This window comes from Pseudomonas sp. GM60 (assembly GCF_000282415.1).
Taxonomy (GTDB): Bacteria; Pseudomonadota; Gammaproteobacteria; order Pseudomonadales; family Pseudomonadaceae; genus Aquipseudomonas; species Aquipseudomonas migulae.
Genome location: NZ_AKJI01000062.1, coordinates 1 through 49,446 on the forward strand (window position 1 = coordinate 1; position 49,446 = coordinate 49,446).

The window sequence follows — 49,446 nt, forward strand, 5'->3', positions numbered from 1 at the left end:
GCAAGCCGGCTCCTACAGATTCGGGGATGCCCGGGTTTGTGGGTGCGCCGCAAGACCTGTAGGAGCCCGGCTTGCCGGCGATGCGATTTCATGTGCGCCATCGCCGGCAAGCCGTGGCGTGAGACCTATTGATCGGCGGTTTGCATGCCGGCGCGGGTCGGTTTGCCCAGTGCGTGGGAGAAGAAGCGCCCGGCTTCGGAGATCATGTTGCGGTGGATGTCCTCGCGGTCGACGCCGTCGGCATCGGTGCACAGCGCCGGCATCGCCCTGATCTGTTCTTCGTTGCACGGTGCCATGAACACGAAGTGCCCTGCCCCGGCCAGTAGCTTGAAGTCCGGTGCGGTCGGCAGTTTGCGCGCCAGCGCAGCGGCGTTTTTGTCGAAGGCCACCAGTTTGTCGCCGTCACCGCTGTATAACAGCACCGGCACATGCACGTCGGCCAGGGTATGGCGGCCGAATTTCAGGCTCAAGGGCGCCATCAGCAGCAGCGCGTGCACCCGGGGATCCGCCACCGGTTGCAGGTCATCACGGTCGACAATCAGTTCACCCTGGGTGTTGCAGGCATCGTGGTCGTCCGGACGCTCCTGGCAATAGCGACGCAGACGATCCAGATCCGGCGTCGCCCCCGACAGAATCAACGCCGTCTCCCCGCCGGCCGAATAACCGATAACCCCCACCTGATCGGCATTGACGAACGGCGCGAGCATACGGTCGCCCAAGGTCGCGGTAATGGCTTCGGAAATCTGGATCGGCCGCCCATACAGGTTGCTCAAGGTACCGAGGCGGCTGTGGTCTTTGGAGTTGTCGCCGGGATGGATCACCGCCACCACCACAAAACCCTTGCGGGCCAGCGATGTGGCGAGGTCGTGCAGGGCCAGCGGGGTTCCGGTGTTGCCGTGGGACAGCATCAGCATCGGGAAGCGGCCAATGGCGACGCGGGTGTCTTCGCCCGCTTCGACCGTGTAGCCCTCGAGCTTACTGGTGTGTTCGCGGTCGCTGGAGGGGTAGAACGCGATGGCGCGCATCGGTTGCAGGTCCAGTGGGTCGAGAAAACTCATCTCATGGAAACCGACGCTCCAGTGAGGATGTGGCGCAGGCGCGGCGTGCACTGAATTCAGGCTGCTGAGCAGGCAAATCAGTAACGTTGCCCAAAGACGCACCATGGGATGCCCCACCTTTGTTACTTGACCGGGAAGCCCGTTCTCCATCGATTACCGAGGAAGCGGCCTTGTACCAGCAATTGCGGCCACCAAGGTCGTTACAGAACGGGGACGTTAAACCCTCGACTGCATAACCTGGGCCACAACATGAAAGATTACGCAATGATCAGAAACAAAAAACTCCGTATCTGACCTTGCGTGGCCAGAATACAGAGTTTTTTGGGGTGTTGCCCTAGCTGATTTACAACTTTACGCAAGCCTTACGCGGCGGCGAACAGTTGCTCGCTGATTTGAGTGCGAGCAGCGCTCATGGCTTTGGTACGGACTTCATCACCGTACGCCAGGCCTTCGGCACGGACGAATTCAATGTCGGTGATACCGAGGAAGCCGAACAGCAACTTCAAATACTCTTCGTGCGCAACGCCACTCGCCTGACCAGCATGCAAACCGCCAGCAGTCGACACGATCACGACTTTCTTGCCACCGCACAGGCCTTCAGGGCCGGCTTCGGTGTAGCGGAAGGTCTGGCCGGCAACGGCGATGCGGTCGATCCAGGCCTTGAGTTGGGTCGGGATGGTGAAGTTGTACATCGGTGCTGCGATGACGACGGCATCGGCGGCGAGGAATTCGGCCAGTGTCGAGGCGCTCAGTTCGGCTTCGTGCTGCTGAGCGGCGTTGCGCAGTTCAGCGGAGGTGCCGGCGGCGACCAGGGTCGTGGCGGAGAAATGGCTGATGGCATCGCTGGCCAGGTCGCGGTAGGTCACGATGGCGGTCGGCTCGGCAGCTTGCCAGGCGCTGACGACTTCGCGGCTCAGCTGACGGGAAGCCGAGTTGTCACCAAGAATGCTCGAATCGATATGCAGCAGTTTCATATGGGATCTCCAGGTGAGGACCGCCACGAGGCGATCTGATGGAGACAATCCTACAGACGAAACCAATAGCTGATTAGACCGCAACAATGCGATAGTTCGTCTCACTGATAGAACAATCGAGTTAAAACCATGCAAGACCTCAATGACCTCTATTACTTCGCCAAAGTGGTCGAAGCCGGCGGGTTCGCGGCAGCCGGGCGTTTGCTGGGGATTCCCAAATCACGATTGTCGCGCCGCATCGCCGAACTGGAAGAACGCCTGGGTGCGCGCCTGCTGCAACGCACTACCCGGCAACTTAAGCTAACCGCTGTGGGCGAGCGCTATTTGCGCCACTGTCAGGCCATGTTGCTGGAAGCCGAGATGGCCGATGAGGCCGTGGCCAGCATGTCCAGCGAACCTCGCGGACGCTTACGGGTGTCTGCCCCCGTCGGGCTGGCTCACGAAATGTTGCCAACGGTGATCAGCAAATTCCTCGAGAAATACCCTCATGTCCAGCTTGAAGTCATGCTGGTGAACCGCCGGGTCGATCTGGTGACCGAGGGCGTCGACGTCGCGTTGCGGGTTCGCGAACCGGGCGATGAAGACCCGCTGCTGGTGACCCGGCGCCTACGTCAGGCGCAGATGCTGATGGTGGCCAGTCCGGGTTTTCTTCATGGACGAGCAATCAATCATCCCGAAGACCTCAAGGGCTTGCCGGTGCTCGGCGCACTGGAAGCGGACCGCATGGTGCACATCCGCATGCTAGACCAACAGGGTAAAAGCCATGAACTCGCGCTCGAAGCGCGACTGGGCATCGATGACTTTATCGTGCGCAGGGCCTGCACCCTCGCCGGCCAGGGTTTTACCATGCTGCCGATGATGTATTGCGAGCAGGAACTGGAAAGCGGCGCGCTGGTGCAGTTACTGCCCGACTGGTCTTTGCCTGGCGGCTGGCTGCAAGCGGTCTACCCTCATCGGCGCGGGGTGATGCCGGCCGTTCGTGCCTGGCTCGACCATTTGATCGAATCATTCAATGCCTGTGGGGACCGACTGATATGAAGGCTGGGCGTATGAGCGAAGAGTATGTCGCGCAATTCTGTCTCGCGCTGCCGGGTGCGCGGGAAGATTACAAATGGGGCGGCGTGCGGGTGTTTTCGATTGCCGGGAACAAGATGTTCGCCCTGCAGAACCTGCGGGGCGACTCTTTGGCGTTCAAGGTCGACAAGGACTTGTTTCTGGGGCATTGCGACCGCCCGGGCATTCATCCGGCGCCATATCTGGCCCGGGCCCAGTGGATCATCATGCAAGCGCCCTACCCGTTGGGCAGTGAAGAACTGCAAGGACTGCTGCAACGTTCCCATCAACTGGTGGTGAGCAAACTGCCCAAACGCACGCAGGTCGGGCTGCTGCTTTAAAGCAGCGCCAGATTGGCGCCCAGGAACAGTTGATCGATCCAGAACACTTGATGCAGCAGCACGATCACCCAAAACAGCAACTGAAACGACACTTTGCGGGTCTTGTGCCGAAACACCTGCTGGGCCAGCAACGCGCCCGGCCAGCCGCCGGCGAGTTCCACCGCATGCAACACGTTTTCCGGCGTGCGCCAGCGGTCGGTCCGGGCCTTGCGTTTGTCGCTCCAATAAAGGAAGAACGCCAGTACGCTGACGATGCCATAGGCCGCCAGGGGAATCAGCGAAACCCCTCGCAGCCAGAACGACATCGAGCCGAACAACGGCAGCGCACACACCATCGCGAACACCAGCAGTTTCAGCCGTGGGTTCTGGATTCCGCCCCCGGACTGGCGCCCGGGATTGTTGCGTGCGCGGGTGTCATTCATGGCTTGACCGAGGTCCAGTCAACCCAGCCAAACTGCCAGGTGGCGAGAATGAGCAGGCCAAATGCAATGCGGTACCAGGCGAACACCGCGTAGCTATGGCTGGCGATGAACTTGAGCAAGCCCCGGACGGCAATCATTGCGAAAATGAACGCGGTGACAAAACCGATGACGAACACCGGGAAATCGGCCGGGACGAACAGGTCGCGGTATTTGTAGCCCGAGTACACCGCCGCACCGACCATGGTCGGCATCGCCAGGAAAAACGAAAACTCGGTGGCCGTCTTGCGCGACAGCCCGAACAGCAAACCACCAATGATTGTCGCACCTGAACGCGAAGTGCCTGGGATCATCGCCAGGCACTGGGCGAAGCCGACTTTCAAGGCATCTTTCCAGGTGATCTCGTCGACGGTTTCAGCATGCACTTCATGCTGACGCTGCTCCGCCCACAACATCACGATGCCGCCTACGACCAATGCGGTGGCGACGGTAATCGGGTTGAACAGGTAATGGTGGATCAGGTCGGCGAAAATCACCCCCAGGACCACGGCCGGCATGAAGGCAATCAGCAGGTTGGCAGTAAAGCGTCGGGCGCCGGGTTGCGTCGGCAAACCGATGACGACATCGAAAATCTTGCGGCGAAATTCCCACACTACCGCGAGGATCGCCCCAAGCTGAATAATGATGTTGAACGCCATCGCCCGCTCGCCACCGAAATTGAGCAAGTCGGCCACGATGATCTGGTGTCCGGTACTGGAAATGGGCAAAAACTCCGTCAGCCCTTCTACAACGCCAAGTATCAATGCCTGAAAGGCGGTCCAAAGATCCATCAATCCCCCAAAAAGCGATGCGCTACGGCATGCCCCGTTAATATTTTTCAAAACATTGACTGCGATCAGCGCAGTTGCAGCCAGACGCGCACAGAATCCAGACGAAACCGTAAAAATTCCGTGAAAAATCAACTTGGATTCAGGTTTTTCCGTGCGGGGCCGAAATCCTATCAGACAAGCCTGAATAACGCTGCCACGTTATTGGACTTGGGTCGGATATGCCCGATCGGCAAAATGTGGTTGGATGCTGGCGGTCGTTTATTACAAGAAAAAGAAACAGGAGTGACAGCGTTATGAACAGCTTGCGCAATATGTCGATCAGCCGTCGTCTGTGGCTGATTTTGATCGTGGCCGTCATGATGCTTTTGACGTTGGGCGTGTTGATGCTCAAGCAGATTCACGAGGACCTGTATCACGCCAAGGCGCAGAAAACCCAGCACGTCGTGCAGACGGCCAGCGGCATTCTGACCTATTACCACGGGCTCGAAACCGCCGGCACGCTGACCCGCGAAGCTGCGCAGAAACAGGCGCTAACCGCCGTTCGCGGCCTGCGCTATGACCAGAACGACTACTTCTGGATCAACGACCTGACGCCGGTGATGATCATGCACCCGGCCAACCCGAAACTCGATGGCCAGAACCTCTCGGCAATCCGCGACCCGGACGGGTTTGCGCTGTTCAATGAAATGGTCGCCCTCGCCAAGGCCAAGGGCGCCGGTCCGATCGACTATCGCTGGCCGAAACCGGGCGCCAGCGAGCCGGTCGCAAAAACCTCCTACGTCAAACTCTTCGAACCGTGGGGCTGGGTGATCGGCTCGGGTATATATATAGATGATATGCAAGCCGAGTTCATGGGCCAGGTCTGGAAAGCGACAGTGGTCGGGCTGGTAATCGCCGCCATCATGGCACTGCTGGTGATCCTGATTGCCCGCAGCATCGTGCGTCCGCTTCAGGACACCGTGAACGCCATGGCCAACATCGCCAGCGGCGAGAGCGATCTGACTCGCAGCCTCGACACCCACGGTCAGGACGAAGTCACGCAGTTGGCACACCACTTCAATGCGTTCACCGCCAAGCTAAGACTGGTGATCAGTGAATTGCAGGTGTCCGCCAGCGCCCTGGGCCAGTCGTCCAGCGACCTGGGCAACGACGCCGTCCAGGCCCAGCAACGCAGCCAGCAGCAATCGCAACAGATGGAACTGGTGGCCACGGCCATCAATGAAGTGACCTATGGCGTGCAGGACGTGGCGAAGAACGCCGAGCACGCCGCCAGCGAGATGCGCGATGCCGAGTCTCAGGCGCAGCAGGGCCAGGTGAACATCGACAGCAGCCTGCAACAAATCGACAAGCTGTCTTCAACGATTGATCAGGCCGTGGAGGTCATTCGTACCCTCGCCGCCGAAAGCACTCAGATCGGCAGCGTGTTGGAAGTGATCCGTTCCATCGCCGAGCAAACCAACCTGCTGGCCCTCAACGCGGCCATCGAAGCCGCCCGTGCCGGTGAGCAGGGTCGCGGGTTTGCCGTCGTCGCCGATGAGGTGCGCCTGCTGGCCCAGCGCACACAGAAGTCCACCGCCGAGATCCAGGCAATGATTGAACGCCTGCAAAGCCACTCCGAAGCGGCGGTCAAGGTCATCGGCGACAGCAGCCGCGCCTCGCAACTGACCATCGAACAGGCCGGCCTCGCCGGTGCAAGCCTGAATGCCATTGGCCAGGCACTGCGCAACCTCAACGGGTTGAACGCTTCCATTGCCAGCGCCACCCTGCAACAGGCCCATGTGGTCGAAGACATCAACCAGAACGTGACCCAGGCAGCCGGTTTGTCCCACAGCACGGCGCTGGCGGCGGAACAGTCGAGCGTGGCCAGCGTCCACCTCAAGGAACTGAGTGAGCAGTTGAACGGGTTACTCAAACAATTCCGCGTGTAGGCGCCTGGCTTGCCGGCGATGCCACCCGCGACATCGCCATCGCCGGCAAGCCGGCTCCTACAGGTTTCGGGTGAACCCACTATCCCCAACACCCTCGCGATCTGTAGGAGCCAGCTTGCTGGCGATAGCGCCCATGAAATCGCCATCGCCAGCAAGCCGGGCTCCTACAGGTTTGGGGTGAGCCCACATCCCCAACACCCTCGCGATCCGTAGGAGCCGGCTTGCTGGCGATGGCGCCAGTGAAATCGCCATCGCCGGCAAGCCGGGCTCCTACAGGTCAACGGGCGCTTTCTCCCTCGCCAGCACAGCCTCATATCCGGGTACAATCCGCTCCCCTCTTCGTCTGCTCCAAGGAACCTCCATGTCCGGGCTTGAACTGTTTGCCGCCGCCCTCGGTGTCATTGCCGTCTGGTTGACGGTCAAACAGAACCCTTGGTGCTGGCCGATCGGTCTGGTCATGGTGTCGCTGTACAGTTGGGTCTTTTTTGAAGTGAAGCTGTATTCGGACATGCTGTTGCAGGTGATCTACGCCGCGTTGCAGCTCTATGGCTGGTGGCAGTGGACCCGCGCGGGGGTTACGCGGCAAGGGCGGCAGGTTAGCCAACTCAAGGGCAAATCGATCACGACAGGTTTGGCCATCGGCGCCCTCGGCAGTCTGTTGCTTGGCGCGGCCATGGCGCACTGGACCGATGCCGCGCAACCCTGGCTCGATGCGGCGCTGACGGGGTTCAGCCTGGTGGCGCAGGTCTGGATGGCACAAAAGCGCGTTCAATGCTGGCCTCTGTGGATCACCCTGGATGTGGTTTTCGTCGGGCTCTTCGTTTACAAGGGCATGTACTTGACCGCCGGGCTCTATGCGTTGTTTGCCGTGATCGCGGTTCAAGGCTGGCGGGAATGGCGCACCGACCCGGCATTGCGCACATGAAAGTCCTGGTACTCACCGGTCCCGAATCCAGCGGCAAGAGCTGGCTCGCGGCCGAGTTGCAAGCGCATTTCGGCGGGGTGCTGGTCGACGAATATGTCCGCTGGTTCATCGAACAAAACCCGCGTGATACCTGCCTGGCCGACATTCCGGAGATCGCCCGTGGGCAATTGCAATGGGAAGACGAGGCCCGCGCCCGGCAGCCATCGTTGCTGATTCTCGATACCCACCTGCTGAGTAACATTCTCTGGAGCCAGACCCTGTTTGGCGATTGCCCCGCGTGGATCGAGCAGGCGCTGCTGGCTCGCCAGTACGACTTGCACCTGTTGCTGTCTCCCGATCAGGTCGACTGGAAGGATGATGGCCAACGCTGCCAACCCGATTTGAGTGAGCGTCGGGCATTTTTCGACGCAACCCTGACATGGCTTGAAACCCATCAACAGCCTTTTCAAATTCTGCAGGGAAACTGGGCGGAACGTCGTTTTCAGGCACTGCAAGCCGTCACGCTGCTGCTGAACCCCTGACCCGTTTTTAGGGGTTTTCACCCAGTAATTCCCCTGTTTTTGGGGCAAAAGTGTCCATACCTGTTACACCCACCCCGCCCCAAACAGGCCGTTTCAGCGGTCCGCACCCTCTTCGCCCGTCAGCTGTTAAGCCCTCAATACACCTCGGCGCAAAGCATTGATCTAGAGCACTGCAACCGCTTTTGTTGGACAAAAGAGCCAGCGCCCGTCTCAGACGTGAAACAGCACCGACATTGGCCTCCCGGACAAAATTTTTAACCCGTTGAATTAAAACAAAATTCAAAAAACGGCACAGCATTCGCTCTCTCCTTCACATCGCTGACTAGGGCCAGCCCACAAAAAAGAAGGAATTGCCGCTGTGGGGACTTTCAATAAAGGCTTTACCTGCCTCCTCCTGATCGGATGCGCATTAGGCTCAAGTGTCCAGGCTGACGACGGCATCATCATTATCAAGCGTGATGTCCAGACACGAAACGCCGTGCAAGCGCCGGTGGCTCCCGACCCTAACCCCACGACCGCCAATGCCAACCCGAGCCAACAAATCCTCAGGCATACGAACGAGCTGAACGACGGCGACTTTGCCAACGTCGCCAGTGGTGCCGGGATCACCCGCCTCGTCACGTTAGGCAACACAAACCTGGGCGGCAACATCACCACCCAGAATCAGCTTTCCAACCTTCCCGCCGGACGTTCGGGAGGTTCGGGCAACGGTATTTCCAACCTGGTCAATTCAAGCGTCCAGCGAGGCCTGAGCGGTCTGAACGTCATTACGGGAGGCCGTTGAGATGAATCGTAAGCTGCTGATTATCGCTATGTTTTGCAGCGCATCGAGCTTTGCTCAACCCCCCGTCATCAATAATGCCGACATCAGTAATTCGGGCGCGCAGTACCAAGGTAACTTCGCGGTCAACCAGGCTGCCGGCGATCAGCAGCAACAGGCTAATGCCCGGGCCATCGCCATGGGCCATGGCGCCAGCGCGACCACGCAGATTCGCCAACGATTGCATACCGAAGTCGACCCCAGGATGGATGCTCGAGCCAGCATTCAGGGCGACTCCTTCAGCCGCGGCAACGGCGTTCTGGGCGTCAACCAGAGCGCGGGGGCCAGCACTCAGCAAGCCAATGCCCTGCGGATAAGCATCAGTAATCAACCGCAAAGTATCGACGACAGCGTCCTCATGCAACAGAACGTGGCGCTGATCAAAAACTCCGATCCGACTGACTCTGCACCAGGCTATCGCCAGGTCTCTACCAGTGACCAGGCTTTCACCGGTAGCCGTGGGGTGATTCAGTTGAATCAGAGCGCCGGGGTGGGAAACCGAATGGCTAACACCCTGAACGTACGGGTCGCGGATTGACCCAAACAGTTAGGAACAACACTTAACCTAAAATAAGTACGGAGAATCACCATGAAACCTTCGACGGCACTCAAGCCTCTGGTTTTCGCAATTGCTGCGGTCATGGCTGTTGCTGTACAAGCAGGGCAAAACGATCGGCGTCACGATGACCACCACAATGGCCATCATAACAACCATCAACACACCCCTCCTCCAACAAAGATCCCTGTCTACGCGACTGCCAATGCCTACGACAAACAAAGCAGCACCAACAATCGCATCCGTAACGAAGGGACTATTAACAAGGCAGAGATGACCGATTCTGCTACAGGCGCCGACGGCAACGTCGGTATCAACGTGGCGGCAGGCGACGGCAACCAACAGGACAACGCTGCCGCCATCGCGAACGCTGGCGCCACTTCCGCTCTGGATAACTCCTTCGTGTTCGGGATTGCCACTGCCACTGCCAGCGTCAAGCAGTACAGCAACCACAACAAGGTCGACAACTACAACACCACAGCCTCTGCCGTGATGAGCGGATCGGGCAATGGTGGCAACGGCAATATGGGGATCAACATTGCCGGTGGCGACCTGAACCAACAGAAAAACACCATGGCGATTGCCAACTCCAATTCGCCGCTGGGTAACGCAACAGCCACCGCCTCCGCCGATCAGAATGGTCCTGGTCTGGTAGTGAATAACAACGCCGATCGGAACTTAGCCCTGACGACGGTGACGCTAACCACAACCAAAAGCGGTAGTTCCTCTTTCAGCCATAACTCCGAGTTGAACATTGATAAGAGCGCGTCCAGCAACTGGACCAAGAAAGGTGCTAGCAGTTTTGACGTCAGCGGCACCAAGCACTTTGATGCGAACGGATCAAAAAGCACCGACAAGAGCTCCACTAGCCATGCTGCTGTGGACGCTATTTTGACCGCAGATGCGAATGTTACCAAAACCGTTACTCATAATAACGGCTATGGCGATCGCACTCGCAGCAAGTCTGTCGACCTATCGGTTGACGCATCGCTTAAAGCATCTATCGATACAGAGCACTCAAAATCGACCGACTCTTCGTTCGAGAAGAAGTTCGATTCTTCGTTCTCAAAATCGTTTGACTCTTCGTTCGAGAAATCAGGCGAGAAATCGTCCGCTTCTACCAAACACGAAGAGAAGGGCTACAGCGAAAGCAATGCATGGGAATTGAGCAACACAGTTTCCTATCAAATCCTGACCCCAAATGGCTGGGCTAACCCTGTGACCAACACTGCAACCCTGAGCGGTTCGGTGAATGGCGGCAGTGGCAACCTCGGCGTCAACGTGGCTGCCGGTGTGGGTAACCAACAAAGCAACTCGTTGGCCATTTCCAACCAATCGTTCTGATGGCTGTCTCTGGAGGCCCCCTCACGGGGGCCTTTTTCAACACAACCAGAGGGCGTCCCACCATGCGCATTATCGCCTTGGTACTTTTGCTTTGTGTGTCCAGTGTGATCGAGGCTGCACAAATGCCGCTTTCCGTCCTGCCGGGCGGCGCGGTGGTGTACAAGCCGATCCAGAGCATACGTGAGCGTAAATTTGCCGACCTGGTGCAACAGAAAACCGACTTCAGTTGCGGCGCAGCTGCGCTGGCGACCATTTTGCGCCAGGCCTATTGGCTGGATGTGAACGAAGAACAGATCATCGAAGGCATGCTGGCACACGCCGATCAAGACCTTGTCCGCGTTCAGGGCTTCTCCATGCTCGACATGAAGCGTTACGTGGAAAGTATCGGCATGCGGGCCCGTGGCTACCGGGTAGCGCCAGAAACGCTGAACGACATCAGAATTCCGGTCGTGGTCCTCATGGATATCCGTGGCTACAAACATTTTGTGGTCTTGCAAAAAGTCCACAAGGGCTGGGTATACATCGGAGATCCGGTACTCGGTCACAAACGCTACCAAGTCGACGACTTTGTCAAAGGCTGGAACGGCATCATCTTTGCCGTCATTGGCCAGGGCTACGACAAAACCAATGCGCTGCTCGACCCTCCCGTGCCACTGACCGCCAGGAACCGCCTCGACACCTTCAGCCCGGTGCAAGACGCAGAGTTGTTGGACTTCGGATTTATCCGAAGCGACTTCTTCTAATAACAAGGGAGCATGACGCTCCGGGAGCATCTAATGAAGACTCCAATCTGGCTGGCTGTGGTTTGCCTGGCCGCCAGCCTGCCAACCCAGGCACAGACTTTCAAACCCATTGAACTGAGCGATCAGGAATTGGCGAGCCTGCGAGGCCGCTATGTCATGCCGGGACGCGTCATCAGTTTCGGGATTGTCATGACCAGCACCTGGCAAAATGCCAACGGTCAGGTGATCGGGGCAACCTCCTCGATGCAAATTCAACAAACGACCATCAAGCCACAGTTCTATGTGTCGATGATCGACGTGAATGGCGATGGCTCGGCGGTTTCTCAGGGCACAGGGACCGTCAGCGGCGGTAACGGTTTGAACACTACCCAGGGCGTCACTCAGGTTGTGCGCGCTGCGGGCGACAACAACAGCGCTTACAACAACGTTGATCTCAACGTCAGCAGAGGTAGCCAGGCACCACAGATGGACAACCAGGGGCAAGCGTTGGCCTCGGGCTCAACCCTGAACCACACCAACGGTGCCGGCGCGATGAGCATTTCCGCCACTGGCACGGGCGTGCAGCTCAATATCATCGCCAACAACAACCAGGGCAGTACCGTGCAGCGCCTTGCCCAAGGCGGGCTGATGCAAAACGCGACCCTGCTTGGCGGTGGTAACCAGGTCAGAAACATGATGTCAATCAACGTTGTACTGCGCGACAACCTGCCATCAACCGGCTCAATGAACGGCAACCTGGACCAACTCAAAGGAATTCGCACTCTAGGATTCTGATCTACGCTCAGTCTCACAGATGCAGTCAGAAGGGACGGCTAACCCATGCACCGATCCATAACGCTCAGAGCTATCGTTTGTTTGAGTAGCCTGGCCCCGGCCACATTGCTGTACGCAGCATCGGACCCCCAGGTCGAAGCATTAAAACAAGAACTCATGGAGTTGAAACAGCGTTACGAAGCACAACAGAACGCGCTGATGGTACTTGAACAGCGCGTTCGCCAAGTAGAAGAAACACCTGCGACACCGGCCCCCAAACGTCTGACCAAATCCCCTGCCGAGCCGACCAGGGGTGGCCAGACGGTGGCCGCCGGTGCGCCGGGCACCACAGGCAGTTCATACGGCCAATCGCTCAAAGAAGATTCCGAGCCTGCGCAAAGCGTGTCCAACCTGTATGACGAAGCCAGCGGGTTCTTCGGCGGCGGCAAGTTCAGTGTCGAAACCGGCCTCACCTACACGCACTTCGATACACGCGCGCTGACGCTCAATGGTTTTCTGGCACTGGACTCGATTTTCCTCGGCAACATCAACCTCGACCGCATCAAGGCCGACAACTGGACACTGGATCTGACCGCCCGTTACAACGTGGCGCAACGCTGGCAGTTCGACATTAACGTCCCCGTGGTTTATCGCGAATCGACGTATTCCTCCGGTGGCGCCGGTGGCGCTGGCCCCGTGACGTCGGACGCAACCGTCACCCGCGACCCGACCATCGGCGATGTGAACGTTGGCATTGCTTACAAGTTTCTGGATGAATCGGTCAGTCTGCCCGACGCGGTCTTTACACTGCGCGTCAAGGCACCGACCGGCAAGGACCCTTACGGCATCAAACTGATCGAAGACCCGAACAACGACAACCTCGCGGTACCCGAGGATTTGCCTACCGGCAATGGTGTCTGGTCGATTACCCCGGGTATCTCGCTGGTCAAGACTTTCGACCCGGCCGTGCTGTTCGGCACCCTGGCCTACACCTACAACATGGAGGACTCTTTCAGCGACATCAGCCCTCAGGTCGGCTCCAAGGTGAAAGGGGACGTGAAACTGGGCGATTCCTGGCAAGTCGGCGCCGGCATTGCATTCGCCCTGAACGAGAAAATGAGTATGTCGTTCTCGTTCACCGACCAGTTCGCCCGCAAGAGCAAGATCAAGCCCGACGGCGGCGATTGGCAATCAATTTCCAACAGCGATTACAACGCGGCCAACTTCAACATCGGCATGACCATGGCAGCCACCGACAACCTGACGATCGTCCCCAACCTGGCCATCGGCCTGACCGACGACGCGCCAGACTTTTCCTTCAGCCTGAAATTCCCATACTACTTCTAACCGCTACACCCGAATGAAAAAGGCCCGCTGCGAGGTTCATCGCAGCGGGCCTTTTCATTTCGCCCCGCCCTAACGGATCTGGTGCTTGTGCAGCAGTCGGTAGAAGGTTGGCCGCGACACGCCCAGCACTCGGGCGGCGACACTCAGGTTGTCGCTGTGGCGGTTCAATACATCGCACAACGCCTGCCGTTCGGCGCGGGTCTTGTAGTCTTCGAGGGTGCCCATCGGTGCGGCGATTGTATGCTGGCTGATCAGCCCGAGGTCTCGCGCCTCGATCTGCCGCCCTTCCGCCAGAACCAGCCCGCGACGTACACGGTTGGCCAGCTCCCGCACGTTGCCCGGCCAATCGTGCTTGCCCATGGCAATCAGCGCGTCCTCGCTGAAACTGCGCGGACGGCGGCCGGTTTCATGGCTGTAGAAATGGGAGAAATGGTTGGCCAGCATCGACAGGTCGCCATGCCGCTCACGCAGCGGTGCGGTGGCGACTTGCAGCACGTTGAGGCGGTAATACAAATCCTCGCGGAAGCGTTTTTTCTCGATGGCCGCTTCAAGGTCGACGTGGGTCGCCGCCAACACCCGCACATCGACCGGAATCGGCTGGCTGCCGCCCACGCGTTCGATGTGTTTTTCCTGGAGAAAACGCAGCAGGTTGGCTTGCAGTTCCAGGGGCAGGTCACCGATCTCGTCGAGAAACAGAGTGCCACCATTGGCCGCTTCGATCCGTCCGACCTTGCGCTGATGGGCGCCGGTAAAGGCACCTTTCTCGTGGCCGAACAATTCGGACTGGATCAGGTGTTCGGGAATTGCGCCGCAATTGATCGCGACAAAGGGTTTGCTGTGGCGCTGGGATTGCCGATGGAGGGTGCGGGCGACCAGTTCTTTACCGGTCCCGCTCTCGCCGCGAATCAACACCGGAGATTCGGTTGGCGCCAGTTTGCTCAGCAGTTTGCGCAGTTCGCGGATCGGTTTGCTGTCACCGAGCAGCTCGTGTTCGGCCTGATCGATGTGAACCGTGCCTTGACCACGCAAACGCGCCATGCCGAACGCCCGACCCAGCGTCACCTGAACCCGGGAGACATCGAACGGCAAGGTGTGGAAATCGAAAAACCATTCGCAGACGAAGTCCCCGACGTTTTGCAGCCGCAGGACTTCCTGGTTGAGCACGGCGATCCACTCGGTGCCGCTGCGGCTGATCAGTTCCTTGACCGCATCGGGGTGCTCCAGATGAAAAGGCTGGAGCCGCAACAGGCCGACGTCGCAGGTTCGGTCAGCGGCATTTTCCAGCGTACAGCTATCAACGTCCCAACCTACAGAACGCAGACCTGGCAGCAGGCGATGACAGTCGTCGCAAGGGTCCACTACTAACAGACGTCGTAACGCAGGCGCTTCGATCATGACTGTTCCTTGACGCCAAATTTTATGAAATTTTATTAAAAACAATCATTTGGCGGATCTGGCTGTAACACTAGCAAGAATTTGACACTGTCTTGTATCGATTGACTATAGGAAGTGCGCGCAAGCAGTTATAAGAAGCAACTTTATTAGTTACCTAACGACTCGAACCTTTCACCCAGCTTTCAAAAGCCGTCGAAACCTTGAACCGATGAAATAAAGTTGAAAATTCTTTTAATTGTATGTGACCCACCCACCGGTTGCGGGCATCAGTACAAGTAACCAGCCGAACGGTAAGCCCAACCGACGGCACATCACTTGATTGGGCATACAGAGAGAAGACCCCATGACCGCCCCGCTCCGTATCAACGAAGCTCTTTTGATTGCCGACCGCGCATTCCAGCCATTTCAATGCGTGGCCTGGGCCCCACAAGACGGCAACGGCGAACTCAGCCTGACCGTCATCGACCGCACCAACACCTGCATTCGCAAGCAGATCCCAAGCAGTGCCTATACCGACCCGGCACAACTGGAACATGTTCTGGAAGAAGCCCGTAAAGAGCTGAGCCAGGAAGGTTACACGCTGCAATCGTGGTCGATGCCGCACTAATCTTTTTGCGGATTACTTATCGGTAATCCGCACCCTCCTCCATGATCGTTAGTTTGCCGGCCTCGCCAGCAGACAACACGCGCAACATTTATTTGTACCTGAACGCGGCCAAATACTTGGCATGCTTGTCAGTGGGTCGAAAAGACACTGTTCTGGCACAAAGCGACCCTCCGTCTGTTAGTTATTACAGTTGTGCAACCAATCATTCAGGGATTGAATGTTTCTACTATAAGTCGCCCTCCCCCAACTCCTGGACCAAGACGACTCGCAAGGAGATGCGTGCATGTCAACCCAGATCGCTGTGGTCCTGCCTGCGACGCTGAGCGGCGCCGGGGAGCTCGACAAAACCTTTGCCAGCGCCGGAAAAACCCAAGTGTATTTCGCCGGCAGCACTTCGAGCATCGCCACCGGCGTCGCGATTGATTCACAAGGCCGGCTGCTCGTCGCGGCCAAGGTCGGAACCCCGAGCGGCAGCCGCTTCGGTCTGGCCCGCCTGCTTGCGGATGGCTCGGCAGATCTGGCGTTCGGCAAACAAGGCAGTGTCATCAGCCAGTTCGAACCCGGCTTCGAGTCCATGGGTGGCAAAGTGCTGATCCGGCCCGACGGGTGCATTCTGTTGGCCGGCCTGCACTATGAAAATGAGCACCAGACACTGCCTGCCCTCGCCTTGTTCGATCAGCAAGGCAAACCGGTCCCCGACTTTGGCGACAACGGACGCCGTGTCGTGCGCCTGCCAGGCAATCTTTCCCGGGGCGTGCGGGATGCCTGGCTTCCCCCCGGTGTACCGGGCGCCGAAGCCTGTAATGTGTGCGTGCAGGAAGACGGCCGGATGGTCCTGCTGGCCAATCATCATTTCGAACTGGCCGATCACGTCGGCCTGCTGGTGCGACTAAACCCCGACGGTTCGCTGGACGACACCTTCAACGGCCGTGGCTTCGTCCTGGTCAGGCACCTGCTGATGAACACCTGGCTCAGCAGCCTGCTGGTGCAACGCGACGGCCGGATTCTGGTGGGCGGCTCGATCAACTTCCCTGAAGAAGGCCTGCTTGCGCGTTATCTAAGCGACGGCAGCCTGGACGACCGTTTCGCCGTGGATGGCTTCATGAGTTTCTTGGCACAAGGGCGTCACGCTCAGGTCAGCCATGTCGTCCAGCAGGCCAACGGCGACCTGCACTGTTTTGGCAGCAGCCGCGACCCGATGCATTGCATGGCCTTGAAAGTACACAGCAACGGTCGCCCGGACATCCATTGCAACGGTGGCCAGCCGCATTTGCTGGGGATCGGCCACAGTGGCTGCCAGTGGACCGCCGCCCACGCCCTTGCAGACGGGCGTGTGCTGACTGTTGGCGCGACCATCGGTGGTGTCGAAGCCGACTTCATCCTGGCCCGGCATCGTCCTGACGGACAACTCGACGAGCTGTTCGGCAAAGGCATCGGCTGGGTCCGCACCCGCCTGGGTCGCAGCCTGGATACGGCAACGTCGCTGGCCGTGCAGGACGATGGCAACATTGTCGTTGGCGGCTATTCGCTGGATGGCAACTACCGGGCAATCGTCGCTCGCTATCTGGGATAGGCCTGCCGAGCTTTCCTGCGCTTGATCTTCCGTACCGCTTGCGGCAAGTTGCGCGCTTCTTAATACAAGGAGCAGCCGATGTCCGGCTCAATGGCCCAGGCGTTCGCGCATAATTTTCTCGGGCACTCACCTCGCTGGTACAAGGCCAGTATTGTCGGTTTCCTGATTCTCAATGCCCTGGTGCTGTGGACCGTAGGTCCGGTAGCGGCCGGTTGGCTATTGGTGCTGGAATTCATCTTCACCCTGGCCATGGCACTCAAGTGCTATCCGCTGATGCCGGGCGGCTTGCTGCTGGTCGAAGCGCTGTTGCTGAAGATGACCACGCCTCAGGCGCTGTATGACGAACTGCTGCACAATTTCCCGGTGATTCTGCTGCTGATGTTCATGGTGGCCGGCATCTACTTCATGAAAGACCTGCTGCTGTTTCTGTTTTCGCGCCTGCTGCTCGGCGTTCGCTCCAAAGCCATGCTGGCGTTGATGTTCTGCTTTCTTTCAGCGTTCCTCTCGGCTTTTCTCGATGCCTTGACCGTGACCGCCGTGATCATCAGTGCCGCCGTGGGGTTTTACTCGGTGTATCACCGTGTCGCTTCGGGTAACGATCCGCGCCAGGACAGCGAATTCAACGATGACCAGCACCTGCCAACGCTGCATCACGGGGACCTCGAACAGTTCCGTGCCTTCTTGCGCAGCTTACTGATGCACGGCGCCGTGGGCACTGCACTGGGCGGCGTTTGCACGCTGGTCGGCGAACCGCAGAACCTGCTGATCGGCCACGAAATGGGTTGGCACTTCTCTGAGTTCTTCCTGAAAGTCGCCCCGGTTTCCATGCCGGTGCTGGTGGCGGGCCTGGTGACCTGCGTGCTGCTGGAGAAACTGCGCTGGTTCGGTTACGGCACGCTCTTGCCGGACAACGTGCGCGCGGTGCTGGCCAATTACGCCGCCGAAGATAACGCTCAACGAACCTCACACCAACGCGCTGCGCTGATCGTTCAGGGGCTGGCGGCGCTGATACTGATTGCCGCTCTGGCGTTCCATATTGCCGAGGTCGGTTTGATCGGCTTGATGGTGATCGTGCTGATCACCGCATTCACGGGCATCACTGACGAGCACCGCATCGGCAACGCCTTCAAGGACGCCATGCCGTTCACGGCGCTGCTGGTGGTGTTTTTCGCGGTAGTGGCGGTGATTCACGACCAGCAGTTGTTCACGCCGCTGATCCAGTGGGTGCTGGCGCTGCCGGCGAATCAGCAACCGGGCATGCTGTTTATTGCCAACGGTTTACTCTCGGCGATCAGCGACAACGTGTTCGTCGCGACCATTTACATCACCGAAGTGAAACAGGCGTTCATCTCCGGCCACATGAGCCGTGAGCATTTCGAGACACTGGCGATTGCGATCAACACCGGCACCAACCTGCCGAGCGTGGCGACGCCGAATGGCCAGGCAGCGTTTCTGTTTCTGCTGACGTCGGCGATTGCCCCGCTGATTCGCCTGTCGTATGGGCGGATGGTGTGGATGGCGTTGCCGTATACGGTGGTGATGGGTGTGCTGGGGTGGTATGCGGTGAGTTTCTGGCTGTAAACACCGATTAAAACTGTGGGAGCGGGCTTGCTCGCGAAGGCGGTGTGACATTCAACATTTAAGTTGTCTGACACACCGCCTTCGCGAGCAAGCCCGCTCCCACATTTTGCTCTGCGTGAACTAGCGAGGGAGGATGTACCGCTCGATCGCCTGCGCTGCGCCGTCTTCGGTATTGGCCCCGGTCACTACGTCGGCCTGACGCTTCACCGCCTCCTCCGCCTGCCCCATGGCAATCGACAATCCGGCGCGATGAAACATCGCCGGGTCATTGCCGCCATCGCCCATGGCAGCGGTCTGCCCGAGCGGTACACCGAGAAACTCCGCCAGTGTCGCCAGCGCGTCCCCCTTGTTTGCCTGCATCGCAGTCACGTCGAGGTACACCGGCTGCGAACGTGACACCTGCGCCTGGCCCTCGACCCTGGGCAGCAACTGCGCCTCCAGCTCAATCAACAACTGCGTGTTGTTGCTCGCCGCGACGATCTTGTCGATGTATTCCAGATAGGGCTCGAAACTCTCCACCACCACCGGCGGATACCCCAGGCCGTGCTGTTCCCGTGGCACCATGGGGCCATTCGGGTCTTTCACCAGCCAGTCGCCGCCGCTGAACACCCACACCTCGATGTCCGGCAGATCGGCAAACTGCGTCAACGTCGTCAGCGCGGCCGTTGCCGGCAAATAATGCGCGACCAGCAAACTGCCGTCGGGGTTTACGATGGTGCCGCCATTGAACGCCGCCGTCGGCAGATCGACGCCCAAGGCTTCGATCTGCTGCAGCATGGCTTTCGGAGGGCGGCCAGTGGCAAGGCTGAACAGCACGCCCGACTCACGCAACGAACGGACCGCGTCGATGGTGCGCTGACTGAGGCTGTGATCGGGCAGCAACAAGGTGCCGTCCATGTCACTGAGCAAAAAGCGGATGGGTTGTTGCGTTTCGTCACTCATCCGAGGCTATGCCAGACGCGACCGTCGCGAGTCAGCAGGTCTTCTGCCGCCGCCGGCCCGTCTTCGCCCGCCGCGTAAGTCTGCACGCTCGCATCCTGCTGCCAGGCATCGAGGAACGGTTGCACGGCACGCCAGCCGTTCTCGATGTTGTCGGCGCGCTGGAATAGTGTCTGATCGCCGGTCAGGCAATCGTAGATCAGGGTTTCGTAGCCGGTGGACGGCTGCATTTCGAAGAAATCCTTGTAGGCAAAACCCAGTTCGATATTGGCCATTTTCAACGCGGGGCCGGGGCGTTTGGCCAACAGGTCGAACCACATGCCTTCGTTGGGTTGAATCTGGATCCGCAGATAGGTCGGTTGCAACTCATCGACCTCGGTATCGCGGAACTGCGCGTAAGGTGCCGGTTTGAAGCAGATGACAATCTCGGTGTCGCGCACGCTCATGCGCTTGCCAGTGCGCAGGTAGAACGGCACACCGACCCAACGCCAGTTGTCGATCATGACTTTGAGCGCGACATAGGTTTCGGTCGTGCTGTCGGGCGCCACATTGTTTTCCTGGCGATAACCCGCCAACGGCTTGCCGTCGATTTCGCCAGCGGCGTATTGGCCGCGCACCGAATTGGCCCGTGCCTCTTCGGTGGACCAGGGACGGATCGCCCCCACCACTTTGGCCTTCTCGCCGCGAACCGCATCGGCGCCAAAGGCAGCCGGCGGTTCCATGGCCACCATCGCCAATAGCTGGAACAGGTGATTGGGCACCATGTCCCGCAGGGCGCCGGTGTGTTCATAAAAACTGCCACGGGTTTCCACGCCGACGGTTTCCGCGGCGGTGATCTGTACGTGGTCGATGTAATGGTTGTTCCAGAACGCTTCGAACAGGCTGTTGGAGAACCGGCTGATCAGAATGTTCTGCACGGTTTCTTTGCCCAGGTAGTGATCGATCCGGTAGATCTGGTTTTCCGTCATGACCTTGAGCAAGCACGCGTTCAAGGCTTCGGCGGTATGCAGGTCAGAGCCGAACGGCTTTTCAATGACTACCCTTCTGAACGCTTCCGGCGTCTCTTGCAGCAAACCGGCAGCGCCGAGACGACGCACCACTTCGCTGAAGAAACGTGGCGCGGTGGCCAGGTAGAACACCGCGTTGCCGGTGCCGCTGGCGGCGATTTTCGCCGCCAGCGCCTGATACGTGCTGTCGTCGAGGAAGTCGCCCTGGACGTAGCTGATGCCCTTGGCCAGTTTGGCCCACAACGCCGGGTCAAGGGCTTGATCGCCCTTGCCGACCTTGCTTGCCACTTCGGCCCGAATGAAGTCTTCGAGCTTCTGGGCAAACGCTTCGTCGGTGATGGCGTTGTGGTCGACGCCGATGATCCGCAGTCCATCGCCAAGCAGACCGTCGCGACTCAGGTTGTACAGCGCCGGCATCAGCAAGCGCTTGACCAGGTCACCGTGGGCACCGAACAGGAACAGCGTGGTCGGTGGTGCGGGTTCTGCCTTGGATTTATTGCGGATCAAACGGGTCATTTCTTCGCAGTCTCCACGTGGCCGCCGAAGCCGAAGCGCTGGGCCGAGAGAATCTTGTCGCCAAAGGTGCCTTGGCCGCGCGAGCGATAGCGGGCGAACAGCGAGTTCGACAGCACTGGCACCGGTACCGCTTGTTCCATGGCCGCTTCAATGGTCCATTGACCTTCCCCGCTGTCCGCTACGGAACCGGAGAAATTATCGAGCTGCGGATCGGCAGCCAGGGCATCGGCGGTCAGGTCGAGCAGCCACGACGAGACCACGCTGCCACGACGCCAGACTTCGGCGATATCGCCGACGTTCAGGTTGAAGCGCTGGTCTTCCGGCAGCTTGGTGCTGGCCTTGGTCTTGAGGATGTCGAAGCCTTCGGCGAAGGCCTGCATCATTCCGTATTCGATGCCGTTGTGGATCATCTTCACGAAATGGCCGGAACCTGCGGGACCGGCGTGGATGTAACCGCGTTCGGCGCGGTCGTCGTCCGACTTGCGGTCCTTGGTGCGCGGGATGTCACCCATGCCAGGCGCCAGGCTGTCGAACAGTGGATCAAGGCGTTTAACCACTTCGGCTTCGCCACCGATCATCATGCAGTAACCGCGCTCCAGACCCCAGACGCCGCCGGAGGTACCGACGTCGATGTAGTGCAGGCCTTTTTCCGAGAGGGTTTTTGCCCGGCGAATGTCGTCCTTATAGAAGGTGTTGCCGCCGTCGATGATGGTGTCGCCGGCTTCAAGCAAGGTGCTCAGGGTGTCGATGGTGTCTTCGGTCGGTGCGCCTGCCGGCAGCATGATCCAGACCGCTCGTGGTTTGGCCAGGCCGGCGACCAGGGCCGGCAGGTCGATGACGCCCTTGGCGCCTTCGGCGGCCAGGGTGTCGACGAAGGCGGTATTGCGGTCGTAAACAACGGTGGTATGCCCGTTGAGCATCAGGCGCCGCGCAATATTGCCGCCCATGCGGCCCAGTCCAATAATCCCGAGTTGCATGTGCTGATGCTCCCTACTACAAATAAATGTGTGTCAAAGGTTATAGCCCAACGCGACTAATGAGGGTTAGTCCAGAGCGTTGGCATGAAGTTTCCGGGCATTGTGCCCGATCCTGATTGATAACGTCGGGAATCGTGCCGAAGACACAACGACCACGAAAAATAAAAAAGTTCCCTTCCGGGACAAAAGAAATCAAAATCAGCGCCGATAGTAAATCAGCACCGATGTCGGGGCGGATTTACAGTTGAGGCAAGCCATTTGCGAGGTGAGCAATGGGCACAGTACAAGCAGCACGGCCAGCACAAACCCTTTACGTCACGATCCGTCGTGATGAATTGCGCCAGTTGAAAGACGAACGCGACCAGCTCAAACAGGAAGTCGAGCAATTGCGCCTGCTGACGCAAGGTATCCAGGCTCAGCCGATGCCTGTCACTTTGCGCGCTCCCCACGCCTGATCCCCTCGCCTGAATCGGAAGCAGCCAATCGCTGTTTCCGATACGCCATCACGATTTACCCGCGTCCAGCAGCTCACAAAACTTTCACACGCCCTTGTTGATACTCCGGTCCTTTATGGCCGCCCGGTATCTGCGCGGCGCCTGTTCGTCGGCGACCTTCCCGTCCCGGCGGTGGAAGTGATTTCTGGCTGGAGCACACAATGGCTTTGTATAAACGCAGCAATTCGACTGCGGACAAGTTTGATTGGGCAGGGTTTATCTGGCTGTTTCTGTTCTTCTGGTATTTTTCCGGCATTACCCAACTGCTGATCCAATTGACGGGCACCTCCGGGTTCGCCGGTTTCCGTCAGGCCTTCATCATGAGCGCCATCTGGCTGGCGCCGATGCTGCTGTTTCCCCGGAAGACGCGTGTATTGGCGGCGCTGATCGGCGTGGTGCTATGGGCCTGCTCCATGGCCAGTCTCGGTTACTTCTTCATCTACCAGCAGGAATTTTCACAAAGCGTCATCTTCATCATGTTCGAGTCGAACATCTCTGAAGCCGGCGAGTACATGACCCAGTATTTTGCCTGGTGGATGGTGGCGGCATTTGTTGCCCACACGCTGTTCGCCTATTTCCTGTGGACCCGCTTGCGCCCGGTGTACATGCCCCGTGGTCGCGCATTGGTTGTCGCGACCGCCATTCTGGTGGCCGTGATTGGTTATCCGCTGGCCAAGCAGACCGCTCGCACCGGCAGTTTCGCCAGTGGTTTCGAGAAGTTCGAAACCCGCATCGAACCGGCAGTGCCGTGGCAGATGGCCGTGGCCTATCACCGCTACCTCGACACCCTGGCCGACATGCAGGGCATGCTCGACAGCGCGAGCAAGATTCCACCGCTGCACAATTTCAAAGACTCGATGGCCAATCAGCCCGCCACCCTGGTGCTGGTGATCGGCGAATCCACCAACCGTCAGCGCATGAGTCTCTACGGCTACCCGCGTGAAACCACGCCGGAACTGGACAAGCTCAAGGACCAACTGGCGGTCTTCAATAACGTCATCACCCCACGCCCTTACACCATCGAGGCATTGCAGCAGGTCCTGACGTTCGCCGACGAAGAAAACCCGGAGCTGTACCTGTCGACGCCGTCGCTGGTCAGCATGATGAAACAGGCGGGCTACAAGACTTTCTGGATCACCAACCAGCAAACCATGACCAAGCGCAACACCATGCTCACGACCTTCTCCGAGCAGGCCGACGAGCAGGTGTACCTGAACAACAACCGCAACCAGAACGCCGCCCAGTACGATGGCGACGTGATCGAGCCGTTCAACAAGGCCCTGGCCGACGCGGCGCCACGCAAGTTGATCGTTGTGCATTTGCTCGGCACACATATGAGCTATCAGTACCGCTACCCATCGACCTTCGACAAGTTCAAGGACCGCAACGGCGTTCCGGCTGGCGTGCGTGACGATCAGTTGCCGACCTACAACAGCTATGACAACGCGGTGCTGTACAACGACTTCGTGGTTTCGAGCCTGATAAAGGATTACGCCAAGACCGATCCTAACGGCTTCCTGCTGTACCTTTCCGACCACGGCGAAGACGTTTTCGACTCTGCCGGTCACAACACGCTGGGTCGCAACGAGGCCAAGCCGACGGCACCGATGTACACCATTCCATTCATGGCCTGGGCCTCGCCGAAATGGCGCGAAAGCCATGACTGGAGCTTCGCCGGTGATCTGGGGCGGCCGTACAGCAGCTCGCACCTGATCCATACCTGGGCCGATCTGGCGGGGCTGAGCTTCGATGAACTGGATCGCAGCAAGAGCTTGGTCAGCGACAGTTTCAAGCCGCGCCCACTGCTGATCGGCAATCCTTATGAGCGCGAGCAGAAAGCGCTGATCGACTTCAGCCTGATCAAACCCAAGGTGAAGCCGACCCCGGCAGTCGCTCAGCAGTAAACCTGTAGGAGCGAAGCTTGCTCGCGAAGACGTCGGCAGATTCAACATCTATGCTGGCTGGGCCAACGTCTTCGCGAGCAAGCTTCGCTCCTACAATTGCACTGAAAGATAATAATTATTCTCGTTTATAACTAAATACCCCCGCCCTCCTTCGTCTTTGAACAAACGGAATTTTTTCATTGACGACAAGGAGTCGGCCGCGATGTTCGCGCCTATCACCCGTTCCATGACTTTTACCCTTGGGTTTTGCAGTGCCGTACTAAGCCCGGACCTGCTGGCTGAAACCGACCCGGACAAACAACCCTCCGCCCTGGTACTCGGTGCCACCAGCGTCACGGCCCAAGGCTTGGGCAGCACCACCGAAAACACCGGCTCGTACACCACCGGCGCCATGAGCACCGCCACCCGCCTGAACCTGTCGATCAAAGAGACGCCGCAATCGGTGTCCGTGATCACGCGCCAGCAAATGGACGACTTCAAGCTCGACACGCTCTCCGACGCCATGCGCCAGACCACGGGCGTGGTGGTTCAGCACAACGACTCGGACCGGGTCGTCTATTCCTCCCGCGGCTACACGATCAACAATTTCCAGATCGACGGGATGCTGAACACCTTCAACTACATGAAGTCCGATTCCGACACCATCATCTATGACCGTATCGAAGTCGTGCGCGGTGCAACCGGCCTGACCACGGGCGCAGGCGACCCTTCGGCCACCATCAACATGGTGCGCAAGCGTCCGACGGCGCAGTGGGAAGCCAAAACCGGTGTCAGCGGCGGCAGTTATGACGATTACTACAGTTACGTCGATGTCGGCGGGCCGCTGGCGTTCGACGGACGCTTGCGCGGGCGCAGCGTGCTGGCCTATCGCGACAGTCATTCGGTGCGCGACAAGTATCAGCTGCAAAGGGAAGTCGGCTACGGGATTCTCGAAGCCGATCTGACCGACGATACGCTGCTCGCCGTGGGTTATGACTATCAGGACAAACAGGTGCAGGGCACCTCTTGGGGGACCGTGCCCTACTGGAACGCAGACGGCAGCAAAGCCAACCTCGGCCGCTCCACCAACATGGCCACACCCTGGAGTTCCTGGCCACTGAAAGACAAGACCGCGTTCGCCACGCTGGATCAGCAACTGGGGATGGGCTGGCACCTCAAGGCGGCTTACACCCATCGCGAAAGCGACACCGACGGCAAGATTTACTATGGCGGAGGCGGCTTCCCCGAGGCGGATCGCAGCGGCATGATCGCCAACGTCAGCCACATGATCGGCACGCAAAAAATGAAGGCTTATGACTTCAATGTGTCCGGGCCGTATTCACTGTTCGGGCGTGAGCACGAAATGATGCTCGGGTATGGCGAAGCCGAACGCAGTGACGAAAGCCCGCACACCGTCGATGGCGCCCGCGCGAAGGACTACGAAAACGTACCCGACTGGAAGTACATGGGCGGCATCCCCAAATTCCCCGACACCGTCACCAGCCTGCCTGGCTCCAGCGACAACACCCGCCAAAAGGCCGGTTACCTGGCCACTCGCCTGACGTTGACCGACGATCTGCACGCCGTTCTCGGCAGCCGCTATGGCAGCTGGAAAGCGTCGAAAACGGCTAACAGTTACACCGACAATCTGCAGTTGAGCGAGTCCGAAGTTACCCGCCAGCAACACAACGACCTATGGACGCCATACGCCGGACTGCTGTACGACCTGACGCCCGAATACACGGCTTACATCAGCTACACCGATATCTTCAAGCCACAAACCAACCGCGACAGTAGTCGCAAGTACCTCGAACCGGTGGTGGGCAGCAACTATGAACTTGGCCTCAAGGGCAGCCTGCTGGAGGAGCGACTGAACCTCGCCACCGCCGTGTTCTGGAGCAAACAGGACAATGTCGCCGAACGCGACGATTCGGTGCCACCGGACCCGGTTACCGGCGAGGAGTTCTACACCTCCAGCGGTAAGGGCAACAAGGTTCAGGGTTTCGAAGCCGAACTCTCCGGCGAGGTCATGCCGCACTGGAACATGACCGCCGGTTACACCTACACCCACTCGGTCAATGGCGAGGAAAAGCGCACCAATACCAGTCAGCCGCTGAACCTGCTTCGGGTGTCCACTTCGTATCGCCTGCCTGGCGACTGGCAGGCCCTGACCGTGGGCGGTGCAGTGAACTGGCAAAGTGACGTTTACCGCGCCGCCAGTCGCCCGGTCGGACGCAACGCCGCTGGCAATGTGATAACTGAACGCACAAACATCCGGCAAGGGGCGTACACCGTGGTCAACCTGATGTCACGTTACGAGTTCGACCCGCACCTGTCCGCCTCGCTCAACGTCGAGAACCTGTTCGACAAGAAGTATTACGACAACGTCGGTTTCTACAACGGCGTGTATTGGGGTGATCCGCGTACGGTGACACTGAGCCTGGACTGGAAGCTCTAGGCGCAGTTAATTCCCAATCGACGAAATCGGCAGATAATGTTCTCGCGACATTGCTTCATGGATGAAAAGCACCCGATATCCGTTTTGGGAGGCGAACCATGAAACGTACACCCTTGATCGTTGCCGGCCTGATGACGTTCATTTCGGTCAGCGTATTTGCCGAAGGTGGCGCAGAACGCATGCGCTATTACTACGAAAGCCTGCGGCTCAGCCAACAGGAGAATCAAAGTCAGCAAACCGCTGAGGTCCGGGTTCCGGACGATCAAACGGCGCAAGTGACCGAGCATTACAAACCTTGAACAGGGTTATGTGAAACTCGGACCTGTAGGAGCCGGCTTGCTGGCGATGGCGATTTCACAGACGCCATCGCCAGCAAGCCGGCTCCTACAATGTGCAGTACACAGGGGGTTAAAGGGGTTTGGTCCAGAACAGCATCCGGCCGTGCTCCGGATCGAACATGCCGGCGCTGAAGCCGAATTTAGCGTAGGACGACTGCGCCACGGCATTGCCTTCCAGCACTTCCAGCGTGATTTTGCAGCAGCCGCGCTGACGGGCGATTTCCTCGACCTTCTGCAGCATCTTCTGGCTCAGGCCCAATCCGCGAAACTGTTTCACCACCACCACGTCATGCACGTTGACCAATGGCCGACAGGCAAACGTCGAAAAACCTTCAAAGCAATTGACCAGCCCTGCCGGTTCGCCCCCGACGAAAGCCAGCACGCTGAACGCATGGGGACGTTTGGCGAGTTCCCCCGGAAGGTGCTCCAGCACCTCGGCCGGCAAAGAATGACCGATACCCATCGGGTCCTCGGCGTAATGATTCAACACCTGACCTATCGCCTCGGCATGCACCGGATTGGTGTAACTGGCCTGAAGCACTAGAATTTCTGCGGATTCCATTTCCATCCTCGATTGTGGGAGCGTGACCGACTTGCCGGCGATGAGCCTGAGAGCGTCGCGTTTAAAAAGCAAGCCCGCGTTATCGTTGACGTCCATCGCGAGCAGGCTCGCTCCCACAGGGAAAATCCGCTTTCAATACCCCCAGATCAATGCTTCGGTCCACCCCAGTTCGGCGAAATCCGCAGCCCTCAGGCCCGACTCCCCCGCGCAGAAAAACTCGTCCAGTTGTGGTGGCGCAACCGACGTGCCGCTGAGCATGGCGTGTACCTGCCCGCGATGATGGATCTGATGCTCGAACAGATGAGACAGCAGGCGCAAACGACTGTCGAATTGCGGCGTGTCTCGGGCGATTGTCACGATCTTGCCCAGGTCGGCGTCGCGCATTTGCTCGCAATAGGCGATCAGGCGGCGGTCAACCTGGGCCTGTTCGCGCTGCAGGTCAGCGGCAGCGGTGAACGGCTCGTCTTTGTTGAAGAACACCGTGCATTCAGGATGCGGAACATCGCCACGCAACTCCCGTTCCAGCGCATCCATGTAAAACCAGTCGCAGGTCAGGATGTGGTTGAGGGTCGCACGCAGGCTGGGGAAGAAACTGACGCGCGGCGCCGCCAGCTCCTCTGCGCTCAACTGGCTCCAGGCCTTGGCCAATCGATGATTGGCCCAGGCGTTCTGATAAGCCATGGTCAGCAAATGGTGGGACAAGGGCTGATTCATGTTCGCGGCTCCTTGGGTTCAAGCGTCGGCGAAACGTTGCAGCTGCATTTCCTGTAGGCGACTGAGTGTGCGGCGGAACGGGAATTCCAGATAGCCTTCGGTGTAGAGCGATTCCATCGGCACCTGGGCTTCGAGGTACAACGGCACTTTGCGGTCATAGCATTCGTCCACCAACGCGATGAAGCGCCGCACACCGTCGTCGTGCACCGACAATTGCGGCAACTCGCGATCACCCGCCACCACCCGCTCGACTCCGTCTTCGGTGCCACGGGCGATGCGGCCGGCGCGTTTTTGCGCGCTGAGGTTGGGCACGTCACTCAACAGAATAGCCCTGAAGGTGTCGCACAGGGCCATGAAATCCATGGCGGCAAAGGGTTGCTCACAGAGGTCGGCGTAACGGCTCCAGAGCACGGTTTCACTGGCCTGCACCACATTCAGCGAGCGGTAACCGACCTTGATCGGTTCGCTGGAGACTGACTGGCCGGCGGTCAGCGCCTTGAACACATCCTCCAACGCGCCGGGTTGCCCGGGCGCGGCGACCCAATAGCGTTGCAAACCAGCGCCGGGATGCAGGCGATGATCTTCGCCGCCATCCACCGCGATCACCTGCATGTGCTGCTTGATCGCCTCGATCGCGGGCACGAAGCGATCGCGGTTGAAGCCATCGGCGTACAGCATGTCCGGCGGCTGATTGGACGTGCAAACCACCACCACGCCCTCCTCGAACATCACCTGAAACAAGCGCCCGAGAATGATTGCGTCGCCAATGTCGTTGACGAACAGCTCATCGAAACACAGCACGCGAACTTCTTCGCTCAGCTCGCGGGCCAGGGCCTTGAGCGGATCGGCGGTGCCGGTCAGCTGAAACGAGCGTTGATGCACCCACCCCATAAAATGGTGAAAGTGCTGGCGCCGGGCCGGGACCTGCAGGCTTTGGTAAAACTGATCCATCAGCCAGGTCTTGCCACGCCCGACGGGGCCCCACAGGTACACGCCCGTGACCGGCGTCTGACCTTCATGCAACGCTTCATAGCATTTTTGCAACGCCCAGACGGCATGTTCCTGGGCTTCGTCCTGGACGAAGCCCTTCTGTTCGATGGCGTGTTGCCAGGCGCTTAACGGGGAGTCGGCATTCATGCGCGGCAGTATGCCATCGTGACGCGACATCTACAGTGAAATGTCCAGCCGGGCGATCTTGCCCTGCTCGTTCAGGCGAAACATGTAGCGCAGCTCCAGCGGACTGCCGGGAAACGTCCCGGAGATCAGGTTGTGCACCAACACCTTGCCGGTGCGCTGTTGCACGTCGAGCACTTCGACCCTTGGCTGGTAACGCCGGGCGGTGTCTTGCATCCATTGGGCGATAGCCTGGGTGCCAATCCGGTGTTGACCTTCATCGAACACATTGGCGTCCTCAGCGAAAAAACTGGCGACCGTCGAGGTGTCGCGGGCATTGGCGGCAGCAATGTAAGCGGCGATGGCGGGCGCTAGTGCAGAGGCAGGATGGGACATGGTGACAGCTCCTTGTTGGTTGATTCTGACGCCATGCTAGAACACGCCTGTGTCAGTTCTTGTCAGGAGTGAAACGCCCCGCTTCATCCAGTTGCATCTGCTTGCGCCAGGTGCGCAGCAGATCGCTGCGCCGCCCCGGATAACGCTCGCCCTGCTCGCTCGCCGCCGAAATCCGGTCGGTACGAAAAGTCCGATAGGCGCCGCGCAACTCACACCAGGCGACGATGATCCGCACTTCATTGAGAAACCCCAGCGCCAGCGGCCAGATCAGCCGCTGACTCGGCACTTGCTGTGCGTCCGCATAGTCGATGTGCAGCTTGGCCTGTTCGCGAATCGCCTGGCGAAACGCATTCAGCGGCACGGCATTTGGCGCGAAGCCATAACCGGGCGGGCCCGGCATTACCGTCGGGTTGCGCAGAGCGTCCAGCGCTTCGGGCGCCAGTACCGCAGCAATCTTGGCCAACGCATCGGCTGCCGCTTTGCTCAACACTTCATCGCCGCGCTGATCCACGTAACGCAGCCCCAGCACGATGGCTTCGGTTTCATCGGCATTGAGCATCAACGGCGGCAGGAACAAACCGCTGCGCAACACGTAACCGATCCCCGCCTCACCGTAGATCGGCGCGCCCAGTGCGGTGAGTTCCGCGATGTCGCGATAGAGCGTACGCTCGGAAATCTCAAGCTCGCTGGCGAGTGTCGCCGCCGTGACCGGACGACTTTTGCCGCGCAGCACTTGCAACAGGGTCAGTAAACGCGTGGTGCGAGACACGATCGGCAGGCTCTTTTCGGAAAGGATGTCGCAGATTAGCAGAGCCCCCTGTCAGAAAGTGGCAGTAACCACGGGCCCGTTTTGCCACTCATGAAAAAGCACCTTGACTGAATACATGACTAGCATCATCTTAAATACATGTCTTTCGACATTTATATTGATCCGCAGCGTCTTCCTTCAGGAGTCATCCCATGCATTACAAAGTGTTCGGCCGAAAAACCGGCTTGCGCGTTGCGGAACTGGCGCTGGGTGCCGGTAACTTTGGTACCGGTTGGGGTCATGGTGCCGAGCGCGATGAAGCCAAGCGCATCTTTGATGGCTACCTGGAGGCCGGCGGTAATTTCATCGACACCGCCAATGGCTATCAGGGTGGTCAGTCGGAAGCCATGCTCAGCGAGTTTATCGCCACAGAGCGCCATCGCCTGGTCATCGCCACCAAATACACGTTGGGGACTACACCGGCCGCAGGCATTTCCCACACCGGCAACAACCGCAAGAACATGGTCCGCGCCGTGGAAGAAAGCCTGACACGGCTCAAGACCGACCACATCGACCTGTTCTGGGCGCACATGAGCGACGGTGTCACGCCCACGGAAGAAATCCTCCGTGGTTTTGATGATCTGGTGCGCGCCGGTAAGATTCATTATGCCGGGCTGTCGAACTTCCCGGCCTGGCGCATCGCCCGCGCCGACCTGCTGGCTGAAGTTCGCGGTTTTGCGCCGATTGCCGCCATTCAGGTCGAGTACAGCCTCGCCGAGCGCACAGCTGAACGTGAACAACTGCCGATGGCCGAAGCGTTGGGGCTGGCCGCGACCTTATGGTCGCCGCTGGGTGGCGGGTTCCTGACCGGAAAATACCGCTCCAGTGACGAAAACAACCGTGCCGCCAAACTGGGCATGCTGGTACACGCCGAAAAAAGTACCCGCGAAACCGCCCTGCTCGACACCTTGCTTGCAGTCGCGGCGGAGCTGGACGCTAGCCCGACGCACGTGGCCATTGCCTGGCTGCGGGAAAAAGCCAAACGCTCGACCACGGCGCTGATTCCGATTCTGGGTTCGCGTACGCGTGAGCAGCTGGACGCGACATTGGGCGCGTTGGATGTGCAGTTGAGTGCCGATCAGTTGTCGCGGCTGGATGGCATCAGCGAAGTGGCGAAAGGTGTGCCGCATGAGTCCATTGCTGGTTCTTTTGCACGGTTTAGCGGGGGCGAAACCCTGGATCTGCCAATAATCCCGGTCACCTGAAAAAGCATCGCCGGCAAGCCGGCTCCTACAAGTTTTGCGGCGTTCACATCTGTTGTGTTCGGCGCAATCGTGTAGGAGCCGGCTTGCCGACGATGGCGTCAGCACGGTTATTGATCGACCTTATGCTTCGCCGCATAAAGACACAGCATCTCCATCGCCAACGTCGCCGCCGCCAGTGAGGTAATGTCCGCACTGTCGTAGGCCGGCGCCACTTCCACCACGTCCATTCCCACCAGATTGATCCCGCGCAAGCCGCCGAGGATTTCCAGCGCCTGCACCGTGCTCAAACCGCCACACACCGGTGTGCCGGTGCCGGGTGCGAAGGCCGGGTCGAGGCAATCGATGTCGAACGTCAGGTACACCGGGTTGTCGCCGACCCGTGCGCGAATCGCTTCGACAATCGCGTCCACCCCACGCCGATGCACTTGCCGTGCATCCAGCACTTGAAAGCCCTGAGGATCGTCATTGGTGGTACGCAAACCGATCTGCACCGAGCGCGACGGGGCCACCAGACCTTCCTTGGCCGCGTGCCAGAACATCGTGCCGTGATCGACGCGCTTGCCCTCTTCATCCGGCCAGGTGTCGCTGTGCGCGTCGAAGTGAATCAACGACAGCGCCCCATGTTTACGGGCATGCGCCTTGAGCAATGGATAACTGATGAAGTGATCGCCGCCGAACGTCAGCATCGCGCAACCGGCATTCAGAATGTGCTCGGCGTGGGCTTCAATGCTTTCCGGCACCGAATGCGGCGAGCCGTAATCGAAGTCGCAATCACCGTAGTCGATCACCGCCAGATGATCGAACGGGTCGAACGTCCATGGCCAATGGCGCTCCCAGGCGATCCCGGTGGACGCCGCACGAATGCCGCGCGGTCCGAAACGCGCGCCGGGACGGTTGCTGGTGGCGGTATCGAACGGCACGCCGCTGACGGCCACGTCGACACCGCGCAAGTCGCGGCTGTACCGGCGACGCATGAAACTGGTGATACCGGCGTAGGTACTTTCGGCGGCAGTCCCGTAGAGACTGTCGCGGGTCATGGCCTGATCGTTTTGCACTGGGACGTCCATCAGGTGCTCCTTCTTGTTTATTTATTGGCGGCTACGGAAAGTGGTCCACAAACGGGTGCGCTGACGCATGTCCTTGAGGCTCATGCTGCGGTCGGCGTACAACCGTTCGCGCACATCGGCCAGCGGGTAAATGTCGGGATCGCTGCGTACCGCCTCATCCACCAGCGGTGTGGCGGCCTGGTTGGCGGTGGCAAAGAACAGCGTGTTGGTCAGCGCCGCCACGGATTCGGGACGCAACATGAACTCGATGAAGACGCGAGCGGCTTCGGGGTGCGGCGCGTCCTTGGGGATGGCCAGGTTGTCCTGCCAGACCAGCGTGCCTTCCTTGGGAATCCGGTACGCCACTTCATACGGTTTGTTGGCCTTGCGCGCCTGATCGGCGGCCATGCTCGCGTCACCGTTGTAGGTCAAGGCCAGGCAGACGCTGCCGTTGGCCAGGTCGTTGATTTGCCGGCCACTGGCGACGTACAGCACATTCGGCTGCAACTGATGCAATAACGCCTCGGCGGCTGACAGATCGGACTTGTCGGTGCTGTAGGGATCTTTACCGAGGTAGTGCAGCGCCAGGCCGATCACTTCCTGCGGCGAATCGATGATCGCCACGCCGCAATCTTTCAGCTTGCTGGCGTATTCGGGTTTGAACAGCAAGTCGAGGCTGTTGAGCGGCACATCCGGTAAGCGCTTTTTCACCGCATCCACATTCATCCCGAGTCCGAGCGTGCCCCAGGTATATGGCACGCCGTAGCGGTTGCCGGGATCGACCGCGGCGAGTTTTTCCAGCAAGTCCGGATCGAGGTTGGCGTAGCCCTTGAGGCCTTCATGGGGAATCGCCTTCAACGCACCCGCCGCCAGCCCTCGCGCCAGCACGCTGGACGACGGCACCACCACGTCATAGCCGCTACCGCCGGTGAGCAACTTGGTTTCTAGGACTTCCGAGGAATCGAAGGTGTCGTAGCGCACGTGAATGCCGGTTTCCTGCTCGAAACGTTGCAAGGTTTCCGGGGCCACGTAATCGGCCCAGCTGTAAAGATTGACGACCTTCTCCTCGGCATGGGCCGACACGGAGGCGGCAAGGAACAGCGCGGGTAAACACAGCTTGAATAGAGGAGCCATGACGAACACCTGACCAGAGGAAGTGGCCCCAGCATGCGTCGTCGGATACATTGGAAAAATACCAAGTCAGTTACCCTGACTTTATTGCGGAGTAATGTTTGATGCTCGGCCAGCTTCACGATGTGGATCTGCAATTGCTGCGCCTGTTCGTCAGCGTGGTGGAATGCGGCGGTTTCAGCGCAGCCCAGGGTGAATTGGGCCTGAGCCAGTCGAGCATCAGCCAGCAAATGGCCAGGCTTGAAACCCGGCTTGGCTATCGGCTGTGCAGTCGCGGCAAGGGCGGATTCAGGATCACCCCCAAAGGCGAACAACTGTTGACCGCGACACGCGGACTGTTTGAATCCATTGAAGCGTTCCGTCATCAATCCAATGGCGTGGCCGGCCGGCTGATCGGCGAGGTGCGCCTGGGGCTGTCCGAAGCCGTGGATCAATCGGTGCTGCAACGGGTGGCCGAGGCGATCCGACGCTTTCGCGAGCGCGATGAGTCGGTGCGCATCGAGTTGATCAGCGCTATGCCCGGCGAGATGGAGCGCTTGCTGCTGCAACAACGGCTGGACCTGGCGATCGGCTATTTCTCACAGGTGCAGAGCGCGTTTGACTACCGCGAACTGTTCAGCGAAACCCAGCACTTGTATTGCGCCGCCGGCCATCCGCTGTTCACCGACGAGGCACCGGACGATCAAGCGTTGCAGGCGTGCGACCGGGTGGATCACCCTTACCGCTTTCTGCGCAGCGACGAGCCCTTTCAGGGCAAACGGTGCTCGGCGCGCTCGGAACAGGTCGAAGGCACCCTCGCCTTCATTCTGTCCGGCAAGCATGTCGGTTACCTGCCCAGCCACTTTGCCCGCAGTTGGGAGGACAAAGGATTGCTCAGGGCCGTGCGCCGCAGCGATATGAGTTTCGACGTGGCATTCCATCTGGCCCGCCACCGTGCGCAGGTGCCGGGGGATGCGCAGAAAGCCTTTGAAGAGGATTTGCTGGCAGCGTTCACCTGAAGAACACCACAAACCCTGTAGGAGCGAGCCTGCTCGCGATGGCGGTGTGTCAGTCGATACAAATGTTGGCTAACACACCGCTATCGCGAGCAGGCTCACTCCTACAAGGGTTTTGTGTAAGTCGATGAATTTTCTGGCATCCTGCGCCTCCATTTTCTGACCCGGCCCGCCTTTCGGCACGCAAACCACCATGACCGCCTCTGAAAAAGCCCCTGCCCCGCGCCACAACGACCTGATCTACGGCCTCGACGACCGCCCTCATTTGACCGCCACCGTCTTCGCCGCCCTGCAACACGTACTCGCCAGTTTCGTCGGCATCATCACCCCGACCCTGATCATGGGCAGCGCCCTCGGCCTGCAAAGCGAAATCCCCTATCTGATCAGCATGGCGCTGTTTGTCTCGGGGCTGGGCACCTTCGTCCAGGCGCGGAAGTTCGGCCCGATCGGTTCCGGTTTGCTGTGCCTGCAAGGCACCAGTTTCTCGTTCATCAGCGTGATCCTCAGCGCCGGTTTCATGGTCAAGGCCCGCGGCGGCGGTACTGATGAGATCCTTTCGACAATCTTTGGCGTGTGTTTTTTCGCCGCGTTCATCGAAGTGGTGTTGAGCCAGTTCATCGGCAAATTGCGGATGCTGATCACGCCGGTGGTAACCGGGACGATCATCACGTTGATGGGGTTGTCGCTGATCAAAGTCGCCATGACCGACATCGCCGGCGGCTTCGGCGCGACGGATCTCGGCGCCGCCAGTCACCTCGCGTTGGCTGCGTTGGTGCTGGGCACCATCGTTGTGCTGAACCGTGTTGATGTGCCGTTCCTGCGCCTCGGCGCCATCGTGATCGGCCTGACCCTCGGTTATTTCGTGGCGTGGCTCATGGGCCAAGTGGATTTCGGCAGCATGCCCGACGTACCGCTGATGAGCGTGCCGGTGCCGTTCAAGTACGGTTTCAACTTCGACTGGGTGGCGTTCGTGCCGGTGGCGGTGATTTTCCTCGTGTCGCCGCTGGAGGCGGCCGGTGACCTGACGGCCAACTCGATGATTTCCCGGCAGCCGGTCAAAGGCCCGATCTACATTCGCCGGATCAAATCCGGCCTGCTCGCCGACGGCCTCAACTCGGCCATGGCGGCGGTGTTCAACAGCATGCCGATGGTGACCTTCGCGCAGAACAACGGCGTGATTCAACTGACCGGCGTGGCCAGCCGCTACGTGGCGTTTTTCATTGCCGGCCTGCTGGTGGTGCTGGGGCTGTTCCCGATGATCGGCGCGGTGCTGCAACTGATGCCGAAACCGGTGCTCGGCGGCGCTGAACTGGTGATGTTCGGCACCGTTGCAGTGGCCGGGATCAAGATCCTCGCCGAAGCCGGCCTGCATCGGCGCAACATGCTGATCGTGGCGATTTCCCTTGGCATGGGCTTGGGTGTGGCGGCCGTACCGGAGGTATTACGCGAGCTGCCCAAGGCGCTGCATAACATCTTTGAATCGCCGATTACCGTCGGCGCGTTGTGCGCTATCGTGCTGAACATCTTCCTGCCTGAGGAATTCATCGAGCTGGAAGAAGACGATTTCGACCCGGAAGCCTCGATCCTCCAGGTCATGGAAAACCCGGATGTCCCGGCCAAAGGTTAACCCGCCACTCTGTAGGAGCCGGCTTGCCGGCGATGGCGGCCGTGAGACTTGCGTTGATTATTCGGCCGCCATCGCCAGCAAGCTGGCTCCTACAGGGGGTGGTGTGTCAGAGGAAGCGGACACCGGGTTTGGCGCGCTCATCCACAGTCAACTCAAACACATCCGGGCGCGCGTAATGGCCGACGACGTCGTAGTCGTAACGCGCTCGGATCAGGTCGTCGGTGTCGATTTCGGCGGTGAGCAGTCCGCGCTCGCCGCGTAGCGGCCCGGCCAGAATGTCGCCCATCGGGCCAACGATTACGCTGCCGCCGGCAATCAACGGCCGGTCCGCCGGCCAGTTGGCGATCTCTACGCCCAGGGCTTGCGGCGAGTCCTGAACCTGGCAGGCACTGACCACAAAGCAGCGCCCTTCATGGGCGATGTGGCGCATGCTCACCTGCCACATCTCCCGCTCGTCCACCGTGGGCGCGCACCACACCTCCACACCTTTGGCGTACATGGCGGTGCGCAGCAGCGGCATCATGTTTTCCCAGCACACCACCGCGCCGATACGCCCCACCTGGCTGTCGATCACCGGCAAAGTGGAGCCATCGCCCTTGCCCCAGATCAGCCGTTCGGTGCCCGTGGGCATCAGTTTTCGGTGTTTGGCGACCAGTCCGGCCTGCGGATCGAAATACAACGCGGTGCAATACAAGGTGCTGCCGGCGCGCTCGATGACGCCAATCACCAGATTGGCCCCGGTGCGCGCCGACAACCCGGCCAGCGCTTCGGTTTCTACGCCTGGCACGTCGATGGCATTGGCGAAATACCGGGCAAATGCTTCTCGACCTTCCGGCAGGCGATAACCCAGTTGCGTGCCGAACCCCTCGCCTTTCGGGTAACCACCAAGCAACGCTTCGGGCATGACCACCAGCGCCGCGCCGGCTTCAAGGATGGCGTTTTCGTACGAGAGAATTTGTTCCAGGGTCTCGGCCTTGCCGCCGGGCAGTGCGCCGATTTGCAGTGCAGCAACGATTGACTTGGGCATTGCAGTAACTCCATTCGAATCGGGTGTTGCTCATTCTCAGGCGCTACCGGATCATGAACAAAGCCCCGTTCGCTGCTGAATGATATGAACGCCATGAATATCGCCACCGTCGATCTCAACCTGCTCAAAGTCTTCGAAGCCTTGCATGAAGAGTCCAGCGCCAGCCGTGCGGCGTTGCGTCTAGGCGTCACGCAGTCGGCGGTCAGCGCGGCGTTGCGCCGACTGCGCGAGGTGTATGGCGATCAGTTGTTTGTGCGCACCGGCCGAGGCCTGGCGCCGACGCTCAGGGCCAATCAGTTGAAACCGGTGGTCAGCGACGCGCTGAACAAATGCCGACAAAGCCTGGCGATGGTTGATCCGGCCGCCCATCACTACGAAGGGCGTTCGGTCACGGTGGGCATGTCGGATGATTTCGAAATTGCCTACGGCCGCCGCTTGATCGAAGAGATCGCCCGTTGCGCGCCGAAGTTACGGCTGATCTTCCGCCAGACCCACAGTCAGATCGTCGCCCACGCGTTGATGGAGCGCAGCATCGACCTGGCGATCACGGCCGGCGGGTTTGCCGAACGGTTGCTGAGTCGTCAGGTGCTGGGGGAAGGCGATTATCTGTGTCTGGTTGACCCGACGAGTCTGGCCGCGGGACAACAAACCATCGACCTTGATGAGTTCGTCACCCGTGAACATATTCTGGTGTCATCGGGTGGTTTTATCGGGATCACCGACGAAGGATTGGCCGCATTGGGCCTGAGCCGGCGGGTATGCGCTTCGACCACGCATTTCGCGGCGTTGCCGCATCTGCTCAAGGGCAGCCAGGCGGTGGCGACCATCCCGGCACATGCCGCCCGAAGCATCGCCGCGCTCAGCGGGTTGACGCTGCTGCCCTGCCCGTTGGCATTGCCGCGTTACCCGATCGAGCTGGGCTGGCGTACCAGCACGCAGCTCGATCCGGTGGTGTTGAAAGTACGTGAGGCGATTGTCACGATTTTTGCGTGAAGCCGGCCTTATTTGGCCGCCATCAACCGATTGACTTCACTGCGCACCATGTTGGCGAATTCCGGAGGCGACATGCCATCGAGTTCGGAACGGACCCACTCGGCCCATTTGCCTTTGCGCTTGGCGCGTTCGCCGAACAAGCGTGCGGCCTCGCCTTTGGCTTTGCCCAGGTTGTTCTGCCAGAGTTCGAACAGACGGGATTTCTCGTCTTCAAGCGCTGCGCGCTCGGCAAGGGGTTTGTCGGCCAGATTGAAGCTCATGGGGAGTTACCTGCTGCGTAAATAGGCGACATCTTACACTGTAGGAAGAAATGTCCTGCGCAGGATTTTTCTACAGGAGGGCCTGCGCAGGTAAAATCGCTGCAACTTTTTCAATCGCCGCAGACTCCATTGTTCACTGCCCACTCACCTGCAAGGAGTATCCCAATGGCTCGGAAAACCGCCGCACAAGCCGCCGAAGACCAAATCAAGGATCAAGCGTTCAGCGAGCTTCAGGCGCTGATCGAAGAGTCGGAAAAGTTGCTGAAAAGCAGTGCCTCACTGGTCGGTGAGGAAGCGGACACGCTCCGTGGGCAAATCGCCCAGAAACTCCAGCAGGCGCGGGACTCGGTGACCCGCGTTCGTGACCGGACCTTGCCTGCGGTCGAAGCGACAGAAACCTATATCGGTGGTCATCCGTGGCAAACCGTGGCGATTTCCGCCGGTTTCGGTTTGGTTGTCGGGTTGCTGTTAGGTCGTCGTTAATACGAGGGCACAGGCTAAACGCAATTCACTGTAGGAGCCGGCTTGCTGGCGATAGCGATCTCAAGGACGCCATCGCCAGCAAGCCGGCTCCTACAAAATCCGTGTTTTGACGCTAGATTCCGGCTAGTTCGCGCAGATTCGCCAGCGTATCCGCATCCAGCTGAATACCTTCAGCGTTGGACTTGGCGCGCTGATGATGGCGGCGATCACCCGGCAACCGTTTGAGCCCCACACCGTGCATCTGCCGCACCAGTTCCTGGCTGCGCTCGGCAAAACTCTGCCCGGCGGCCTTGCTCGGATCGATCACGATCAACAGTTGGCCGGTCCATGGCGTCTTGGCACCAGGGTGGTTTTTCCAGTCGAATTCGAAGGAGAAATTGCCGCCGGTCAGCGCCGCCGCCAACAGCTCCACCATCATCGACAACGCCGAACCTTTGTGCCCGCCAAACGGCAGCAACGCCCCACCCTCCAGAATCGCTTTCGGGTCCTGGGTCGGCTGACCGAGGCCGTCCACGCCCATGCCCGCGGGCAAGCGCTCACCCTTGCGTGCGGCGATCTGCACATCGCCATGGGCGATGGCGCTGGTGGCCAGGTCGAAGACAATCGGATCGCCGTCCGCGCGCGGAGCGGCGAAGGCAATCGGGTTGGTACCGAACAGCGGTCGATCGGCGCCGTGCGGCACCACGCAGGTCATGCTGTTGACCACGCTCAACGCCACCAGCCCTTCATAGGCGAACGGCTCGACGTCCGGCCACAACGCCGCGAAGTGATGGGAATTACGAATCGCCAACACCGCGATCCCGGCGCTGCGGGCCTTCTCTACCAGCAAGGCACGTGCAGCGGCGAGCGCCGGTTGGGCGAAGCCATTGCCGGCGTCGACCCGGACAAAACCCGAGGCCACGTCTTCAACCACCGGCACGGCCTGGCCATTGACCCAGCCGCTTTTCAGCGTTGATACGTAACCGGGAATGCGGAACACGCCATGACTGTGGGCACCATCACGTTCGGCACCGGCGCAGTTGAGGGCCAGTGCCCTGGCGACTTCGGCGGAGGTGCCGTGACGAACGAAAATGCGTTCGAGCAAAAGGACGAGAGAATCAAAATCCAGGGTTGAGTTGGCCGAACTGACTGCCATTTCAGGCGAAGCGGTCATCTGAAGCTCCAGTGTTATTTTTAGAGGCGGGCGACAGGTCGATTAAGCGCTTTTTTACCGGCTTCCTGTCAAGTCTCTCGCGCAAGCAATATGTACCGCACCCCGCCTTTTCCCGCCCCCTATTGTTGCCCCTCGACCCAACGAACTGCGCTGAACACCGCCGCAGTCCATCGAGGAAACATCATGACGACACCTGCACTGCCGTATTTTTTTGACGAAGCCTTGTCTGCATCCACTGCCGGGCTACTTGGCGAACGGGAAACCGCGCAGGGCTTTACCCTGGACGATCTGAACTGGTTGAACACGGTTTACAAGCCGACCCAGGCAGCCCGCATAACCCATGAAAAACCGATGCAGGCCTTCCAGCTGCTGCTGTCTTTGCCCGGCAAGGCCGGCATTCCTTTGGCCGGCGCCTTTGCCATGAGCCGACCCGATAATGGCGCGGTCACGCTCTTCACACCGTGCAAAGGCTTGATCAAATTTGCGGGCATGGCCGACCTCAAAAACAAACTCAAAGAATGGTTGGCACAGGCCACTGAAAAAAGTGAACTGTTGCGCTTCCACTCCATCGAACAACGCCTGCCCTTGGCCGCCGCCGCTGCACTCGATATCTCCACTCGCGAAATCGAAGGCGCGGTATTCGAAGATCAGGAACTCACGCTCAAGCAACAGCAGGAACAAAACATCAAGGCGATGGCGGACGAGTTGGTCAAGATGCCCACCTTGCAATCAATGCTGGACGACCTCATCAAGCACGCGTTGTCCAAGCCATTCCCCAAACTGGACCAGCGTCTGACGCGGCTGAACAGTTTTGTCAGTACGGGTTCTGCGTTTGATCACCGTGGAACGCCCCATGGGATTGCAACGATGTCACTGAGCGAGGCCCTCCTGCATTTTTACCTGACGAATCAGTGGCCGACGGGCGCCTCCTGGGTATTTACCCATCCCGAGCACGCCACCAGCAGCAATGCCGATAACCAGACCTGGGAAAGCGCGGTAAAAAAAATCGCGCAAGGTTTTACGCCTCACCTGCATAGCCTGCTCGAGACCTTCTGGGACTCGCTCATGAGCAATGGCTTGTCGCGCCGCGCTTTTTTCACCGAGGGCCTGCAAGACACTTTTCACGCGAGGCTGCTAAATCAGCACCAACAGGGCACTTTGACGACAGAGCAATACCTGCGACTGATGAATGTCAGCCTTGCACCGGCCGCGAACGATCCCCTTCGCATCGAGAAAGTGCGAGTCACCGCCCCCTTGAAACATGTCGCGGAACTGGCCTCGACCTTGATGATCGGCGGAGCAGACACGCTGAGTTTCTTGTACAACCCTTTCCGAGGCATCGTGGCCACAAGCAACTTGCCAGAGGTGAAGAATGTTGTCCTGCCTTTGCTCGATAGCGAAGGGCATGAACACGCGCTGCTCAATTTCATGTCATTGGACGAACGCAATACGTTTCTTGGACTGGAAGCAAACGATCGGGTGATCGTCGGTGAACCTGTCGTCGGCTCGGTGTTTGCCCGCTTGATGACTGACATCATTGATAAACAACGGCAAAACCTCAGCCATGCCTTAAGCCGTTACCGCGAAAGCGAAGGCACGCTGGAGCCTCACGCCTTGCTCGACAGCGCCCTGGACGTCCGGGGATTGATCGACCGCCGCTTGCTGCGGGCTGAAGCCGCAGGACGTTGGAGCACACGGCCGGACCGAGACGTGTACATGCAACCGGCCACCGTGCGCGCCGAGTCGGCCAAAGGGGAGCTGTCGCTGCTGAGCTCGGTCGAACAGGCGCTCGATCAAGTCCTGGAAAAACACCCGGCCATTCCCCCGGCAACCCGCACGTTCACCGATGCGCAAAGCCTGGTCAACCTATCACTGGCAAGTTTGCAATCGAGTTTTACCCATACGCTGTCAACGGCACTGCACAGTGAATTGAAGCTTCGCGCCGTCTCACGCTCCCTGGGTGCGGCAGAACAGGCGATCATCAAAACCGTTCTCGATACGCCTACACGCGCGGACCGAGCGGCATTGAACGGTTTTTTGCCGGAGGTCTTTTCCCTGGCGTTGAAGGCCGGCACCGCGGCAACCCCACTGAAACTGGCCAGCTGTTTTGTCCTAACAGAACGCGGCGGCCTGGATCCGCTGCACTCGGGCAAGGCCATTCTGTGGACGCCGGCACTGGGCTTTGAAGCCTTCAAGGCACTGACGCCGCTAAAGGAAGAGCTCGAACGACGCCTTAAAGACGAGAATCATCGTTCCATGCTTCTGGAAAACCTCGGCCGTAGCGAGCGAGCGCCAGGCAGGGCCTACACACTGGCGCCGCTGCAACAGGTCCATGGGCATTTTCTCGACAATGTGCAAAGGCCCTTTGTTGATCTGGACCAGACCTTCGTCACCCGCGCGCTGACCACCCCGCTCTCCCCCGTGCCGCTGGCCAGCCTGCTGAACCTGGTGGCCCTGCGTGAACCGATGACCGGGCTGAATCGTGCGACCGACATCGCCCAATCTCTGATCACCCAGCAAAAGCTGCCGGCCTGGCTGGCCAAGGCGCCGATCAAAGAGCTGATCCTGCATGGCGAACTGCTTCAGCAGTACCTGAACAACGTCAAAGATGACGAGGATTACCTCACCGGCATCCGCTCATTGCAGCGCACCGCCCACCATGAACTGGAGAAACAACTCAAGGCCGACGACTTCAACATTGATCCGGACAAGGTCCAGGTCGAGATCAGCGCCAGCCCCTGGTCTGCGTCCGGCAAACAGACCCTGACCGATTTTGCGCTGGCTCACCTCAAGGACCTGGACACTGTCTCGCTCAAACTGACGTCGCTGGACACCACGGTCATTCCAGAGGGCATGGACGAACGCTACATCAAGGACCTGATGCACAAGCTGAAGCCGGGTGAGCACCAGCAGAAGATACTCAGCGCGGCCCTCGCAGACACCGAGGCAAACGCGATTCGCAGGCAGCGTTTTTACACGCAACTGCCCTGGCAACTGATGCACCACGCCCACGCGGAAAAACTGCAGGAGCGCCTGAGCGAAACCGGGTTCGATCTGATCCGCCAGGTCATGGACATGCCAGACGCCATCGCCCGTGCAGCCGTCGATGGCGCCCACGCGATCATCCGGCCCCTGGAGTTCCTCGGTGTCAGGAGCGGACAAACCGTCAAAGTGCTGGGCATCTATCTGATCGGCTCATCGGCCGACAGCACGGCGCCGCAGGTGCTTGTCGCCCCTCACAGTCCACGGCACGGGATCAAGGAATACCAAAGCGAAACCCAGCTGCTGGCAGAACTGAAGACCCGCGGCGCACTGCTCGATTGGGTGCTCATGAACCTGCCGCAACCCGAACGGATCTTGCTCGAAACCCGAATGGCAACGCGCAGCAACCGGGCTACAAGAGCCGTACCTGTGGCAACGGACAATACCGATGCCGACGTCAAGCTGGCGTCCAATCCAATCAAGGGGCACCTGTTCGGGCACTTGTTTCATGACAATGCCGCGTTGCTGAGCCGGTTGCTCGGTTGTCAGTCCGATAACCAAAAGCAGAGTGCATGGGCAACCATCAAGCACGTTCTGGGCGAGGACCTGCACGAGGCGTATTCATTTTTCATGGGCAAGCTCGCCTACCCTGTCACGGTGTACCACAGCTACCTTGACATCAAACAATCCGCCGAAGACCTGCAAACGCACAAATGGGGCGCGGCCCTCAGGGAATTCATCAGCGGCATTGCTCAACTCGCTTCGTTGCGACAATCGCTGGACATTCACGCACCGCCGACTTCCACGCCAGCCGCACCGACACCGGAAAAAACCGATGCCCGCTGCAAATGGCAGGACATAAAGGTGACCGCCCCCGAGCGCACAGGCTTGAAGCGTCATGAAAGCATCCACGTCGACCTGGGTTCGCTCAAGCCCGACTCAACACCCGGGCTCTACGCACATCCGACGACCAAGCAACTTTACGGGCCGGTAGAAGGCAAAGTGTTTCCGGTGACCAAACGCGGCACCCGCTGGCGCATCGCCGACACACAGACGCTCGGCCCTTATCTACGGCAAAACGAATCGAAACAATGGGTGCTCGACCGGGATACACCGACGCCGCAATTCGGCCTTATCCGTCGGCTCGATGCTTTGTACGCGGCTTGGGACGGCATGAACATCGACGCCCAGGGAATGCCGAAGATACGACGGGTTTTCCCGCAAAAGGCTCGTCAGATCGACGAAGCGCTGGACCAGGCAACGACCTATGCCTGGAACAGCTTTCGTAACCTGCAATTGCTGAAGACATCCGACGACAAAGCCACCCCCGTGCATCAACTCATCAAGCGTTTCATTGATGTGTCAGAGGTGTTGCCCGCGCATGTCGAGAAACTGGAAAAGGCCGTGGGAGACATGTTTACCGCCTTGCTGGACCCAACACTCAGAAAGACCAAGTCCAATCGGTTTGTTGTCGGCAAGGTAGTCGAAGGCGCAGACAGTACATTCGGTTTTATCGTTCCCATCGATGCACAGAAAAAAATCTATCTGGCAGAAAAATTCTTCTATCCCGGTTTCGACAACTACCGTAAACATCTTTCCGACACGGCCTTCCCGATCGACACGCATGCCCGGGCGGTGACCCTTCTGCATGAGCTTTCGCATATTGCGTGTAAAACCGAGGACATTGCTTATCTGGACCCTGTCAGACCCTTCGCCGAGCTGATCGGCACAGCTAGCGTGACCGCCACTGATCTCAAGAATGCACTGACCACCCTTCAGGACACTGCACTGTCGCTCAAGACTCCTTACACACAACTGTTCATGGCCCAGGATCCCGACACCGGCGAGTGGGAGGACCCGGGAAGTTCTACTTTGGAAAATACCGATCGGGTAAAAACGCATATCCTTTCGTTGACCGGTGCAGAAAACCTGAGCGGTGCTCGCGAGACCTTCAAAAGGAACTCACTGACCCGGCTGGCGGTACAACTTGGAAATGCCGACAGCGTGGCCTGGTTAATCAGTCATCTCGGGCGGGAGTTACACGTCAATACACCTTGAGTCCAGAAAATAAACAGCCGTTTGATGGGTAAATGCCATGACGGCTGTTCTCGCAGACTGCCCTCAAGGTTAGAATGCAGGAAATCAGGATGAGTCAATGACCGACACCCCTCTCTCGCAAGCCCAATATGACGCCATCACCGATGCCGCTGCGCACTGGTGCATGCGTTTGCACGCCACCGACTGCACGGCCGAGGAACGGCAAGCATTCGAGCAGTGGCTTGACGCTGATCCACTGCATGCGTTCGAGTACGAGGCCATGCTGGAGATTTGGGATGTCGCGGGAGATTTGCCTCGCCCCGAAACCGTCATGCCCGTCGCTCGCCTCCAACCCACAACGCCTTGGCGCACGTTCGGCATCGCTGCCGCCGTGTGTGCCCTGGCGTTGCCGCTGGCGGCTTTTAGCGGGTGGAACCTGGGCTGGATTCCCAACTCGTACCAGCATTTCGAAGCCAGCAATGCGGTCCGCCAGGTCACACTGAGCGATGGCAGCCAGGTCGAACTGAACCTTGGCACCGAGCTGACCTACAGCAATTACAAGGATCAGCGCCGCGTCAGCCTGGAAAAAGGCGAAGCCTTCTTCAAAGTCAGCCACGACGCGAACCACCCGTTTATCGTTCGGGCGGCGGAAGGCAGAATCCGGGTCACCGGCACCCAGTTCAATGTCTGGATGTACGAGGATCAGGTGCGCGTCAACCTGATCGAAGGTTCGGTTCTGGTCAGTAGCAACAATGACCTGCCGGGTGATGGCCTGCGGCTTGAGCCATCGATGCAGGCGCGCTACAAACACGGCGACTTCACGCCGCAAATCAGCCAGACCTACGCCAACGACAGCTCGCTGGCCTGGCGTCACGGCAAACTGGTGCTCGATAACCTGGCGTTGTCCGAAGCCCTGCCATTGATCAATCGCTACCTGAACACCCCGGTGATGGTCGCCGACAGCAGCACCGGCTCAATCCGCCTCGGTGGCATCTACAACATCAAGGAACTCAACAGCCTTGTGGCGACGCTGCCCAAGGTGTTGCCGGTCTACCTGACCCGCAACAAGGAAGGCAATCCGGTCCTCAATTCCATGCCGCAGCAACCGCCTAAAAGCTGAAGGCCGCAACCCTTGCGGGGTGCGGCCTTCTTTCTGAACGCAAACACTGTTCGATTTACTGTTTGGCCACCTTCGCGGCTTTTTCATCCTGCTCGCGAATTGTCTGTGTCTGGTACTGCGGGTCCGAAGTGATCTGCTGTTCGGTGAACGGCAACACACTCAACTGTTTCTTCGAGAAGGCCAGCGTCTGGTCATTGGCGTGCTTTGAGGCCGGGTCGCTGGACAACGAGAACGCCAACAGCCCTTTGGCCTGCGGTCCCTTGTCGTCGAACGTCACCACTTGCAAATAGCTGGTGCCACTGACCACTTCGCGTTTGCCGTCGGTTCTCGGCACGCTCTGAATCGCGTTATACACGCCCAGGGTGCCTGGTCCGCCGTGAATCGGCGTCTGCTGGCCACCGCTGCTGACCACCTGGATATCACCCCAGCGGCTGTCCGTCTTGAGTCCTGATGTGTTGACCGATTCCACCGACGCCAGCATCGCCTCACGCACAGCCTTGGCGACTTCCGGCCGATCGACCGCCAGGCCGCGAGGCGTGTGTTGCGGGTCCTTCGGGTCAAACACCACACGCCAGACATCCGGCGCTTCCTGCAGCGCTTCCATGACATTCTGGAAATGTACGAACCCCACGCCGCTGTCCAGATTCGCGCTGCGGTCCCAGGCTTTCAGACTGGCACACAGCGGTGTGAGCGTCGGCGCGTCGGCGCCCAGGTCTTCAGCGCAAAATTTCAACAAATCCGGCATCACTTGAGTCGCCTGATACACCTGATCGTCCATCACCATCTGTTGCAGATCGGCCGCGGCAATCGGGCCAGCCTTGTTCAGTGTGGCCAGGCGATCCAGGGCAAAACGTGAGCGCAGGCCCAACGGCTGGCTGTCCTGGCTGATCAGTGGCGAGAAACCGGTGAGCGGTTTTGCCGGGTTGGCCATCCACGCCGAATCGTTGGAGTGCTGCACAAAGTCCTTGCGCAACAACTGCGGTAATGCGTCCGAGGCATAAATACCTTTTTGCGCCGCTGTCGGGTCGATGTCCCAGGCACAAGCGCTGTTGGAACCGTCGAGCACGATCATCTGCAACCCGGCCCGTGGATCGCTGCACGCGGCCAGTTTGTCGGCACTGACGTTCGGCACCACCGACAGGTTCATGTACAGCGTCTGCCCCTGATCGTCCGCCGCCAGGGTGTTGACCCACGGGATGCCCTGGATCTTGTGAACCGAGGCCTGCAATTCCTTGAGGCTGACTGCACGATTCATCGCGTACCACTGCTGCAACACCCGGTCGTTATCGAGGTTGGCATCGCGCAGGCTGTAGGCGAACTGGTTATCCCAGTCCAGTTTTCCCGGCCATTGCACGATCGGGCCGAATTGCGAGCTGTAGACCACGCGAGAGACCGCACGGGTCTGCCCGTCAGGCTGTTTCACCTTAACGGTCACGGTCTGCTGCTTCATCGGCAGCGACTTGCCGTCGAGCAAATAGCGGGTCGAGTCCTTCGGATCGAGTTGCAGGCGATACAGGGTGAAATGCTTGGACGAGTCCACGGTGTGGGTCCAGGCCAGGTGTTGATTGAAGCCGATGTTGATCATCGGCAGACCGGGCAGCGCGGCGCCCATCACATCGAGTTTACCGGGGATGGTCAGGTGCATCTGATAGAAGCGCATCCCGCCGACCCACGGAAAATGCGGGTTGGCCAACAACATGCCACGGCCATTGAAGGAACGCTCACTGCCCACCGCGACTGCGTTACTGCCGCGATCCAGCGCGAAGCGTTGAATGCGCGCAGTGGCTAGCTGGAACTGCGCCGAGGTCTGCGTATTCTGCGCGACCGCTTTGGGCGGCGTGGCGCCGGCCAGCGCTTCGGCAAACTGCCCGACGCCGCCTTCGACCAGCAAGCGCCGGGTCAACTTGACCAGGTCCTGCGCGGTGATGTCCCGCACCCATTCGCCCTGGCATTGCTGCGGCAAACCTTGTGCGCGACGTTCCGCCAGCGAGCGGTTGTAACCGGCCACATACCCTTCAATGAGGTCGCGGACTTCCGGCGTTTGCGCCTGCCAGAACGCAGCGACCGCTTGCGGCGTATTCAACCAGTTGAAAAACACGTCGCTGACCTGATTTTCGCGCTCTTCGACCGTGAACTGCTCCGGGCCGAAAAAACGTGAACGCTCGCCGTTCACCGTGGTGATCTCATTGGCCAGCAGGCACAGATTGTCCTGCGCGTACGCGTAGCCGATGCCGTAGCCGAGGCCACGTTCGTTGTCGGCACGAATATGCGGCACGCCGAAGCTGGTCCGACGGATATCGGCCGTCGCCGAAGCATCCGGCTGGGTGCGCGCGTGTGCCGCAAGACTCAAGCCCACCAACACGGCGGCAAGGCTCAATCGGGTTAACTGCCTGGTAATAATCACACTCGCTCCT

At 59.3% G+C, this 49,446-nt stretch carries 44 protein-coding genes; 25 read left to right on the plus strand and 19 right to left on the minus strand.

Features of this window, described 5'->3' with window-relative positions:
• Positions 1-125: 125 nt before the first annotated feature.
• Together PMI32_RS13640 and PMI32_RS13635 are read right to left on the minus strand one after the other, a co-directional pair.
• Positions 126-1,163 (minus strand): alpha/beta hydrolase family protein, encoded by a 1,038-nt coding sequence (locus PMI32_RS13640; protein WP_008029875.1) that lies wholly within the window; start codon positions 1,161-1,163, stop codon positions 126-128.
• Between the two features lie 257 nt (positions 1,164-1,420).
• Positions 1,421-2,032 carry an FMN-dependent NADH-azoreductase gene (locus PMI32_RS13635; RefSeq protein ID WP_008029877.1) on the minus strand — a complete coding sequence of 204 codons (612 nt, stop codon included), beginning with the start codon at positions 2,030-2,032 and terminating at the stop codon, positions 1,421-1,423.
• A 129-nt stretch (positions 2,033-2,161) separates the two neighbouring features.
• Here PMI32_RS13635 and PMI32_RS13630 point away from each other — a divergent pair, with 129 nt between their 5' ends.
• Both PMI32_RS13630 and PMI32_RS13625 read left to right on the plus strand, forming a co-directional pair.
• Positions 2,162-3,070, plus strand: coding sequence for a LysR substrate-binding domain-containing protein (locus PMI32_RS13630; RefSeq protein WP_008029879.1), 909 nt, complete (start codon positions 2,162-2,164; stop codon positions 3,068-3,070).
• Positions 3,067-3,426: an MmcQ/YjbR family DNA-binding protein gene (locus tag PMI32_RS13625; protein ID WP_008029881.1), complete on the plus strand. Its 360-nt coding sequence runs from the start codon at positions 3,067-3,069 to the stop codon at positions 3,424-3,426. Before PMI32_RS13630 ends, PMI32_RS13625 begins: the two co-directional genes overlap by 4 nt.
• Here the strand turns inward: PMI32_RS13625 and PMI32_RS13620 are convergent.
• Positions 3,423-3,848 (minus strand): DUF1294 domain-containing protein, encoded by a 426-nt coding sequence (locus PMI32_RS13620; RefSeq protein ID WP_008029882.1) that lies wholly within the window; start codon positions 3,846-3,848, stop codon positions 3,423-3,425. The two genes, PMI32_RS13625 and PMI32_RS13620, sit on opposite strands and share 4 nt — an antisense overlap.
• On the minus strand, positions 3,845-4,675 hold the full coding sequence (locus PMI32_RS13615; RefSeq protein WP_008029883.1) for an undecaprenyl-diphosphate phosphatase: 831 nt from the start codon (positions 4,673-4,675) through the stop codon (positions 3,845-3,847). Before PMI32_RS13615 ends, PMI32_RS13620 begins: the two co-directional genes overlap by 4 nt.
• Positions 4,676-4,968: 293 nt before the next feature.
• On the opposite strand from PMI32_RS13615, the gene PMI32_RS13610 reads away from it, so the two are divergent.
• From PMI32_RS13610 to fapF, 9 genes are all read left to right on the plus strand, one after another.
• The gene (locus PMI32_RS13610; RefSeq protein WP_008029886.1) at positions 4,969-6,603 is read left to right on the plus strand and encodes a methyl-accepting chemotaxis protein; all 1,635 of its coding nucleotides are present in this window, start codon (positions 4,969-4,971) and stop codon (positions 6,601-6,603) included.
• Between the two features lie 361 nt (positions 6,604-6,964).
• On the plus strand, positions 6,965-7,528 hold the full coding sequence (gene pnuC, locus PMI32_RS13605) for a nicotinamide riboside transporter PnuC (RefSeq protein WP_008029888.1): 564 nt from the start codon (positions 6,965-6,967) through the stop codon (positions 7,526-7,528).
• Positions 7,525-8,049, plus strand: coding sequence for an AAA family ATPase (locus PMI32_RS13600; protein WP_008029890.1), 525 nt, complete (start codon positions 7,525-7,527; stop codon positions 8,047-8,049). Before pnuC ends, PMI32_RS13600 begins: the two co-directional genes overlap by 4 nt.
• A 358-nt stretch (positions 8,050-8,407) precedes the next feature.
• A complete protein-coding gene (gene fapA / locus PMI32_RS13595; RefSeq protein WP_008029893.1) occupies positions 8,408-8,833 on the plus strand; it encodes a functional amyloid chaperone FapA in 426 nt (141 codons plus the stop codon).
• Between the two features lies 1 nt (position 8,834).
• Positions 8,835-9,407 carry a fibril amyloid subunit FapB gene (fapB, locus tag PMI32_RS13590; protein ID WP_008029895.1) on the plus strand — a complete coding sequence of 191 codons (573 nt, stop codon included), beginning with the start codon at positions 8,835-8,837 and terminating at the stop codon, positions 9,405-9,407.
• A gap of 51 nt (positions 9,408-9,458) precedes the next feature.
• Positions 9,459-10,769 (plus strand): amyloid-like fimbrin subunit FapC, encoded by a 1,311-nt coding sequence (fapC, locus tag PMI32_RS13585; RefSeq protein ID WP_008029897.1) that lies wholly within the window; start codon positions 9,459-9,461, stop codon positions 10,767-10,769.
• Between the two features lie 62 nt (positions 10,770-10,831).
• Positions 10,832-11,512 carry a fibril amyloid maturation endopeptidase FapD gene (gene fapD / locus PMI32_RS13580; RefSeq protein ID WP_008029899.1) on the plus strand — a complete coding sequence of 227 codons (681 nt, stop codon included), beginning with the start codon at positions 10,832-10,834 and terminating at the stop codon, positions 11,510-11,512.
• A gap of 33 nt (positions 11,513-11,545) precedes the next feature.
• On the plus strand, positions 11,546-12,286 hold the full coding sequence (gene fapE / locus PMI32_RS13575) for a fibril amyloid subunit FapE (RefSeq protein ID WP_008029902.1): 741 nt from the start codon (positions 11,546-11,548) through the stop codon (positions 12,284-12,286).
• A 45-nt stretch (positions 12,287-12,331) separates the two neighbouring features.
• Entirely contained in the window at positions 12,332-13,612 is a 1,281-nt protein-coding gene (gene fapF / locus PMI32_RS13570) for a fibril amyloid transporter FapF (protein WP_008029903.1), read from the plus strand.
• Positions 13,613-13,681: 69 nt separating this feature from the next.
• Here fapF and PMI32_RS13565 read toward each other — a convergent pair whose 3' ends face one another.
• Complete coding sequence (locus PMI32_RS13565) at positions 13,682-15,007, minus strand: sigma-54 dependent transcriptional regulator (protein ID WP_008029905.1); 1,326 nt, start codon at positions 15,005-15,007, stop codon at positions 13,682-13,684.
• Between the two features lie 343 nt (positions 15,008-15,350).
• Between PMI32_RS13565 and PMI32_RS13560 the strand changes: the two genes are divergently transcribed.
• The 3 genes from PMI32_RS13560 (at position 15,351) to nhaB (ending at position 18,768) form a co-directional block, all read left to right on the plus strand.
• Complete coding sequence (locus PMI32_RS13560) at positions 15,351-15,614, plus strand: hypothetical protein (protein WP_008029906.1); 264 nt, start codon at positions 15,351-15,353, stop codon at positions 15,612-15,614.
• A 283-nt stretch (positions 15,615-15,897) separates the two neighbouring features.
• Entirely contained in the window at positions 15,898-17,187 is a 1,290-nt protein-coding gene (locus PMI32_RS13555; protein ID WP_008029908.1) for a delta-60 repeat domain-containing protein, read from the plus strand.
• A gap of 78 nt (positions 17,188-17,265) precedes the next feature.
• On the plus strand, positions 17,266-18,768 hold the full coding sequence (nhaB, locus tag PMI32_RS13550; protein ID WP_008029909.1) for a sodium/proton antiporter NhaB: 1,503 nt from the start codon (positions 17,266-17,268) through the stop codon (positions 18,766-18,768).
• Between the two features lie 120 nt (positions 18,769-18,888).
• Here nhaB and PMI32_RS13545 read toward each other — a convergent pair whose 3' ends face one another.
• The 3 genes from PMI32_RS13545 to gnd are packed head-to-tail and all read right to left on the minus strand — an operon-like array spanning position 18,889 to position 22,207.
• Positions 18,889-19,710 (minus strand): Cof-type HAD-IIB family hydrolase, encoded by an 822-nt coding sequence (locus tag PMI32_RS13545; protein WP_008029911.1) that lies wholly within the window; start codon positions 19,708-19,710, stop codon positions 18,889-18,891.
• The gene (gene zwf, locus PMI32_RS13540) at positions 19,707-21,230 is read right to left on the minus strand and encodes a glucose-6-phosphate dehydrogenase (protein ID WP_008029913.1); all 1,524 of its coding nucleotides are present in this window, start codon (positions 21,228-21,230) and stop codon (positions 19,707-19,709) included. Before zwf ends, PMI32_RS13545 begins: the two co-directional genes overlap by 4 nt.
• The gene (gene gnd, locus PMI32_RS13535; RefSeq protein ID WP_008029915.1) at positions 21,227-22,207 is read right to left on the minus strand and encodes a phosphogluconate dehydrogenase (NAD(+)-dependent, decarboxylating); all 981 of its coding nucleotides are present in this window, start codon (positions 22,205-22,207) and stop codon (positions 21,227-21,229) included. Before gnd ends, zwf begins: the two co-directional genes overlap by 4 nt.
• 272 nt (positions 22,208-22,479) lie before the next feature.
• Between gnd and PMI32_RS13530 the strand changes: the two genes are divergently transcribed.
• The 4 genes from PMI32_RS13530 to PMI32_RS13515 all read left to right on the plus strand — a co-directional run bounded on the left by PMI32_RS13530 (position 22,480) and on the right by PMI32_RS13515 (position 27,341).
• Positions 22,480-22,662, plus strand: coding sequence for a DUF6026 family protein (locus PMI32_RS13530; protein WP_008029917.1), 183 nt, complete (start codon positions 22,480-22,482; stop codon positions 22,660-22,662).
• 200 nt (positions 22,663-22,862) lie between these two features.
• Positions 22,863-24,605, plus strand: coding sequence for a phosphoethanolamine transferase CptA (locus PMI32_RS13525; protein WP_008029918.1), 1,743 nt, complete (start codon positions 22,863-22,865; stop codon positions 24,603-24,605).
• 202 nt (positions 24,606-24,807) lie between these two features.
• Positions 24,808-27,042: a TonB-dependent siderophore receptor gene (locus PMI32_RS13520; RefSeq protein WP_008029920.1), complete on the plus strand. Its 2,235-nt coding sequence runs from the start codon at positions 24,808-24,810 to the stop codon at positions 27,040-27,042.
• Positions 27,043-27,140: 98 nt separating this feature from the next.
• Positions 27,141-27,341 (plus strand): hypothetical protein, encoded by a 201-nt coding sequence (locus tag PMI32_RS13515; protein ID WP_008029922.1) that lies wholly within the window; start codon positions 27,141-27,143, stop codon positions 27,339-27,341.
• Between the two features lie 109 nt (positions 27,342-27,450).
• Here the strand turns inward: PMI32_RS13515 and PMI32_RS13510 are convergent, their stop codons facing one another.
• The 5 genes from PMI32_RS13510 to PMI32_RS13490 all read right to left on the minus strand — a co-directional run bounded on the left by PMI32_RS13510 (position 27,451) and on the right by PMI32_RS13490 (position 30,934).
• The gene (locus PMI32_RS13510; protein WP_032828776.1) at positions 27,451-27,942 is read right to left on the minus strand and encodes a GNAT family N-acetyltransferase; all 492 of its coding nucleotides are present in this window, start codon (positions 27,940-27,942) and stop codon (positions 27,451-27,453) included.
• A gap of 132 nt (positions 27,943-28,074) precedes the next feature.
• Positions 28,075-28,656, minus strand: a complete 582-nt coding sequence (locus tag PMI32_RS13505) for a DinB family protein (protein WP_008029928.1) — start codon at positions 28,654-28,656, stop codon at positions 28,075-28,077.
• Positions 28,657-28,674: 18 nt separating this feature from the next.
• Positions 28,675-29,793, minus strand: a complete 1,119-nt coding sequence (gene zapE / locus PMI32_RS13500) for a cell division protein ZapE (RefSeq protein ID WP_008029929.1) — start codon at positions 29,791-29,793, stop codon at positions 28,675-28,677.
• Between the two features lie 30 nt (positions 29,794-29,823).
• Positions 29,824-30,165: a nuclear transport factor 2 family protein gene (locus PMI32_RS13495; protein ID WP_008029932.1), complete on the minus strand. Its 342-nt coding sequence runs from the start codon at positions 30,163-30,165 to the stop codon at positions 29,824-29,826.
• 52 nt (positions 30,166-30,217) lie between these two features.
• Entirely contained in the window at positions 30,218-30,934 is a 717-nt protein-coding gene (locus PMI32_RS13490) for a helix-turn-helix transcriptional regulator (RefSeq protein ID WP_008029933.1), read from the minus strand.
• Positions 30,935-31,125: 191 nt separating this feature from the next.
• On the opposite strand from PMI32_RS13490, the gene PMI32_RS13485 reads away from it, so the two are divergent.
• Positions 31,126-32,178 carry an aldo/keto reductase gene (locus PMI32_RS13485; protein WP_008029935.1) on the plus strand — a complete coding sequence of 351 codons (1,053 nt, stop codon included), beginning with the start codon at positions 31,126-31,128 and terminating at the stop codon, positions 32,176-32,178.
• Between the two features lie 107 nt (positions 32,179-32,285).
• Here the strand turns inward: PMI32_RS13485 and speB are convergent, their stop codons facing one another.
• A complete protein-coding gene (gene speB / locus PMI32_RS13480; RefSeq protein ID WP_008029937.1) occupies positions 32,286-33,245 on the minus strand; it encodes an agmatinase in 960 nt (319 codons plus the stop codon).
• Positions 33,246-33,266: 21 nt separating this feature from the next.
• A complete protein-coding gene (locus tag PMI32_RS13475) occupies positions 33,267-34,358 on the minus strand; it encodes a polyamine ABC transporter substrate-binding protein (RefSeq protein ID WP_008029941.1) in 1,092 nt (363 codons plus the stop codon).
• 101 nt (positions 34,359-34,459) lie between these two features.
• Between PMI32_RS13475 and PMI32_RS13470 the strand changes: the two genes are divergently transcribed.
• Positions 34,460-35,353: a LysR family transcriptional regulator gene (locus tag PMI32_RS13470; protein ID WP_008029943.1), complete on the plus strand. Its 894-nt coding sequence runs from the start codon at positions 34,460-34,462 to the stop codon at positions 35,351-35,353.
• Between the two features lie 190 nt (positions 35,354-35,543).
• Positions 35,544-36,977 (plus strand): nucleobase:cation symporter-2 family protein, encoded by a 1,434-nt coding sequence (locus PMI32_RS13465; RefSeq protein WP_008029946.1) that lies wholly within the window; start codon positions 35,544-35,546, stop codon positions 36,975-36,977.
• A 106-nt stretch (positions 36,978-37,083) separates the two neighbouring features.
• Here PMI32_RS13465 and PMI32_RS13460 read toward each other — a convergent pair whose 3' ends face one another.
• Positions 37,084-38,004: a carbon-nitrogen hydrolase family protein gene (locus tag PMI32_RS13460; RefSeq protein ID WP_008029947.1), complete on the minus strand. Its 921-nt coding sequence runs from the start codon at positions 38,002-38,004 to the stop codon at positions 37,084-37,086.
• 84 nt (positions 38,005-38,088) lie between these two features.
• Here PMI32_RS13460 and PMI32_RS13455 point away from each other — a divergent pair, with 84 nt between their 5' ends.
• The gene (locus PMI32_RS13455) at positions 38,089-38,997 is read left to right on the plus strand and encodes a LysR family transcriptional regulator (protein ID WP_008029948.1); all 909 of its coding nucleotides are present in this window, start codon (positions 38,089-38,091) and stop codon (positions 38,995-38,997) included.
• Positions 38,998-39,005: 8 nt separating this feature from the next.
• On the opposite strand, the gene PMI32_RS13450 is transcribed toward PMI32_RS13455, so the two are convergent.
• Positions 39,006-39,257, minus strand: coding sequence for a hypothetical protein (locus PMI32_RS13450; protein ID WP_007937833.1), 252 nt, complete (start codon positions 39,255-39,257; stop codon positions 39,006-39,008).
• A gap of 165 nt (positions 39,258-39,422) precedes the next feature.
• Here PMI32_RS13450 and PMI32_RS13445 point away from each other — a divergent pair, with 165 nt between their 5' ends.
• On the plus strand, positions 39,423-39,740 hold the full coding sequence (locus tag PMI32_RS13445; RefSeq protein WP_008029950.1) for an ElaB/YgaM/YqjD family protein: 318 nt from the start codon (positions 39,423-39,425) through the stop codon (positions 39,738-39,740).
• Between the two features lie 112 nt (positions 39,741-39,852).
• Here the strand turns inward: PMI32_RS13445 and PMI32_RS13440 are convergent, their stop codons facing one another.
• Positions 39,853-40,893, minus strand: a complete 1,041-nt coding sequence (locus PMI32_RS13440; RefSeq protein WP_008029952.1) for an Ldh family oxidoreductase — start codon at positions 40,891-40,893, stop codon at positions 39,853-39,855.
• A 183-nt stretch (positions 40,894-41,076) separates the two neighbouring features.
• Here PMI32_RS13440 and PMI32_RS13435 point away from each other — a divergent pair, with 183 nt between their 5' ends.
• Together PMI32_RS13435 and PMI32_RS13430 are read left to right on the plus strand one after the other, a co-directional pair.
• Positions 41,077-45,933, plus strand: a complete 4,857-nt coding sequence (locus PMI32_RS13435) for a dermonecrotic toxin domain-containing protein (protein ID WP_008029953.1) — start codon at positions 41,077-41,079, stop codon at positions 45,931-45,933.
• A 97-nt stretch (positions 45,934-46,030) separates the two neighbouring features.
• Complete coding sequence (locus PMI32_RS13430) at positions 46,031-47,032, plus strand: FecR family protein (protein ID WP_008029954.1); 1,002 nt, start codon at positions 46,031-46,033, stop codon at positions 47,030-47,032.
• Between the two features lie 55 nt (positions 47,033-47,087).
• Here PMI32_RS13430 and pvdQ read toward each other — a convergent pair whose 3' ends face one another.
• Positions 47,088-49,436: a bifunctional acylase PvdQ gene (gene pvdQ, locus PMI32_RS13425; RefSeq protein WP_032828778.1), complete on the minus strand. Its 2,349-nt coding sequence runs from the start codon at positions 49,434-49,436 to the stop codon at positions 47,088-47,090.
• Between the last annotated feature and the right edge of the window lie 10 nt (positions 49,437-49,446).

What these genes read in the sequence shown, in the direction of transcription:
- PMI32_RS13530 (WP_008029917.1), top strand. Translation starts at nt 22,480, where the DNA reads ATGGGCACAGTACAAGCAGCACGGCCAGCACAAACCCTTTACGTCACG.
- PMI32_RS13515 (WP_008029922.1), top strand. Translation starts at nt 27,141, where the DNA reads ATGAAACGTACACCCTTGATCGTTGCCGGCCTGATGACGTTCATTTCG.
- PMI32_RS13620 (WP_008029882.1), bottom strand. Translation starts at nt 3,848, where the DNA reads ATGAATGACACCCGCGCACGCAACAATCCCGGGCGCCAGTCCGGGGGC.
- pnuC (WP_008029888.1), top strand. Translation starts at nt 6,965, where the DNA reads ATGTCCGGGCTTGAACTGTTTGCCGCCGCCCTCGGTGTCATTGCCGTC.
- PMI32_RS13555 (WP_008029908.1), top strand. Translation starts at nt 15,898, where the DNA reads ATGTCAACCCAGATCGCTGTGGTCCTGCCTGCGACGCTGAGCGGCGCC.
- PMI32_RS13440 (WP_008029952.1), bottom strand. Translation starts at nt 40,893, where the DNA reads ATGACCGCTTCGCCTGAAATGGCAGTCAGTTCGGCCAACTCAACCCTG.
- PMI32_RS13610 (WP_008029886.1), top strand. Translation starts at nt 4,969, where the DNA reads ATGAACAGCTTGCGCAATATGTCGATCAGCCGTCGTCTGTGGCTGATT.
- PMI32_RS13630 (WP_008029879.1), top strand. Translation starts at nt 2,162, where the DNA reads ATGCAAGACCTCAATGACCTCTATTACTTCGCCAAAGTGGTCGAAGCC.
- PMI32_RS13545 (WP_008029911.1), bottom strand. Translation starts at nt 19,710, where the DNA reads ATGAGTGACGAAACGCAACAACCCATCCGCTTTTTGCTCAGTGACATG.
- fapE (WP_008029902.1), top strand. Translation starts at nt 11,546, where the DNA reads ATGAAGACTCCAATCTGGCTGGCTGTGGTTTGCCTGGCCGCCAGCCTG.
- fapD (WP_008029899.1), top strand. Translation starts at nt 10,832, where the DNA reads ATGCGCATTATCGCCTTGGTACTTTTGCTTTGTGTGTCCAGTGTGATC.
- PMI32_RS13470 (WP_008029943.1), top strand. Translation starts at nt 34,460, where the DNA reads ATGCTCGGCCAGCTTCACGATGTGGATCTGCAATTGCTGCGCCTGTTC.
- PMI32_RS13465 (WP_008029946.1), top strand. Translation starts at nt 35,544, where the DNA reads ATGACCGCCTCTGAAAAAGCCCCTGCCCCGCGCCACAACGACCTGATC.
- PMI32_RS13600 (WP_008029890.1), top strand. Translation starts at nt 7,525, where the DNA reads ATGAAAGTCCTGGTACTCACCGGTCCCGAATCCAGCGGCAAGAGCTGG.
- PMI32_RS13450 (WP_007937833.1), bottom strand. Translation starts at nt 39,257, where the DNA reads ATGAGCTTCAATCTGGCCGACAAACCCCTTGCCGAGCGCGCAGCGCTT.
- PMI32_RS13525 (WP_008029918.1), top strand. Translation starts at nt 22,863, where the DNA reads ATGGCTTTGTATAAACGCAGCAATTCGACTGCGGACAAGTTTGATTGG.
- PMI32_RS13565 (WP_008029905.1), bottom strand. Translation starts at nt 15,007, where the DNA reads ATGATCGAAGCGCCTGCGTTACGACGTCTGTTAGTAGTGGACCCTTGC.
- speB (WP_008029937.1), bottom strand. Translation starts at nt 33,245, where the DNA reads ATGGACGTCCCAGTGCAAAACGATCAGGCCATGACCCGCGACAGTCTC.
- nhaB (WP_008029909.1), top strand. Translation starts at nt 17,266, where the DNA reads ATGTCCGGCTCAATGGCCCAGGCGTTCGCGCATAATTTTCTCGGGCAC.
- gnd (WP_008029915.1), bottom strand. Translation starts at nt 22,207, where the DNA reads ATGCAACTCGGGATTATTGGACTGGGCCGCATGGGCGGCAATATTGCG.
- fapC (WP_008029897.1), top strand. Translation starts at nt 9,459, where the DNA reads ATGAAACCTTCGACGGCACTCAAGCCTCTGGTTTTCGCAATTGCTGCG.
- PMI32_RS13560 (WP_008029906.1), top strand. Translation starts at nt 15,351, where the DNA reads ATGACCGCCCCGCTCCGTATCAACGAAGCTCTTTTGATTGCCGACCGC.
- fapF (WP_008029903.1), top strand. Translation starts at nt 12,332, where the DNA reads ATGCACCGATCCATAACGCTCAGAGCTATCGTTTGTTTGAGTAGCCTG.
- PMI32_RS13475 (WP_008029941.1), bottom strand. Translation starts at nt 34,358, where the DNA reads ATGGCTCCTCTATTCAAGCTGTGTTTACCCGCGCTGTTCCTTGCCGCC.
- PMI32_RS13640 (WP_008029875.1), bottom strand. Translation starts at nt 1,163, where the DNA reads ATGGTGCGTCTTTGGGCAACGTTACTGATTTGCCTGCTCAGCAGCCTG.
- PMI32_RS13505 (WP_008029928.1), bottom strand. Translation starts at nt 28,656, where the DNA reads ATGAATCAGCCCTTGTCCCACCATTTGCTGACCATGGCTTATCAGAAC.
- zwf (WP_008029913.1), bottom strand. Translation starts at nt 21,230, where the DNA reads ATGACCCGTTTGATCCGCAATAAATCCAAGGCAGAACCCGCACCACCG.
- PMI32_RS13520 (WP_008029920.1), top strand. Translation starts at nt 24,808, where the DNA reads ATGTTCGCGCCTATCACCCGTTCCATGACTTTTACCCTTGGGTTTTGC.
- PMI32_RS13455 (WP_008029948.1), top strand. Translation starts at nt 38,089, where the DNA reads ATGAACGCCATGAATATCGCCACCGTCGATCTCAACCTGCTCAAAGTC.
- PMI32_RS13445 (WP_008029950.1), top strand. Translation starts at nt 39,423, where the DNA reads ATGGCTCGGAAAACCGCCGCACAAGCCGCCGAAGACCAAATCAAGGAT.
- PMI32_RS13615 (WP_008029883.1), bottom strand. Translation starts at nt 4,675, where the DNA reads ATGGATCTTTGGACCGCCTTTCAGGCATTGATACTTGGCGTTGTAGAA.
- fapB (WP_008029895.1), top strand. Translation starts at nt 8,835, where the DNA reads ATGAATCGTAAGCTGCTGATTATCGCTATGTTTTGCAGCGCATCGAGC.
- PMI32_RS13435 (WP_008029953.1), top strand. Translation starts at nt 41,077, where the DNA reads ATGACGACACCTGCACTGCCGTATTTTTTTGACGAAGCCTTGTCTGCA.
- PMI32_RS13625 (WP_008029881.1), top strand. Translation starts at nt 3,067, where the DNA reads ATGAAGGCTGGGCGTATGAGCGAAGAGTATGTCGCGCAATTCTGTCTC.
- zapE (WP_008029929.1), bottom strand. Translation starts at nt 29,793, where the DNA reads ATGAATGCCGACTCCCCGTTAAGCGCCTGGCAACACGCCATCGAACAG.
- PMI32_RS13485 (WP_008029935.1), top strand. Translation starts at nt 31,126, where the DNA reads ATGCATTACAAAGTGTTCGGCCGAAAAACCGGCTTGCGCGTTGCGGAA.
- PMI32_RS13430 (WP_008029954.1), top strand. Translation starts at nt 46,031, where the DNA reads ATGACCGACACCCCTCTCTCGCAAGCCCAATATGACGCCATCACCGAT.
- PMI32_RS13510 (WP_032828776.1), bottom strand. Translation starts at nt 27,942, where the DNA reads ATGGAATCCGCAGAAATTCTAGTGCTTCAGGCCAGTTACACCAATCCG.
- PMI32_RS13460 (WP_008029947.1), bottom strand. Translation starts at nt 38,004, where the DNA reads ATGCCCAAGTCAATCGTTGCTGCACTGCAAATCGGCGCACTGCCCGGC.
- PMI32_RS13495 (WP_008029932.1), bottom strand. Translation starts at nt 30,165, where the DNA reads ATGTCCCATCCTGCCTCTGCACTAGCGCCCGCCATCGCCGCTTACATT.
- PMI32_RS13635 (WP_008029877.1), bottom strand. Translation starts at nt 2,032, where the DNA reads ATGAAACTGCTGCATATCGATTCGAGCATTCTTGGTGACAACTCGGCT.